Here is a 57,671-nt window from a genome sequence, read left to right as displayed (position 1 = left end):
GCAAGTACTGTTACAATCATTTTGTTAGTGTACGGAATCGCAATTGCGATTGGGAATATGGTCGGCGGAAAATTATCAAATCATAATCCGATTCGAGCGTTATTTTACATGTTCTCTATTCAAGCAATTGTATTATTTGTTTTAACATTTACAGCACCATTTAAAGTCGCTGGGTTAATCACAATTATTTTCATGGGACTATTCGCATTTATGAATGTTCCAGGGCTGCAAGTATATGTCGTTATTTTGGCTGAGCGCTTTGTGCCTAGCGCTGTCGATGTTGCATCAGCAATGAATATTGCAGCATTCAACGCAGGAATCGCTCTTGGTGCTTATTTAGGCGGTGTTGTAACGAACTCGTTAGGGTTAATTCATACGGCGTGGGTAGGCGGCGTTATGGTAGTAGGTGCTGTTATTTTAACAGCATGGAGTATGGCATTAGAAAAAAGAGATCAAGCAAAATAAAGGAGAGAAAATATAATGAAAAATTTACAAAGTACAATAACATTGCATAACGGTGTAGAAATGCCTTGGTTCGGTTTAGGTGTATTTAAAGTAGAAGATGGACCAGAACTGGTAGAGGCTGTAAAGTCGGCGATCAAAGCAGGATATCGCAGTATTGATACAGCTGCGATTTATGGAAACGAAAAAGCGGTTGGAGAAGGAATCCGCGCTGGTATAAAAGAAGCGGGTATTTCAAGAGAAGATTTATTTATTACTTCAAAAGTGTGGAATTCGGATCAAGGATATGAAACGACACTTGCTGCATATGAAGAGAGCTTAAAAAAATTAGAGCTAGATTATTTAGATTTATATCTTGTTCATTGGCCTGTAGAAGGGAAATACAAAGATACGTGGAGAGCGTTAGAAACACTTTATAAAGAAGAACGCGTACGTGCGATTGGCGTAAGTAACTTCCAAATTCATCACTTACAAGATGTAATGAAAGATGCGGAAATTAAGCCAATGATTAACCAGGTAGAATACCACCCTCGTTTAACGCAAAAAGAATTACAAGCTTTCTGTAAAGAACAAGGTATTCAAATGGAAGCATGGTCACCACTTATGCAAGGTCAATTATTGGATAACGAAACATTACAAGAAATTGCTGAGAAACATGGTAAAACAACAGCACAAGTTATTTTACGTTGGGATCTTCAAAATGGAGTAATCACAATTCCAAAATCAACGAAAGAACACCGCATTATTGCAAACGCTGATGTATTTAATTTTGAATTAACGAAAGAAGATATGGAAAAGATTGATGCGTTAAATCAAAATCACCGCGTTGGTCCAGATCCTGATAACTTTGATTTCTAAGATTCAAGTAAGAAAGAAAAAAGGGTGCTTTTATGCACTCTTTTTTTGTGCATAAAAATATTTTCTAAATAAATACTACTTAGTATTAAGTTTGTTATAAGGGGCTGTAAACATGAATATAAAGCAATCGTTCAAACTTTTAGCTATGCTTTTAAGTGTTTTATTTGTGTTATTCCCACTTCAAAAAGCATTTGCAGAAGTTATGGATCATACAAAGTATCAAATGGATTGGAGTTATAGTAAGTCAAAGAAGAAACCAATTCGAACAGAGCTTATTAAAACGGCAGATGGCAAAATTGCTTTTTGCTTAAATGTAGATTTGAAATCTCCGAGCGGTCAAGATTTACCGGAAATGGGGAAAGTGGATATTAATGTGTACCGCGTACTATTGAATGGATATCCACAAAAGAGTCCACAAGAATTAGGTGTTTCTGATTGGAGAGAAGCGCATTACGCAACGCAGCTTGCAGTATGGAATGCGTTAAAACAAATCGATATTAATGATTTAGATTTCCGTAATAAAAATGTAGAAAAGGTAACGAAAGATATCGTTGCAAAAGCAAGTGCTAGTGAAGAGTTACAAGAAATTACGATGAGTGTCATACCAGCAGAAGAACAACAAGCAGTATTGAAAAATGATTTCTTTGAAACAGGCTTATATACAGTAGAAACAAATGCGAAAAGCGGAACATATAAAGTGCAAGCAACAGGTGCACCAGCGGGTGTGAAATTTGTAAATGAAAAGGGCGAAGCAAAAATGGAATTTAATGTAGGAGAAAAGTTCCGCATCTTAATTCCGAAACAAACACCAGCTGGTGGGTTTAGCTTTAAAGTATTAGGAAATTTAACAAAGTTACAAGGGATTGCACATAAAGGGACACCGATTATTCAAAATGCAGTTGTATTACTTGAGCGTAGTGAAGAAAAAACAAGTCCAGAGTTATCGGTAAGTTGGAAAACAACAAATGGTCATGAAAATAATAAACCACATACTCCAAATGAACCACATAAACCGAATCAAAAGAGATAATGAAAAAGCATTGGCTGTGTGCCAATGCTTTTTTTGCATTTCTTGCATTGCCGGTACTAACGATTTGATGAGTTACGATATAATGAGGATGATAAATTAGAAAGAGAGATAAAAGATGAACCTTCGTATTTGTGACATAACGCCAGAAAATCGGCATGAAATTGCTAATTTAAAAGTAACAGAAGAACAGCATAAATTTATTGAAAGCACAGTCGCAAATTGTTTAGTACAAGCTGAAACAGAATACAAAGAAGATGCAGTTTCAGTAGGTTTATATAAGGGTGATATGCCTATTGGATATGCGATGTATGGATGGTTCGATGCAGAAGAAAAGGCTGTATATTTAAATCAATTTGTTATTGATAGTGCATGCCAAGGAAAAGGGTATGCAAAACCATTATTACGTTTGTTAATAGAGCATTTTAAAAAAGAATATAATCGCAAAGTTATGTATTTAAGTATACATCCAGAAAACAAACTTGCACAAAAGTTATATGAGTCAATTGGGTTCCATTTAACCGGTGAAATGGAAGATGAGTGGCTGCACGGAAAAGGATTTGTAATGAAACGTATACTGGACTAATAAAAAACTGTCACAAAAGAGTAGCATCTTTTTTGGCAGTTTTTTATTTTAAAGTAATATTAAATTCCTTTAATCGCAACGTTAAGATTAATGAATTATATTCACAAAATTGTAACATTATTCTGATTGGAAGTGCTATCAAACAAAGTGTAAAGCGTGTACAATTCAGTTGGAAAAACTACCTATAGATGGTCATATATGAAGAAAATGTAAGATTCTATTACTATTTTTAGATGTATAGATGACAATACTAAATTATATCTTTTACTATTCCCTTTTTATGTATGAAGAGAACTCATCACAAATAGAGAGAAGTGAGGAGAGCATATTACATAAAAGTTTTACAATGTAAGAAAGCGAATACATGGAGGGAAATGCGGGAGTAATAGATACAGGTGCGCGAGGTGTTAGTCTATTTATTAAATGTTTTTATAAAAATAATAGGATTACTTATTAAATGAATATATAGGATAGTTTCTCTAAATAAAGGAACAGGGGACACAGATTATGTCGAAGAAAAAAACGAGTAGGGTATTAGTAGCTGGTATATGTATATCTACATTATTATCACCAGTAGCTTTCGAAGCATCGAAAGGATATGCCGCACCTTTGGAAGAGAATAAGGGCGGGAATTTAGAAGAGATTAAAGAGAATAAATTTGAGCAGAGAGTATTTCGGTTGCCGGGGAAAGGTAGCGTGGAAGAAGAAAATAACCGCTTAAGAGTTACTTGGAAACTTTCCGCTAATGAGCCGACTGGAATTTATGCGGCGCCAAATGAAGAGATTACAATTGATATAAAAGGAACACAGACTATTCAAGCTTTCATAGGAACGAGATCTTATGATGAGGAGGGGCCAGAAGAGTTTGATTTAAAACCAGGGAAAAACGTTATATCATCTCCAAGAGGCGGTATTTTATATTTTTACAATATGAATAATGAAGGGGAAGTAACAGCTTCAGTTACGAATGGCGGTAGCCACTTTCCTTTGTTTATCTTAGGTAAGCATACGGAAAAAGATTGGGATGAGATGTTGAAGAAATATAAGGATCCTTATGCAGTTGAATTAAAAGGTGAGAGAAGTTTAATCACTACTACTTACGATTCAGTGCAGAAATATATGAAGAATACGGATCCAACAGATTTAATGAAATTGCACGATAAGATTATTCGTTTGGAAAATGCAGTGGCTGGATTATCTGAGGACGGTGTTGGGATAGCGAAATCTCCAATTCATTATGTACAGTTTATTGAGAAACGGAAGCCTGCTGAAGGGGACTTTATGTTTGCGAAAAATTATCATACAGGATATATCCCGAGAGCGATGAATAGAGTTTTAGATATAGAAGTGCTTGAAAAGGATGGCTGGGGACCCTGGCATGAAGTTGGACATTTACATCAGCAAGAACCTTGGAAGTGGTCTAAAGTAAGGGAAGTTACAGTAAATATTTACTCATTAGCTGTTCAAAAGGCGTTAGGGAACCGATTAGAAATGGATGGGCACTATAAAGACTCATTTGAATATTTAGAGAAACCTAAAGCAGAAAGGTTCATTGATGACATTAATCCTCTAACAATGTTTTGGCAATTAAATGTAGTGTATGGAGAACATTTCTATCCTAGGTTACATCAAGCTTATCGCTTGTTACCACAGAGTGAAATGCCTGCGTCTGATGGAGAGAAAAAGCAAATGTTTGTTTATATGACATCAAAAGTGGCAGGGCAAAATTTAATTCCTTTCTTTGAGGAATGGGGATTAACGCCAAATGATGATATTAGAGAGAAAATAGAAAAATTAAATCTACCTAAATTAGAAAAGGAAATTTGGAAAGCTACAGATAGTAATGATATTCGTGAGAAGCAAGTTGAAGCTTACGAAGTTCCATATGGTGAACCATCTAATGAGATGAGAAATCTTTTAGTTGGTACAGATTTTGATGAAAATGAAGCAAGTAAGCTTGTTCAAAAGTTAGGTGAGAATGTAAAAGTAACAGGTAAGATGATATGGTCTAAATTAGAGAATGGGAAACAGGAAGTATTAGTGGAAATTGAGGATGAGAAGGGAAATAAAAATTCAATTCCTGTTCAAGTTAATGGGATTTATGGTGACAGTATTATTTTCCAAGGAATTTCAAACGATGTAATGTCAACAGTGATGCTTCGTCACAATGAAAAAAAATTAAATGCAAACTTTACTAATAATGAGATACATTACCGTTTTGAAAAAGAAGAATATATGGGCTTAACGCTATACGATCGAAATGGGATTGAAAAGAAACGTGTATCAGCAGAAGGGCAAGAAACTGGAAAACGATTCGCAATGGAACTAAATGAATTGGATTTTGAATATGGTGATGTAGTAAAAGTATTCCACGCAGAACCAAGCCGTCTGAAATGGTACAAAAATAACGCACTTGTAGATCAAGGGAAAGCTAAAAATAAAGAAGAAAAATTATTCAAAATTACTCCGCAAGGGTTCGAGTTAAAAGATGGTTTACAAGAAGTGACGGCGAAACCGCAAAAAGTAGTAGTCGGAACAGATATTAAGAAGTTAGATGCGAAAAACTTTGTTGAAGTAAAAGATGGAGAAGTAGTTGGATTTGTAGAAAAACCGAATACAACAAAAATCGGTGAACAAAAAGTAAAAGTAGAAACGAAAGATCGTTTTGGAAATAAGAAAGTGACGGAAGTACCGTTAGAAGTCATTTATGGAGACAGCATTATGTTCTTCGGTACATGGCATGGCGGAAGCAATATTAAATCGGTTGTCACGTTAAATCATGAAGAAAAGAAATTTAGTACAACAGATTCAGAAGGTCCAATGCATACTTCATTTGCAGATGAGAAGTATATGGGGATGACTGTATACGATAAAAATGGAAAAGAGAAGAAAGCTCTATCAGTAAAGGCATCTGAAAATACAAAAGGATTTGCAGAACAATTCAACGGAATGACGTTTGAATATGGGGATATGGTAAAGGTATACCAAAAAGAGTTTGATAGATTTAAGGTGTACAAAAAGAATGAAATAGTGGATGTGCAGTACGGTATTCATGAAGTAATCTTTAAAGTAACGGAGCATGGTTTCGAGAGAATAGAAGCCCAGCAAGAAGTAAAGGCAGTACCGCAAAAAGTAGTAATCGGAACAGATGCTGAAAAATTAGAAGCGAAAAACTTCGTTCAAGTGAAAGATGGAGAAGTAATTGGATTTGTAGAAAGACCAGATACAACAAAAATCGGTGAACAAACAGTGAAAGTAGAAACGAAAGACTACTTTGGAAATAAGGAAGTGACAGAAGTACCATTGGAAGTAATATATGGCGATAGTTTAGTCTTCCAAGGTGATGGTAATACAACGCGTTCTGTCGTAACTGCGGATCATAATACGAAAAAGCTACAGGCAACATCAACGGATTCTAAAGTTCATTATCGTTTTGAAAAGGAAAAATATATGGGGATAACGATATATGATCGAAGTGGGAATATAAAGAAAAGCATTTCAGTAGAAGGGCAAGAGAGTTCGAAAAACTTTGCAAATCAATTAAATGGCTTAGATTTTGTATATGGTGATGTTGTGGAAGTATATCATGCGGAATCAGATCGATTAAACTGGTATCAAAATAACGAGTTTGTAGGTAAGGGGAAATCAGAACAAAAATTGTATTTTAAAATAACGGAGCAAGGTTTCGAGAGAATGGAAACTGAACAAGAAGTAACGGCAATACCACAAAAAGTAGTAATCGGAACAGATGTTGAAAAATTAGAAGCGAAAAACTTTGTTCAAGTGAAAGATGGAGAAGTAATCGGTTTTGTAGAAAGACCAAATACATCAAAAATTGGTGAACAAAAAGTAAAAGTAGAAACGAAAGACCGTTTTGGGAATAAGAAAGTAACGGAAGTACCATTGGAAGTAATCTATGGCGATAGTTTAATATATCAAGGTGATGGTAATACGGTACGTTCTATCGTAACGGCGAATCATAATACGAAAAAGCTACAGGCAACATCAACGGATTCTAAAGTTCATTATCGTTTTGAGAATGAAAAATATATGGGAATCACGCTTTATGATCAAAAGGGAAATGAAAAAAAAGTTATTTCGGTAGAAGGGCAAGAGAGTTCCAAAAACTTTGCAGAACAGTTAACTGGTGTAGATTTCGAATATGGTGATGTTGTGGAAGTATATCACGCAGAATCAAATCGATTACACTGGTATCAAAATAATGAATTTATCGGTAAGGGGAAAGGGAAAGTAGAACCGAAGTTGTACTTTAAAATAACAGAGCAAGGTTTCGAGAGAATGAACGCTTTACAAAAAGTAACAGCAGTACCGCAAAAAGTAGTAATAGGAACAAACAGTGAAGCATTAGATGCGAAGAAGTTTGTTGAAGTGAAGGATGGAGAAGTAGTCGGTTTTGTAGAGAAATTAGATACATCAAAAATCGGTAAACAAACGGCAAAAGTAGAAACAAAAGACCGCTTTGGGAATAAGAAAGTGACAGAAGTGCCAGTGGAAGTAACATATGGAGACAGTCTAGTATATCAGGGACTAAGTAATAGTATTCGTTCGATTGTAACGTTAAATCATGAAGAAAAGAAATTGCATGCAACATATACAAATGAACAAATTCATAGCTACTTTAAAAGCGAACTATACATGGGGATTACGTTATATGATGGAGAAGGAAATGAGAAAAAACATGTAACAGCAGAAGGGCAAGAAACTTCACAGAATTTTGCAGAGCAAGTAAACGGTACGCCATTCCAGTATGGGGATACGATAAAAGTGTATCATGCAGAATCGGATCGTTTCAATTGGTATAAAAACAGTGAGTTAGCTGGAAAAGGGGATGCGAAGAGATTTGAAGAAATTTCCTTCAAGGTTACTCCAAATGGTTTAGAACAAGTACAATAATAAGAAAGCTCGTAAAACATAACGTTTTACGAGCTTTTTCTATTACTCAGCTTCAGAAACAACTGTGAAGCGTTCGTTTACGTGTTTTGGATTTTCGATTTCATCAAGTGCCGCAACTGCGAAGTCTTCGTAACTTACGTAGCTATCGCCTTTTGAGTTAACAAGAAGGTTGTCTTTGCCAGCTGTATAAGAGCCTGTACGTTTTCCTAATGTAAATAGTGCAGAAGGGCTGATGAACGTCCAAGTAATATCGTTAGTTTGTTGCAGAATTTCTAAGTTTTTACCTTGGTTTTGAGCTGTTGCAAGGTATTCATTTGGGAAACCTGGCGTATCAAATACGCGTGTTGTTTTCTCTGCGTCTACAAATAAGCTTCCAGCGCCGCCAACTACAAGTAATTTTGTATTTGGTGCACCTTTCATAGCTTCAATTAGTACATTTCCTGCATCTACGTGAAGGTGTTCTTCGCCTCCTGGAGCGCCGAATGCATTTACAACTACGTCAAATGCTTGTAGGTCATTAGATGTAAGAGAGAATACATCTTTCTCTAAAACATTTACATTTTCTTCTGTAATTTTTGCAGCGTTTCTTACGATTGCAGTTACTTCATGTCCGCGATCTAATGCTTCTTTTAAAATACGACTTCCTGCTTTACCAGTTGCTCCAATAATTCCGATTTTCATAATAAATCCCTCCAAAGTGTTTTGTTAAAGTGTATATCTTAAAGTGAATGAATGTGTTGTAATAAGGTTTGTTACAACCTGATGTAATCATTATAGTTACAGGTTGGCGTTTTTGTCAATGGAATAGTTTGTAGATTTACTTTTTATTTTAGTATGCACAGTTAGAGGGAGGAGAGTCATAAAGATATTGTTACTTCGTGTCTGGCTAATATTTGGAAATTGCAAATTGTCGAAAAATGTTGATTTTTAAATGTTTTTTAAATATAATTCGTTTTATGGAGAAAAGGAGGGGTTAATTGTATGAATATTTTAGAGCAATTTGTTTCATCAACGAATACAATTCTTTGGTCATATATTCTTATTGCAATGTTAATTGGTTTAGGTCTTTATTTTTCTATTAAATTGAAATTCGTACAAATTACTCATTTAGGGGAAATGGTTCGACTAATGAGTGATGGATTAACTGGAAAGACGCGTAAAAAAGGTAGTGTATCTTCTTTCCAAGCGTTTTGTATGAGTTCAGCAGCTCGTATTGGAATCGGGAACTTAGCGGGCGTAGCGTTAGCTATTTCTATGGGAGGACCTGGAGCTGTATTTTGGATGTGGGTTATTGCGATTGTCGGAGCGTCTTCAAGTTTCGTGGAAAGTACGCTTGCACAAATTTATAAAATAAAAGATGGCAGTGGCTTCCGTGGTGGTCCTGCTTATTATATGGAAAAAGGTTTAAATAAACGTTGGATGGGAATTTGGTTCTCTATCCTTATTACAATTAGTTACGGATTAATTTTCAACTCCGTACAAGCAAATACAGTTACATTAGCATTTAAAAACGCTTTTGGTATTGAGCGTTACGTTGTTGGGATTGTATTAGCAGTATTAGTTGCGGTTATTATTTTTGGTGGCGTGAAAAGTATCGCGCGTATGTCTGAAATGATCGTTCCGCCAATGGCACTTATTTATATTGCAGTAGCAATTTTCGTTGTTATTAAAAATTATTATTTAATACCGGATATGTTTACAGAAATCTTTAAAGGTGCATTTGGTTTAGATTCAGCTGTAGGTGGCGGTATCGGTGCTGCAATGAAGTATGGTATTCAGCGCGGGTTATTTGCGAACGAGGCAGGTATGGGTAGTGCGCCGAACGCGGCAGCAACAGCTGATGTAACGCATCCAGCAAAACAAGGTTTTATTCAAACAATTGGAGTGTTAGTGGATACATTTTTAGTATGTACATCAACAGCATTTATCGTACTATGTTCTGGTGCGTATAAGGCAACGAATTTAGAAGGTATTGAATTAACGCAAGTGGCGTTAAGTTCACAAATCGGTTCGTGGGCAAGTAGCTTCTTAGCGATTATTATTTTCTTATTTGCATTTAGTTCACTTCTAGGAAACTACTATTATGGTGAAACGAATATTGAATTCATTAAACAAAGTAAAACTTGGTTAACAATTTACCGTATTGCGGTGGTTGCAATGGTATTATTCGGTTCTGTTGCTACACTTCAAGTTGTATGGAATATGGCGGATTTATTTATGGGACTAATGGTAATCACAAACTTAATTGCGATTACGCTTCTTGGCCGATTTGCATATGCTGCTTTGGCAGACTATGTAAGGCAAAAGAAACAAGGAAAAGATCCAGTCTTCAGTGCAGATTCTATTCCGGGTTTAACGAATACAGAGTGTTGGGATAAGCCAGTGGTAACGGATAAAGAAAAAGCAGTGTAATGAAAAGGCGAGCATCGAGATAAATTCGATGCTCGCCTTTTTTGTTGTAGTAAATGATAAAGAGGGTGGGAGGTAATTATTAATATAATTTTTTGTTCATTCATTCCTCTCGTTATTTGTAGGAACGTACTGTCTTAAAAGTATGACTGGTCGAATAGGATGAGTGATTGAGTATTGGGTAAATGCACGTACTGGTTATATTTTTACGTAAAAAAATACATATGTTAAGGTAGTTAACGTATTCATGTTATAAAACCTAACATAAAGTTCTTGATTACTAAAAGTTTTTAGAATATAATTTTCTTATTGTTAGGAAGAGGGGGGCAATGCAATTATGGATTTTTTAGCTAAGATAATTGGGGATGTGAATAATGTCCTTTGGTCATATATCATTATTGCGATGTTAATTGGGTTAGGACTTTACTTTTCGTTTCGTGTGAAATTTGTCCAAGTTCGTTACTTCGGTGAAATGATTCGATTGCTTGGGGATGGGGCAAGTTCGAAAACGAGAAAAGCACAAAAAGAGAAGAGCGGTGTATCGTCGTTCCAGGCTTTTTGTATGAGTACAGCTTCTCGTGTAGGTACTGGTAACTTAGCTGGTGTAGCTATCGCAATCTCAGCAGGTGGACCAGGAGCAGTATTTTGGATGTGGTTAATCGCGGTAATTGGGGGTGCTTCTGCATTTGTAGAGAGCACATTAGCGCAAATATATAAAGTAAAAGATGGGAATGCGTTCCGTGGTGGTCCAGCGTATTATATGGAAAAGGGTTTAAAGAAACGCTGGCTAGGAGTTGTCTTCTCTGTTCTAATAACAGTTAGTTTCGGATTAATTTTCAACGCCGTGCAGTCAAACACAGTAGCGGCGGCTTTTGATGGAGCATTTAACACAGATGGTAAGTTTGTAGGTCTGTTTATGGCTGGTTTACTTGCAATCATTATCTTTGGCGGAGTAAAACGTATTGCACGTGCGGTTGAAATGATTGTTCCAGTAATGGCAATTATATATGTAGCAGTGGCATTATTCGTTGTTGTAACAAACATTACGGCAATTCCGTATGTATTTAAAGAAATTTTCTTACATGCTTTCGGAATTAAAGAAGTAGTGGGCGGGGGATTAGGAGCTGCGATTTTACTAGGGGTAAAACGTGGATTATTCTCAAATGAAGCAGGTATGGGTAGTGCGCCGAACGCAGCTGCGACTGCAAACGTAACGCACCCAGTTAAACAAGGTTTCATTCAAACTTTAGGGGTATTTACAGATACATTATTAATTTGTAGTTGTACAGCATTTATCATTTTATTATCAGATGTGCCTGGAGCGGCTGATTTAAACGGAATTCAATTAACGCAACAAGCATTAAGTCAACATATCGGACCGTGGGCTTCTATATTTGTAGCAGTTGCAATCTTCTTGTTTGCATTTAGTTCATTAGTAGGTAACTACTACTATGGTGAAACGAATATTGAATTCTTAAATGGAAGTAAAGTGTTATTAAATGCATACCGCATTGCTGTACTTGGTATGGTTGTTTTAGGATCTGTAGCAACAATTCAAATCGTTTGGGATTTAGCAGATTTATTTATGGGGATTATGGCTGTTATTAACTTAGTTGCGATCGTATTTCTTTCTAAGTATGCTTTCGCGGCATTATCAGATTACGTTAAGCAAAAGAAACAAGGAAAAGATCCAGTATTCTATGCGGAGTCTATTCCAGGTTTGAACAATACAGAGTGCTGGGATAAGCCAGCAGTAGCTGATAAAGAAAAAGCAGTATAATGAGGTGAGCATCAAGTGAAACTTGATGCTCATTTTTTTGTTTTATCCCGCTATTTGTGAACAGTAAAACTCTCGATTGATACGGGCTAATAATCGGTGGGGATGACACTGATTAAAGTTTCGCTATATAATGTAAAAGACGAACATTAATGAATGTTTTATAATAAAATGTAATTTTTTTAAGAAAAGTGCGGATATGAGTTGTGATTTATGTTAGAATGGAAAATGCCTTTGAAACAAGAGGTTTTATGATCTTTCCTATCCGATTGAAGGTTTTAGAGGAGAAATGGAAAGTTCGGATTATTTCTTATTTCAAGTGGTCAGACGTTCAACGTTAATGAAGAGTTAAATGGAGGATTTTATTAATGAAGTTTGTTATGTTTCTTGTAGGATTGCTCGTTGTATTCGTACTCGGTTTTCTTATAAGTGCCGATCGAAAGAAGATTAAGTATAAACCAATCGCAATTATGCTTGTTATTCAGCTGGCGTTAAGTTATTTCTTATTAAATACGCAAGTTGGTTATATTTTAGTAAAAGGAATTTCAGATGGATTTGGCGCGCTTCTTGGATATGCGGAAGCTGGAATCGTTTTCGTATTTGGCGGTCTTGTTAATAAAGGAGAGGTTTCATTCTTCTTAACAGCGTTATTACCAATCGTATTCTTTGCCGTTTTAATCGGAATTCTGCAACACTTTAAAATTTTACCGATATTTATTCGTGCTATTGGTACTGCGCTAAGTAAAGTAAATGGTCTAGGAAAACTAGAATCATATAACGCAGTAGCAGCTGCCATTGTTGGGCAAGCGGAAGTATTTATTACAGTAAAAGATCAATTAAGTAAAATCCCAAAACATCGTTTATATACATTATGTGCATCTTCCATGTCGACAGTATCAATGTCAATCGTAGGTTCTTATATGAAAATGATCGAACCGAAATACGTAGTAACAGCACTTGTATTAAATTTATTTAGTGGTTTCATTATTATTCATATTATTAACCCGTACGATATTACAGAAGAAGAAGATACACTGAAATTAGAAAATAAGAAAAAACAGTCATTCTTTGAAATGCTAAGTGAATATATTATGCTTGGTTTCACAATCGCGATTACAGTAGCAGCAATGTTACTTGGTTTCGTAGCATTAATTACAGCAATTAATAGCTTATTTGATTCAATGTTCGGTATTACATTCCAAGCTATTTTAGGATACATTTTCTCACCATTAGCATTCGTAATGGGTATCCCGCAAGCAGAGATGGTAACAGCGGGACAAATTATGGCAACAAAATTAGTATCAAATGAGTTTGTTGCGATGCTGGATCTTGGAAAAGTAGCTGGTGATTTATCAGCTCGTACAGTTGGTATTCTTTCTGTATTCCTTGTATCATTTGCGAACTTCTCATCAATCGGAATTATCGCAGGTGCAACGAAAGGTATCGATGAAAACCAATCAAATGTTGTATCATCATTCGGTCTACGTCTTGTGTACGGTGCGACATTAGTAAGTATTCTATCAGCGATTATCGTTGGTGTTATGTTATAAAAAAAAGGATGGCTCTAGCTCATAGCTAGGGCTATTTTTTTATGGTAAATTTGCATGAAAAAACCAATTAATTAGGAATATATTAACATATAAAAATCTTTTAAAATTTATATTGCATTTCGCCTAGATAACGCTTACAATTTGATTTGTAGGTGGTATCAATTTCAGACTTTCAAGTATGGTAGGAGAGAAGAAGCTACCTTTTATAAATTGCAATATATGTAAACGCTTACTGATTTTAGATAACAGTTGAATAGTATTTAGGGGTTTAAAAATTTTTTAACATCAATGGTCGGACGTCATTCGTTATACGTTGTACGACTGATAACTCGTGGGAGAAGTGGAGGATTCACATATGAAAATAGTAATGTTTCTAGTCGGTTTACTTGTAGTATTTGTACTAGGGTTCCTTATCAGTTCAGATCGTAAGAAAATTAAATATAAACCAATTGCACTTATGCTTGTCATTCAATTGGTACTTGCGTATTTCTTACTAAATACAAAGGTCGGATTTGTATTAGTAAAAGGGATTGCAGATGGGTTTGGAGCTATTTTAAAATTTGCGGAAGCAGGGGTTAATTTCGTATTTGGTGGTCTAGCAAATGATGGACAAGCACCATTCTTCTTAACAGTATTATTACCAATTATTTTCTTAGCAGTATTAATCGGGATCTTACAACACATTAAAGTATTACCAATTATCATTCGTGCAGTCGGTTTCCTATTAAGTAAAATTAACGGTTTAGGAAAACTAGAATCATATAATGCAGTAGCAGCTGCAATTGTTGGTCAAGGTGAAGTATTCATTACAGTGAAAGATCAACTAAGCAAATTACCGAAAAATCGTTTATACACACTGTGTGCATCTTCTATGTCAACAGTATCAATGTCAATCGTCGGTTCTTACATGAAAATGATTGATCCAAAATATGTAGTAACAGCACTTGTATTAAACTTATTCAGTGGATTCATTATCGTTCATATTATTAATCCATATGAAGTAAAAGAAGAAGACGATATTTTAGAATTACAAGAAGATAAAAAACAAACATTCTTTGAAATGTTAGGCGAATATATTATGCTTGGTTTCTCTATCGCTGTAACAGTAGCGGCGATGTTAATCGGTTTCGTAGCATTAATTACAGCAATTAACGGTGTGTTCGATTCAATTTTCGGAATCACATTCCAAAGTATTTTAGGATACGTTTTCTCGCCATTAGCATTCGTAATGGGTATTCCAACATCAGAGATGCTAACAGCAGGACAAATTATGGCAACGAAATTAGTAACGAACGAATTCGTTGCAATGCTTGACCTTGGAAAAGTAGCTGGTGATTTATCAGCTCGTACAGTAGGTATTTTATCTATCTTCCTTGTATCATTTGCGAATTTCTCATCAATCGGAATTATCGCAGGTGCAACGAAGAGTATCGATGGCAAACAAGCAAACGTTGTATCTTCATTCGGATTAAAACTTGTATACGGTGCAACGTTAGTAAGTATATTATCAGCGATTATCGTTGGGGTTATGCTTTAATAAATTAAGAAAAGCAATGAGCGTAGGCTCATTGCTTTTTTATTTAACTTGCTCTATCTAAGTCTCTTTTAAATTGTGGTTTCTCCAAATAAGTTCCAAGCCTCCATATATACTCAACAGGACCTATTCGATATTTTCGCAGCCAATATGTGCTAACAAATAATTGAATTGTATAGATTCCAATCGTTAAAAGAATACCGAAGAAATATCCTATTTTACCGAATAAGCCAAAGCCGTATGCGTAAAAAATTGTTGTTGTGATAATAGACTGGGCTAAGTAATTACTAACCGACATTTTTCCCATATTGGCCATATATGTTAGTAGACGGGTTACTTTTTTGTAATGGAATAATAAAATAATTGTGCTTCCGTAAAAGAAGGTCATGGTTACTGGTGTAAGGCCGTCTTGTAACATAAGTAAAATAGGATGTTTAACGAACATAGCTGAAGTTTTGATTGTAAAAGAGAAAATACCAGTAAGAAGCCAGACCTTTTTGACAGCAGAGATATGCTTATCAATCTCAAATAACCATCCTTTTTTTCCTACGTACATACCGATTAAGAAGAGTGGAGATAGGAAAATGAGTGTGAAAAGTGTTATAAAGGTTAATCCGAAGAAACCGTCAATGCCTATATATTCGAAAGGATTTTCAGTTAACCTAAAGTTGACATGATCCATATAGCTTCCAGTCTCATGAACTTTATGTTCTTTTTCAATATAAGGAGCAAAATCAGTAACATTTGTATTTGGGTCAGTTGAATAAGTCATAAGTGTAAGGAGTGCGAGTAGAATAGTTGCCCAAATTAATAATGTTTTTGGCTTTCTGTTTATAAACATCAGTAAGAAAATCCCGATGAGGCCATATGAGAATAAAATATCCCCGGACCAAATGAGCACGCCGTGAATAAGACCTAGTAGTAAAAGAATAAGAATACGACGTAAATATGTAGGGGAAAACTTTTTCCCTTTTGCGACAATGCTTTTTTGTAACAAAATAATGCTAAGACCAAATAAAAAAGAGAATAAAGAAATGAAATTTTGTGTGCCAAAAAATTGAATAAACCAATTAGCACCTTTATCGAGTCCGCCAAATATATAGGATGGTTTTTCATTAGCGAAGAACCCGAATTGAATTAATGTTATATTAACAAGTAAAATACCAAATAAAGCAAAACCACGCATTGCATCAACAACTTCTACACGTTGATTCATTTTTTTCTCTCCTTTTATATTATTTTATATTGAAAATAATACCATTTTATAGTTGGCACTATGTCAAATACGAGGAAATTTAAGGTGATTTTAAGCTAAAGAGAAAATAAAAAATCACCTTAATACATTCATTAAGGTGATTGGAATACTATTCAGCTGGAGGCGTAAATGTACGTTTCTCTAATTCAGCATCTAGCATAAATAGTGCGTTTGAATCGCTTGTAATACGTTTTAATTTTTGGATGATGCTATCGAATGAAGATTCTTCTTCTACTTGCTCATCGACGAACCATTTTAAGAATGTAATTGTTGCATGCTCACGCTCATCCCAAGCGATATCAGATAAGTTGTAAATACGCTTCGTTACTTCACGCTCGTGCTCAAGTGCCACTTCAAAAGCGTTCAGTACAGATTCGTATTTGTTATTTGGATTATCAAATCCAGTAATAATAGCGCGCTCACCGCGGTCATTAATGTAGTTGTAAAGCTTCATTGCGTGGAAACGTTCTTCTTCAGCTTGTACAAGGAAAAAATTAGCGAATCCATCATAGCTCTCAGCTGTACAGTAAGCAGCCATCGCCATATAAGCATGGGCAGAGTAAAATTCAAAGTTCATTTGATCGTTTAATGCGTCGTGCAATTTTTTAGATAACATAAAATCCCCCTTAGTATTGTGACAAGAACATTATACCATAATTGATAATATTCTCATTTGGATACTTCGAACCTTTTCGAAAGCTTTGTGACGTGTGCCTCCATAATGTCTTGTAAATCTAAATCATATTTTTGTGAAAGAATAATAAGATTAGATAGTACATCACCAAGTTCTTCTTTTAACTCTTGTTTTAGTTCTTCTTCTGTTTTCACTTTTTCGTCAGGACGATCACGGCCAATTTCGATTGCACGAACAACGCGTGAAACTTCTCCAACTTCCTCTGTTAAGAAATTTAAGCGAATAAAGGAATTATACTGTGACCAGCTTCGTTTTTCGTAAAATTCCTCCACCCATCTTTGAAATGCGACGATATCCATTTCTTCCTCATCCCTTCAATATGTTGTACAATGTTCATTGTATCATAACAATATATAGTTTCGGGGTGTAGGAATGAGAAAGATTTGTGTGTTTGCAGGTTCCAACTTAGGGGAGAGACCAGAATTTAAAGAGCAGGCAATAGCGTTAGGGAAAATGTTTGTTGAGAACGATTATGAGCTCGTATACGGTGGTTCTTGCGTTGGATTAATGGGAGAAGTGGCAAACGAAGTTCTTCGCTTAGGCGGACGTGTAACAGGTGTTATGCCACGCGGTCTATTCCGAGGAGAAATTGTTCATACAGGGCTAACAGAATTAATTGAAGTAGAAACGATGCACGAGCGCAAAGCGAAAATGGCAGAGCTTGCGGATGCTTTTATTGCATTACCAGGCGGATACGGAACGTTTGAAGAGCTATTTGAAGTAGTATGTTGGTCACAAATTGGTATACATAATAAGCCGGTTGGTTTATTGAACATAAAAGGCTTTTATGGGCCAATTTTGCAAATGGTTGAACGTGCAGCAGAAGAAGGATTTATGAATCCATCAAATAAAGAGTTGATCGTTTCAGCTGAGACGGCAGATAAACTAATTGATGCAATCCAAAATTATGAGCGTCCTGTTTTAGGAACGAAGTGGAAGCAGCTATCATAATACAATTTTATAGATGTTTTTGGAAACACATGTCATTTTATCTTGAAAAGGCATGTGTTTTTAATTTGGTTAAATATGTTAATGTTAAGATGTAATGTTTTTGGAAAAGGAGAAATAGATGGAGGAGTTTGTGTATTTACGTCCTGTTTTTAAAAGTATTTTAGCAGCATCTATTCTTGTTATGCTAATTGTTTCAACACAGAAGAAAGAGCTAATTAATGAATTTTCGCTTTGGTTTATTTCGATATTGTGTATCGGTGTTGCCGCGATAACGTTGTTTATGTCGGGATTTATCGTTGATGAGTATAGTCTAGCTGGGGATGTACAGAGTTTTAGCATGTTTATTGCAATTGGTTGTATTAGCGGTTTAAATTTTATCATTTTGATTTTTATATAGATTTTTGGAAACACATGTCTTTTTTATCGTAAAAAGGTATGTGTTTTTAATCTGGTTAAATATATTGATAGTGAGATGTGAAATCGTTGGAAGAGTGGAAGTATAGATGGAGGTATGTTTTGCTGACTTAAAAAAGAACATCTGAATAAAAGGTAAGTAAGGAATTATTGAGTGACATAGAACTGTTCCGTTAAAGGGGCAGATTGTGGAAGATAGGGAATGTTTTTTATGAAGTTAATAGAGGTTTTTTTAATCGGAATCAGAATAAATTTTATAGATGTAATCCTTTATGAATTTTTAATCAGCTATGTATCATAATCTAATCATTAAAATGAAAATTGGAGGAGAAATGAGCATGGGTCGTTCTGTATTAAAAATGTATAACTACCACTTATGGGCAAATGAAGTTATTTTAAATCGCTTAAAAGAACTACCGCAAGACATTTTCCATAAGGAAGTTAATAGTGGTTTTTCTTCGGTGGCAAAAGTAATGTCTCACATATACCTTACAGATTTAGCCTGGCTCGAGATTATTTCTGGTAAAAGCATGAGTGATGCAATGGTACACACAGATCAATTGAAAGAACAGCTGGAAACAAAAAATATTGAGGAAATGGAAACTAGTTTTTATGAATTATCTAAAAGATATAAAGAACTTTTAAGTAGTCAACAAGATTATGAAAAAGTGTTTGAGGTTGATAATCCATACGCTGGGCACCTGGATACGACGGTTTCTGAAACAATACTACACGTCGTCACCCACGGAGCATATCACCGTGGGAATATAGCCACAATGTTGCGGCAAATGGGTCATACCTCTGTTATGCAAGATTTTGGACTATTTCTATATTCAAAATGAATTTTTTTTATTTACCATAGAGTATGGGTTTATATGATGTTTTTGGGGACGGCTTTTATTAGTGATTTAAGCTTAATTGTGTATTATACAAAAAGGCATTCCATATTACTTCGGAATGCCTTTATCACTTTTATTATTTTGTTTCTTATACAGGTACCAGCCACCCCAGCCGCCACCAATTGCTACAACAACGAGGAAAGCATAGTCTTTCACCTCGACACGTATATTGAAAATATTAGCTATAAGTAAGACAATCCCAACTGTTATTAACGCAAAAAATGCTCTAATTAAGTAGTCTTTCAACTGAACCACTCCCGCCATTTAAGTAGTAAATGATGAATATGGAAAAGCTTTTTTGGATCTATTTTACTAAAGGGTGTTACCTATATTTTAACATAAAAGAGATTGTAATATATTGATAAAAGTAGAGGAGAGAGGTGCTAATATTGTCGTGATTTGTCGGTAAGTCGATATATTGGAAAAATCGCTGATATATTTAATAGAATCGCCGATATAATGCAAAAATCGCTGATATAAATTTCATGTACTGATATGCGCGATTAACCCCATAAAAAAAAGCGACTCTGAACGAGCCGCTTCCGCTTTTAAATATATTATTGATTCAAGAACGCGCGTAGCATCCAAGCGTGTTTTTCTAGTTCTGTGTAGATGCCTAGTAGTAGGTCAGATGTCATTTCGTCATCAGAGTTTTGAGCAATTTCCATGCCTTTTTTCAGTTCGACTAGCATCATTTCGTAGTCTTTCATGATTGATTCAACCATTCCTTCTGCAGTTTCGCCGTATGCTGCTTCTTGAATAGAAGATAGTTCTAAGTATTCTTTCATTGTTGCTACTGGTTTGCCGCCAATTGCTAAAATGCGTTCTGCAATTTCGTCGATGTGAGTAGCGGATTCTGTGTAAAGTTCTTCGAATTTCTCGTGTAATGTGAAGAATTGAGGTCCTTTTACGTACCAATGGAAGTTGTGTAATTTTGTGAATAAAACGCTCCAGTCTGCTACTTGTTTGTTTAATACTTCGATTACTTGTTTGTTCATTATGATCAATCTCCTTTTGAGTTGTTATGTTATATCAATTACTAATTTATAATGATTATAATATAGTAATTTGTATAAATCAACCCTTTTGCTGGAATTAATTTGAACAAATTATGAACTGTTATAAATAAAAATCCCTATTACTGTGGAGTAATAGGGATTTTGTTTGATATATAGCTCTTGTTCTAAACGAGCTGCTTTTGCTTTTAATTATTATACAGCCTTTTGCTTCTCTTCTATATCCTGTCCATCCCAGCACTCTGTATTCTGTAAGCCAGGGATAGAACTTGCAACGAAGACAGGATCTTTTCCTTGTTTCTTTTGCTTTATATAGTCCACTAAGGCTGCGTATGCAAACTTGCTAAGGAATGAGATGGCAATTAAGTTTGTGAATACCATTAGTCCCATAAAGAAATCAGCTAAACTCCAAACCGTTTGAAGGGCAGCGATAGATCCGAAGAACACCATTCCGACAACTGCAACACGATAAATCAGTAACCATGTTTTGCTTTCTTTAATGAATGCGATGTTTGTTTCACCATAATAGTAGTTTCCTAGTAAAGAACTGAAAGCGAATAGGAAAATAATAATCGCTAAGAAAGTGCTTGCCCACGGTCCAATTTGTGAACTTAATGCTTGTTGTGTTAATTCAATACCTTCTAAATTCGACCCTTTGTAAAGTCCAGAACATAATACGATAAACGCTGTTGATGTACATACTAAGAATGTATCTACGAAAACACCTAATGCTTGAACAAGTCCTTGTTTTACAGGGTGAGATACATCTGATGTTGCTGCTGCGTTAGGAGAACTACCCATGCCTGCTTCTGTCGCGAATAAACCACGCTGAATTCCGAACTTGATTGCTGCTCCAATACCACCAGCGATAGCTTGGTCTAAACCGAATGCGCTGTTAAATATTTCTGTGAAAATGCTTGGTAACATATTGAAGTTGTTAATAACGACGAAAATTGCCACACCAATATAAATAATTGCCATTGGAGGAACAATCATTTCTGTAATACGTGAAATGCTCTTAATACCACCAAAAATAATAACTGCAACTAATAAAGCTAATAGAGCTCCTACGATCGTTCGCTCTAGTCCAAAAGCATTTTCAAACGCTATTGTTACTGTATTTGCTTGTACAGAATTGAAAATTAATCCGTACGCAACTGTAATAAGAAGTGAAAACCAAACACCCATCCAGCGTTTGTTTAATCCTTTTTCCATGTAATATGCTGGTCCACCACGGAACCTGCTTCCATCTTTTACTTTATAAATTTGCGCGAGCGTACATTCTACGAAACTAGTAGCTGCTCCGATAATTGCGATAAACCACATCCAAAATATTGCGCCAGGTCCACCCATTGAAATGGCTAATGCTACACCAGCTAAATTTCCGATACCGATACGTGCTGCTGCACTTAAGCAAAATGCTTGGAATGGAGAGATGCTATCTTTCTTTTTTTCTTTTCGATTAAATCCTTTACTAATTAAACTGACCATCTCACGTAAATGAGTAATTTGGACGAATTTTAATTTAAAAGAGAAATAAAGACCGAAGCCGATTAGCATTGCAATAAGAATATATGACCATAAAATATTATTCGTTACCTCAAGGAATCTGCTAAAGATATCAACCATATAATACACTTCCTTTTTTCCGTAATAAGAAAATTATATGCAAAAAATATACGAGAATCAATTTTTCTAAAAAATCATGTTACATAAACGCATTTTGTGTTATGATTATGTTACATAGTAATATTTTTAGAATTATTTACATTTTAAAAAACTAAATGTAAAGCGAGAAAGAGGGGATAATTTGAAAGAAGAAACTTTATTGAAAGTAAGCCTTAAGAGTTTGAAAATGAGAAGTAATATATTTTTTATCATTTCATCTTTAAGTATCTTTTTAGGAGCGACTTATTATTACAATAAAAGATTTCCAAGTCATAGGTATCCTGAATGGTTAGAATTTCTAAAATTGATTGGATGAATAAAAGACAGAAAAACAGAAAATTAAAATAAAGAAGTTATGGAGGAGCTAAATATGAATATTAGAGAAAGTGAACTTCCGGGTATTGGTTATAAGTTTCAAATCGTTACGAAAGGTAACGAAAAGATGGTGATTGTCATTCATGATGATGGGCGTAGAGAAATGTATCATTTTGATTCAGATCATGAAGAAAGCATCTCAAGTATTTCATTACGTGACTCAGAGGCGAGACAAATTGCAGCAATATTAGGTGGAATGGTATATAAGCCTAGAGCATTAGAAAATGTTGAAATGGTCTTTGAAGGTTTAGCGATTGAGTGGTTTAAAGTAGAGAATGCTGCTCCAGCGCTTGGAAAAACAATCGGTGATCTTGAAATAAGAAAAACATATAGCGTAACGATCATTGCAGTTATGAAAAAGAATATGAAAAAGCTATTTAATCCAGGGCCAGAAACGGTAATTGAAGAAGGCGATATGCTTGTAGTTTCAGGTGAGAGAGAAGAAATTAAAAAAATTATTAATGAGTTACTTTCGAATAGGGGGACTGACTAGATGGATACGTTAATTTTTGAAGTTGGTACAGCGTTAGTATTAGTTGCAATTGCGGCAGTAATTGCTGGGAAGTTTAAATTTTCAGTCATTCCGTTTCTAATTGTTCTTGGGATGTTAGTAGGGCCACACGCGCCGACAATAGGTGTGATTGATTTCAAGTTTATTGAAAGTGCAAGTGTCATTTCCTTCCTTGGACGGATTGGCGTTCTGTTCCTTCTGTTCTACCTAGGACTAGAGTTCTCGATGAAAAAACTAATTAAATCTGGACGTTCTATTGCGATTGGCGGAACAATCTATATTTTAATTAACTTTTCACTTGGATTATTATACGGATTTATAATGGGATTCCCTTTACTAGAAATCTTAATTATTGCGGGTATTATTACGATTTCTTCTAGTGCTATCGTTGCTAAAGTGTTAGTGGATTTAAGAAGAACTGGTAATAATGAAACCGAATTAATTTTAGGAATTATTATGTTTGAAGATATATTCCTTGCTGTATATTTATCAGTCGTTTCAGGCTTAGTTCTTGGGGATCATGCTTCATTCTTAGGTGCCCTTACTTCAATTGGAATCGCTTTAGGATACATGCTTCTCTTCTTTATTGTAGCTAGAAAGGCGACGCCGTTATTAAATAAATTGCTCAATATTAGTTCAGATGAAATTTTCATTATTGTAGTATTTGCTTCGTTATTCTTTATTGCAGGTTTCTCGGAAACAATTCACGTTGCCGAAGCAATTGGAGCACTTCTTTTAGGATTAGTTTTCTCTGAGACAGAGCATAGTGACAGAATTGAGCATCTCGTTGTTCCATTTAGAGACTTTTTCGGAGCTATTTTCTTCTTCAGTTTCGGATTAAGCATTGATCCGTTTTCATTAGGCGGAGCGATATGGTTAACGTTAGGTGCTGTCCTTCTTACAATCGTCGGAAACTTTGTTGCAGGAATGATTGCAGGGCGACAAGCTGGATTATCTCATAAAGCGTCAACAAATATTGGATTAACAATCGTTTCAAGAGGAGAATTCTCTATCATTATGGCCAATATCGGCATCGCCGGTGGTTTAATGTCAGTCTTGAAACCATTCTCAGCACTATACGTGCTTATACTATCCATCTTAGGTCCACTTCTGACGAAAGAATCAAAGAATGTATATAAATTTTTAAATAAAATCTTTAAGTGGGATACGAAGACTAACTAATTTTAAAAAAATAAAAGTACAAGATATTTACTGCTTGTACTTTTATTTTTTGCAATGAAAACAGTAAAGAGAGGTACATGATGTTAGGAGAGTTGATTCATTCCGTTTTAGTTTTTCTAGAAGGACTTGGTTATTGGGGAATTATGCTTGGATTGATGTTAGAGGTTATTCCGAGTGAAATTGTATTGTCTTATGCAGGTTATTTAGTATCAACAGGAAGCATTACGTTTTGGGGCGCTGTCGCGTTCGGTACAATTGGTGGTGTAATCGCACAACTATTCATTTATTGGATCGGTCGGTACGGAGGAAGACCCGTCCTTGAGCGATATGGAAAATATATTTTAATTCAAAAGAAACATATTGATTATGCTGAAGATTGGTTTAATCGTTACGGAACTGGCGTTATTTTTACAGCGCGTTTTATTCCTGTTGTGCGTCATGCTATTTCGATACCAGCGGGTATTGCGAAAATGTCACATGCTAAGTTTATTACGTTAACTACATTAGCTGTTATTCCATGGTCAATTGTATTTGTATATTTAGGTTTTAAATTAGGAACAGAGTGGGAAAGTATTAATAAAGTAGCTGGGCCATATGTGAAATACTTTGCACTTGCAGCTATTGTTTGTGCAATTGGTTACTTTGTATTAAAAAAAGTGATGAAAAAAAGTGATTACGTAAAAAGAATCTATGCTGACATAGATTCTTTTTTTATTGTCATTTTTCGAAAGGGGAAAGAGTAGGTTTAATATTTTACATATTGTGGCATACATATAGGAAAAGGGAGTTTGGAAAGGGGATTATAGAGAAATGGAACTCCAGTTTCAAAATGTATATCAACAAGTTGAGAATTGGTATGTGTTGGATTCGGAGCTTCCTTGGGATGTCAAAAGGCTTAGAGATGATTTGTTTTCACTGATTGAAGTATGTAAAACACCAGTTGTTTTTTGTGATACGTGTGATGCGAATCATGTGCTTCTATCATTAGGAGAAGAAGAAGAGGAATTCTTATTCCCAGTAGGTGGTTTTTATCATAAAGAAAAACAATTAATTTTTGTTTGTATGTGGGAAGAGTATGAGCAGGTGCTCAAAACACTACTGCATGAGTTTCGTCATGCGATGCAGCATAAGAGAGAAGTATTGTATGTTGGAAGTGAAGTGTACGAAGATAGATGGATTGAGAAAGATGCGAGAAAGTTCGCGGAGAGGAAGTTAGATGAATATAAAAATAGAAAGTTAATGTAAAGCATAGTGGAGAAATGGCACTGTGCTTTCTTTATTGATTACTAAAAGTAAGTGATTGACTTTTATAAAGTTTAGTTCTAAACTAATGGTATGAAATGAGCGAGGTGATAGAATGAAGACAGAAGATAGACTCGGATTACTATTATGGTTTCGTTTATCACGTTTTTATAACAAAAGTATTCGTGAGACGAATCAGCATTTGAAAGAATGGAATGTATCTGCCGCTCAGTTTGATGTGCTAGCTCAAGTTGGAGGACATAATCGTCTAACGCAGCAAGAGCTCGGAAATAAACTATTTGTTACGAAGGGAAATATCACGCAGCTATTAAATAAAATGGAGCAGCTGGAGTGGATTCACCGTGAACAAGAAGGTACTACAAAATATATTTCGTTAACAGAAAAGGGAAAAGCTTTATATGAAGAAATCGTCCCGCCTCAAGAAACGTTCCAAGCGGAGCAGTTTCAAAATTTAAATGTAGAAGAACAACATCAATTATTACAATTACTAAAAAAATTACAGTGAGAAAAATTTTTAAAATAAATCTTGAATTCGAGATAATATGAGGTGAAGGATATGTTTAGAAAAGTTGATCATAAAAATATGGGAAGAGCAAATCATGGTTGGTTAAATACACATTTTCATTTTTCCTTTGCGAATTACTATAACCCGAATAACATGAACTTTGGAGCATTGCGTGTAATTAATGATGACCTAGTAGCGGCACAAACTGGTTTTGATATGCATCCGCACCGCGATATGGAAATCATTTCGTACGTTGTAGATGGTGCTTTAACACATGAGGATAGCATGGGGAACCGCGGAACAATTGAGCGAGGGCATGTTCAATATATGAGTGCTGGCACAGGTGTATTTCATAGCGAGCATAATTTAGGAAATGAAACACTACGTTTATTACAAATTTGGATTTTACCAGATCGTGCGGATCATAAACCAAACTATGGTGAGTTTACATTTGATTGGAGCAAGCGTGAAAATGAATGGTTCCATATGGTATCTCCAGTAGAAGGAGAGGCACCAATTCGTATTCACCAAGATGCGAATTTATATTCTTTATCGTTAGATGCTGGAAAAGAAATTCATTTTCCGGTGAAAGAAGGCCGTCAATTGTATCTTGTACAAATTGAAGGCAGTAGTGTAATAAATGGTGAGACACTTGTTATGCGTGATGCGGCAGAAGCGGTAGAAGAAGATGTTCATATTGCAGCGAAAGAGCAATCACACTATTTAGCGATTGAATTGAAAAAATAATAGAATGTTTATGGGAAAGAGGACACCCGATAGGATGTCCTCTTTTTTTGAGTGGAATTGTCAGAAAAAACTTTCTCAATATTTAGAAAAAGGTATTAGCCTGGAAAATAAGAATTGTATAAAAGTGTCAAAAATCTGTATGGGAATGGGGAATGTTATAGTGAAAAAGCAAGTCATTTCATCAGCATTAGCGTTAACTGTTATCGCCGGGGGATTTGGAACATTTGGAGCAACGACAACGAAAGCGGAAGAACAAAAAGTTCAATACCATCAAGAATTTAAAACGCCTGCATACATAGGTGAAGAATGGAAAGCACCAGAAGGACTAGATAAAAAAGAAACGGTCTTTCAATATTTAGAGAGTAAGAAAGATATGTTCAAATTAGCGGGAAATATTGATAAACATTTCAATGTCGTTGGGGAAGAAAAAGATACTGAATCTGGCACAACACACGTGAAGTTAGTTGAAAAACATAATAACATTCCTGTGTATGGTTCAGATCAAACTGTTACACTAGATAAAGAAAATAATGTAAAAGCATTCTTCGGACAAGTTATACCGAATTTAGAGGATAAAAATATTCCTGCGTTTGCAAAGATTAGTGCAGAACAAGCAGAAACAATTGCAAAGGCAGATATTGAAAAAGAAGTTGGTAAAGTAAAGAATTATGACGGTGTGAAAAAAGACTTATTTGTGTATGAAAAAGATGGAAACTACTATCTTGCATATTTAGTTAAGGCATCAATTTCAAAACCAGCTCCAGGATATTGGCATTACTTTGTTGATGCAACGAATGGAAATGTGATTGAGAAATATAATGCTGTAGATCACATTACAGGATTTGGTTACGGAGTATTAGGCGAGAGACAATCGTTTGAAATTGCTCAAGATGAAAAAACAGGAGCGTTCAACTTATTTGATGGGAAACGAGGACAAGGTGTTCATACATTTGATGCAGAAAATATGGATGAAAACTTGTTTAACTTATTCTCACAATGGCTTGGATATACAGGAGAAGAAGTGGAAAGTAAATCTAAGTTCTTCGAAGATAAGGCTGCAGTTGATGCGCATGTAAATGCAGGGAAAGTATATGATTACTATAAAAAGACATTTAATCGTAACTCCTTCGATGATAAAGGTGCGAAGCTGATTTCTACTGTTCACGTTGGAGAAAGCTGGAATAACGCAGCTTGGAACGGTGTGCAAATGATGTATGGTGATGGCGATGGTACGACGTTTATTCCATTATCTGCTGGACTAGATGTTATCGGTCATGAATTAACGCATGCTGTAACTGAACATACAGCAAACCTTGTTTATAAAAATGAGTCAGGTGCGTTAAATGAATCGTTATCTGATATTATGGGTGTCATGGTTGAGAAGAAGAGCTGGGATTTAGGTGCTGACATTTATACACCTGGAAAACCTGGTGATGCACTTCGTTCTCTGAAAGATCCAGCATCTATTCCAAACCCATTAAAACCAGGTGAAGGTTACCCAGATCATTACAATAAACGCTACACTGGAACAGCTGATAATGGCGGCGTTCATATTAACAGTAGTATTAACAATAAAGCTGCATATTTAGTATCTGATGGCGGAGAGCATTACGGCGTGAAAGTAACTGGAGTAGGCCGTGAAGCGACAGAAAAAATTTATTACCGTGCTCTTACGAAATATTTAACTGCAAACTCTGACTTTAAGATGATGCGTCAAGCTGCACTTCAGTCAGCTGAAGATTTATATGGTCAAAACTCTAAAGCTGTACAAGCTGTAACGAAAGCTTATGATGCAGTAGGCGTAAAATAGTAAGAGAAAAAGACCTGACTAGGATGTCAGGTCTTTCTTTATTTAGTCGCGAATACCTAATGCGATTTTCGCCATACGTGACATGCGTTCTTTAGACCAGGGCGGATTCCAAACGACATTTACTTCTATTTCATTGACTTCAGGTACGTTCGTTGATAATACTTTTTTAACGTCTGATACAATTTGCCCAGCCATTGGACAACCGATAGAAGTCATCGTCATCGTAATGACAGCATTATTATTTTCATCTGCTGTAACGTCATAAACTAATCCAAGATTAACAATATCAACACCTAGTTCAGGATCAATAACAGCTTCTAAGTTTGCATATAACTTTTCTTCAAATGCTTGTTGTGACATGTGTAGCACCCCCTACATATTAATGATATCGATTCTCATTATAACGGATATATATATATAATGCAGGGAATGAGCTCAAAAAAATATTCCTCTTGAAAGAGGAATGTTTTTTGAAAACTATTCAGTTTTGAAATGAGATACGAGTTGATCTAATTCTTCAACTGTTTGTTTCATTTGTTTAGCAGTTTGTGTCATTTCATTCATAGTAATGACCTTTTGCTCAGCAGATTGTGCTGTTGCTGCTGTTTCACTAGATACTTCAGTCGAAATAGAAGCGATATTATTCAGTGAAGCGTTCATTTCTTCAGCGCTTGCAGCCATTTCCTCAGCGGTTGCTGAGATGTCTTGCATTTGAGTAGATACTTTATTTACTTGTTCCACAATTGTTGTGAAAGAGTTGCCGGCTTCACGAATGACATGAATGCCTTCAAATGCTTCCGAACGGCCTTGGGACATCATAGAGCTCGCAGTTTCAGTGTCTTGTTGAATTTGATGTAGTAGTTGGTTAATATCTGTTGCCGCTGTTTTAGATTGTTCAGCAAGTTTTCGAACTTCGTCAGCTACGACAGCGAAACCTTTTCCTTGTTCGCCAGCACGAGCTGCTTCGATAGATGCATTTAAAGCAAGTAAGTTTGTTTGTTCTGCGATATTAGAAATAGATTGTACAGCTGTATCAATATATTTCGTGTGGGTGATTAGACGTTCGACCACTTCTGAAGTAGCATTTACCGCGTCGTGTATCGTTGTCATTTGTGAAACGGATTTTTGAATAACTGAACTTCCATCGTTAGCCTGTTCAGATGTAGTTACAGCAAGTTCAGTTACAGATGAAGCAGATTCAGCAATGCGCTGAACACTTACTGCCATATCGTCCATTGCAGTTGAGCTTTCTTCCATGCTAGCAGATTGTGATTGAATACTTGCATTTAAGCTAGACATCGAGCTTTGAACTCTTATTGTTGCTTCACGTGATATATTTGTTTTTTCTAGCATATTTTCAGAAGCGTTTTGTACTTCCACAGATGTTTTTTGCACACGATTGATGATATGTTGTAGGTTTTCTAACATTTTATTAAAGGATGTTGCGATCGTACCAATTTCATCATTGCTATTTACTTGTAGGCGAGCTGTTAAGTCACCTTCTTGAGATGATAATTCTTTTAGCTTATTATCAATTTGTTGAATTGGTTTTACAAGTTTACCAGAGAACCACCATGCAAGAATGATAGCTACGATAATACAAATAACAAGTGATAAGAAGATAACATATTCAATTTGTAGTGAAGATTGATCAATTTTTTTGATAGATTCGTCACGTAACTTAGCTTGTTCATTACTATAATTTGTGAAGTCACCAATTACTTTATAAACGGCACCATTTTCTGCATAAGCTACTTGTAGAGCCTCTTCCCACTTTTGTTCTTTTGCAAGAGTGAAAACTTTTTCTTCAATAAATTTTCTCCAAGTCGATCCTGATTCCATTGTATCTTTCACGGATTGAGAAATATTTGGATTAGAAAGAAGTTTATCTTTTGAATCCTCCAGACGTTTACTCATCTCATTAAACTTGTCTAATTCGACTTGATCATGTTGTAATAAATAACCTCTTAAAGCAGAAAGTTGTACCTGATAAGCGTCTCCACGTTCTTTCAATTCTGTTGCAAGGGGAGAAATTTCTTTTTGTAAAGCTTCAGCTTTATGAGATTGGTCAATAGCAAAAAATAAAATAAAAGCTAAGGCGATTCCAAATAAAGCGCAAATCGTTCCCATCATGAACATTAGTTTTTTTCGAATGCTAATAAAATTCATATGATAAAAAGCCTCCTTTGTGAAATCTTAGTATTAGAATTAATTAATGTAAAAAACCGAAAGAAAGCTTTACTCCTTCTGGAATAAAGCTTTCCTCTAGGAATTATAGCAGACGGAATGAGAGATAGAAAGAGATATTTTAAAGTAAAAAAAGAGAGATTGTAAATCCCTCTTTTTAATAGTTTGTAGGTCCTAGAAGTATAAATGAAAGTTTCGCTTTAAACGTTTGTTTTGAAATGAGAAACGAGAACTTCAAGTTCTTGTACGGTCGTTTTCATTTCAGAAGCTTTTTTAGCAACGACACTCATTTTATTTACTTGGTCACCAGCCGAAGTTGCTGTTTGTGATGTTTCGGCGGCAACTTCATTTGAAATAGAGGCGATGTTATTTAAAGCTGCATTCATTTCTTCTGAACTTGCGGCCATTTCTTCAGCAGTTGCAGACATTTCTTGCATTTGTGTAGAGACTTTGTTAATGTGGTTAACAATTTCCGAGAATGAAGATCCAGCGGTACGAATGACTGTAATTCCTTCCGAAGCCTCTGACTGACCTTGTGTCATCATTTCATTTGCTATTTTTGTGTCAGCTTGAATTTGATGAAGTAAATGGTTAATGTCAGTTGCCGCTAGCTGAGATTGTTCAGCAAGTTTTCGTACTTCATCGGCAACAACGGCGAATCCTTTTCCATGTTCGCCAGCACGTGCTGCTTCAATTGAAGCATTTAAAGCGAGTAAATTCGTTTGTTCCGCGATATTAGAAATGGATTGAAGTGCAGTATCAATATGATTCGTATGTGTAATGAGTCGCTCTACTACTTGTGATGTAGCGTTAACAGCTTCGTTAATGGTATGCATTTGTGTAATAGATTTCTCAATGACTTTATTCCCACCATCTGCTTTTTCTGAAGTTGTAACAGCTAGGCTAGCAACAGAGGAGGCAGATTCTGCAATACGCTGAACACTCGTTGTCATATCGTCCATTGCAGTTGAACTTTCTTCGATGCTTGAAACTTGTGAACGAATATTATACGCAAGAGCATTCATAGTTTCTTCGGTTTTTGCTGTATTTTCCATAGAAGCAGTGGTTTCGATAAACACATTTTCAGACGCTTCTTTTACACTTGTTGATGTTTGTTGCACTTGTTTTATGATACGTTGTAAGTTAGCAAGCATGTGATTAAAAGAATTGGCGATATCACCAATTTCATCTTTACTCGTTACGTGTAATCTAGCAGTTAAATCGCCGTCTTGAGAGGCTAATTCTTTTAATTTCTCATCAATTTGTCGTATCGGTTTAACGAGTTTACCAGAGAACCACCATGCTAATAAAATAGATGTTAACGTACATGTAATGAGAGAGAAGAAAATAATATATTGAATAAGAGATGAAGAAGACTCTACGTCAGCAATTAATGCGTCACGTTTATCATTTTCTGCATTTGCATATTTAGTAAAACGACTTAAAAGATCGTTTACATAATCGGTTTGAGCTAAAGCGATTTTGGATGCTTCGTCCCATTTTCCTTCGCTAGCGAGAGGGAGGACTTCATTATCTATGACGCTTCGCCATTTTCCTCCCATTAAAATCGCTTCTTTCATTCCTTCTGGAAGTTTTTTATCACTTGTTACTTTCTCTCTAGTATCAGCTAGTTTTTTTCCTTCTCGGTTGAATTTATCCAATCCTTTTTGATCATGTGACAGTAAATATTCTTGTAAACCGGCAACTTGTGCTTGGAACCAATCACCACGTTCTTTTAAAATTGTTGCTCGTTTAGATACATCATTTTTTAACGTTTCAATTTCGCTTGCTTGGTTCATAGCGAATAAAAGAATAACAATAAGAGCAATACTAAATAAAGAAGAAATGCTTAAGAGTGTGAACAGTAGTTTTTTTCGAATACTAACATACTTCATAGTTACCCCTACCTTTAAAAACTGTTTATTATGATTTATGAATGTTAAGAACGAAATTAATAAAAAACATTATTATGAAGTTATTAATCTGTTCAATGAAAAGTATAGCAGATAATGGAAGAAGGCAGATTCATATGAGTAAATGTTCTTAAAATGTATACATTTGTATATCAAAAAATTCATAAATAAAAATGAGAAATGCTATTGTAATTTGAAATAACATCATGTATACTTCTAATTAGTTGATAACGATTATCACTATCAACTGTTACATTACTCTTCGTTATGTTGGTCATACCCCTTTTTGACGACGTAAGTCAGAGACGAAATGTTGAAATATCTTGTGTCCTATTCTACAGAATTATGGTAATCTCCAACCTCAACTTATATGCGTGAGCATGCAAAAAGGATCCTATCCGTGAAGGGATCCTTTTTTGCATGCTGTCGCAATTAATGTATATAGACCGGGCACACGTTCTTCAATTCCTTCTGGGGCAGTAGAAGAGAAGACCCACTTTTGATGAGGTCCCTGTTCTTCAACTAGTTTTTCAATTTTAAAATGTTCTTCCGCAAGTGTTGTAATAATTTCTCCTAGCGTCCAGCGACGGATGATTGTTTTCGGTAACGATTCTTTCTGCGCTTCTGTAAGAAGGATGCTATAAGCAACATCATCTTCAATTAATTCTTCATCGAAATAATTTCCGTTAGCCCGAAATGATGGGTGGTCTACGCCTAATAATTTCGTGTAAACAGGATGATAGTCACGAAGGATAAGCGTTCCGTCTCCTTTAAGCAAGGTAGCAATTTTTTGAAAGAGCGGTTTTAAATCTAGAAAGTAATGGAGTACACCAAGTTCCAGTAATACGATATCAAATGATTCGGAGAGCTCCACATTTAGTACATCAGAAACGACATACTGGATAGAGACACCTGCTGCTTCCGCAAGTTCATTTGCATATTTTGCATTACTTGCCGAAATATCAACAACTGTTACGTCTGCTCCTAAAAGAGCAAGAGCAACGGCTTTATTGCCTTTTGAACCGAGTAAATTAATAATATGTTTTCCTTTTGGAGATTGTATGTAAGGTAAATAGTGATCTACCTCGCGCACGGGATCTTCCATAAGCTTTTTTGCATAATCGGCTGGTGCCCCGTGGCGATTCGTCCAAGCTTCATAAGCGGCTGCATTCCAGCTTTTTTCATTACGTGTGCTTAGTTGTTTTTGATTCAATCGTATCACTCCTTTTGTGAAAGTATAGTTATTCGGCAGGGGGATAGGATTTCCTTTTCTTCCTGAATAAAAGTTTGATTTTTCAGTGATTAAGTCGTAAAAGCCCGATTGGTTCAACTAATAATCAGTGGGGGATGAACAAAACCCCCACTGATTAAAGTTTCACTTTATATAAAAAGCGTTGAAAAGGAAAAGTAGGATGAAACCATTCTTTCCAGAGAGCTTCGGTAGCTGAGAAGAAGCAAGAATATTCATTTGAACAATGGCCTTTGAGCTTCGTCCTGAACTTATCAAATGATAATAGTAGGCGGCGACGAGAGTTGGTACTCGTTATCAAAACCACAGTATAAGAGCATATAGCTCCGTACTTGTTAAGGCTAATTATGTGAGTAATTGGCGAAATAAGGTGGTACCGCGACTGTTTAAAAGGAGGAATGTAAGATGAGTATTTTTATTCTTTTCGGCAAGAAGACTCCATTTGATTTGTGTTACGGGTGAAACCCAATAATTCAGGTAGAGATGAATTGCCGTCAGAAGGTAGACCAAACACTTTTGTTTCGTTCATAACAATTTTTTGAGAGCGAATATTTGTTTCTTTTTGTCTTACGATATAATCTGCCCTTAGATAAGGAGGGAATATATCTTAAGACAACGAAATTGGATAATAATAATCATTCGGTTACTTGAGCCAAAAGGAATTACGATGAAGACCATGTTCATATTTTGTTCCGTTCCAAATATTGATTTGTCAAAAAAAAATTTAATGAACTCTCTAAGAAAGGTGGTGAAAACAATGGCTAAAAAGAAAGCAGTGAAGGTATTACGTAAACAAAAGAAAAGAGAAACAATACAACGATTTACCCAGAAACAGAATATCGGACGAGCTTGTCTCACAGCTAAAGAATTTCGTTTACTGCAGCGCATGTCACATAGCTCAAAAGCGTTGCGAAATGTTGGATTGTACACGATTAAACAAAGTTACTTGAATAATAACAAGATGGCTAATGTAAAAGAAGTGGACACTGCCATGCAAGCCGATATGAACTACTCGGGCGTTCAATCAAACTCTGTTCAAGCCATTCGTAGAGCCTTATTTACAGAAGTGAAGAGCTTTTTTAAAGCGTTGGAACAGTGGAAGAAAAAACCTGAAACATTCACAGGTCGTCCTAAGTTTCCGAATTATTCTCGTTCAACTGATAAACGAATTATTGAAATCTATCAAGTGCCAAAAGTAGATGATAATGGGTATTGGATGATTCCAATGAATGTTGCATTTAGAAAAAAATTCGGTTCCATTAAAATACGTATGCCAAAGAACTTAAGAAATAAAAAAATCTCCTACATTGAGATTGTACCGAAGCAAAAAGGTCGGTTCTTTGAGGTGCATTACACATATGAAATGCACGTTTCTCAAATGAAGAAACCACCCACGACTACTAGTAACGCTTTGAGTTGCGATTTAGGTGTAGACAGATTAGTAAGTTGCGTGACAAATACAGGTGATACATTTTTAATTGATGGGAAAAAATTAAAATCTATTAACCAGTACTTCAATAAAATGATACGTAATCTGCAACAGAAAAATATGGAGAATGGAATTTCCAAACGCATTGTAACGAATAAAATCGCTGCACTTTGGCATAAACGAGAACGACAAATAAATGGTTATATTTCACAAACGGTAGGCTTGTTGTTCAAAAAAGTGAAAGCATTCGATATAGATACTATTGTCGTAGGGTATAACGCGGGTTGGAAACAAAAATCTGATATGGGAAAAAAGAATAATCAAAAGTTTGTTCAAATCCCATTTCATAAACTGATTGCAGCGATTGAGAATAAATGTGTAAAAGAAGGCATTCGCTTTTTAAAACAAGAAGAAAGCTATACTTCAAAAGCCAGTTTCCTAGACAAAGATAGGGTTCCAGTTTGGTCTAAGGATGATAGGACTCAGTATCGCTTTAGCGGCAAACGAACCACTCGTGGTCTGTACCAAAGTAAAGCAGGAACATGTATCCACGCTGATATTAATGGTGCGCTGAATACATTGCAAAAATCAAAAGTTGTAGAATTGGACGACAATCTCAAGGTGAAAACGCCGATTCTATTAGAAGTGCAAAAACGTAAGGCTGTTGCTTCGCGCATAGCTTAGTGGGTGCGTCAACCATCCATGTGTACTCGATTTGTCGGGGCTTGTAGCACACGCCAGGTTCATCTGAGTGGTGGCTTCTTCTGCAAGGAAGAACTACTCTTTTTCGAAAGGGTGGTGCAAGTGGGAAAACAATCGCTCGTTGCCAGTACCAACCAAAAACATACTTGGGGTGTTACCATAAGGGGGCATGAATGCTAGAGCGTCAAACTGTCTAGCGATAGACGAAAAGACCTAGCGTTCTAACTCAAGCCCCCACTGAAATGTTTCATCTCAGTGGGGGTAGTTGACTGGAGGCGCTTGGCCGTATGCAAATCTCCTTGAACCGTTTTTACCATTCTCAAGTGAAAGAGTTAGAAATACATTATCGATTGTGAACCGAAATTGGGAGCCTCAAAATACGTTGCCGAATAGAATTGATAGTGTGCAGCCACTATTTGAACGAATTGATGTAAAACAAATTGAGCATGAGATAGAAAAGCTATATGGAGCGGTAAAGTGAGATTGAGAAAAAGACCTTTCAAATCAATGAAAGGTCTTTTGTTACGCACTATGCACGCTACTATGTTTCTTTTCTTTCCTAGCCGTAAGCAGCTGAGGGGTGAAAATTCCAAGTAGTATAAAGAGTATCCCAATCCACTGCATGAATGTTACGACTTCATGTACAAGTGTAATAGAAGCGATAATGGCCGTTGGTAATTCAGCTGCTCCTAGTATTGTACTAAGTCCTGTTCCTACTTTCGGTACGCCAATTGAAAAACAAATAACAGGTACGACAACACCGAACAATCCGAGGAAGAAAGCGTATTTCCAAAGACCGGCTTGCAAGGCACCATCCGTTAAAAAGGTTGGCGGGAAGAATAGGCATACGATAAGAGTAGCACTTGTTGTCATAAGAAAGCTTTTCGTATAAGGTGGTACTTCTGTAGCAACACGCCCGCTTGCAAAAACGTAAAATGAAAAAGAGACAGCGGCTAATAGACCGAAGATAATACCTTTCGTGGAAAAGTTTTGTCCGAGACCTTCAAAGACACCGCCTGCAAACAATGTTCCAGTAAATAAAATAATAATAGATATAACTTTCTCACGGCTCGGTAATGTTCGATTGGCGATTGCTTCTATGACGACACCAATCCATGTGAACTGGAAGAGTAGGACAACAGCGATAGATGCTGGTAGTTCTTCTACAGAAATAGCGTAGAAGATACCAGTCATACTCATTGTTGTGCCAACTGTTAGTAAGGAAAGGAATTGCTTTTTTGTTACTTTATGACGTGAAACGAAAAGAACGAGCAGAAGAAGCCCGATCCATCCGAAGACATATTGTCCCCCTAATAGTTGATGTGCTGAAAATCCATCAATGAATCCGAGTTTGAAAATAGTTGAAAGTACGCCGTAGCTACAAGCGCCGAATAAAACAAGTAATGAATACTTAAATTTCTCCATGAAGATCCTCCTTTTAAATAATAAAAAACGCCCGCTATCCAAATAAGGATAACGGGCGAACGAAACAGAGTAAGATACTCTACAAAATTCCGCCATTCATACGAAGTATGAATTTGGGGTATGAAATTGTAGTAGGTTTTTTACATTGCTTTTGGGAATACAATAGAACATTTTACACCTTGAGGTGTGTTTTGTATCCCATAAGGAAACTGATGTTTATCTAATATTTGTTTTACAATATATAGCCCAAGACCACTACCTTGTACTAATCCATGTTTGCCAGGGTTTGCGCGATAGAATGGCTCGAATAAATGGGCGAGTTTATCCTCATCAATTTGTGAACCTGTATTTAATACTTCTAATGCATAACCGTTTGGCTTTTCATAAAGCTTTATATATACATGCTGATGGTCAATTGTGTAATGAATTGCATTTGAAATAATGTTAAAAATAGCAGTTTCAATAAATTTAGGATCAGCTAAAATTTGTACATCTTGCTTAATGTTAGATTGAACATTTAATTGCTTTACAGATACAAAGTAATCTACTTTCTTCATAACATCCTCAATAATATTAGTTAATGAGATAACTTTTAAATCAGGTTTAAATTGAGGGTTTTGTATTTTGGATAATTCCGACATTTTTTCCGTTAATATGTTAATGTCTTGCATCATTTCATAGGAACGTTTTAAATATTTATCTCTATCTTTATAAGCTCCAATTCCGTGAATCATGCCATCTAGTTGTCCCATAACGGCTGCGATTGGTGTTTTTAATTCATGGGAAATCATAGACATAAATTCTTTACGAGATTGTTCTAATTGTTGTTCCTTTTTGAGTTCATTTCTTAAATCTTGATTGCTTGCATGTAAATTCTTCACAATATTTGGGACCTGTGAAGCAGCTACTTGTAAATTAAAATCGGTTTGGTCTGTATTTTTGTTAAGTAGCTTTTTATCTGAGAAATCAAGATTCATAATATCTTTTAAAGCATCGCTCATAAATTGAAAAGGTTTGGCAATTAGTTTTGTATAAATTAAAGATCCGAGTAAAGATAATGCAAGCATTGTCGCACCAATATGTGGAGCTAATTGCTGCAGTGCATCTGCTAATTTTGGATAATCTTGTGTATCATTTGTGTTATTTGCTGCATTTTGTTTATGTAAGGCATCATTAGTAGCGACTTGCTTTTCCGTTTCTGTAAGTGGAGTAGAAGTGCTGTTTTTCCCCGCAATATTTTGGGTATGTTCTTTTGCTTTTACAGTTTGGCTAGGCTGCAAAAGGTGATTTATGGCTGTAGAGAGTGCATTATAATCTATAATAGAAGATTGGAAATTGGAAATCGTACTCTCTGAAACAGCCTTACTTTGATTCGTTTTACTTTGGTCGTTTTGTTTGTCTGAATCCGCTTGTTCTGTAGACAGCGCTCCATTTTCTTTTGCAAAACGTTCTTTATCGTAGTTTGAAGCTAGAAAATAAATAATTTGATAAAGACAAAGTGATAAAAGAATACAAAATAATAAGGTTTTGATGAAAATATTTTTGGTGATGTTGTCTGTACTACGATTCGATTTTGTAGCCAATGCCTTTCACCGTTTTAATATAAGGAATCCCTAATTTTTTTCTTAAGTTTTTAATATGTGTATCTATAACTCTTACATCACCATAATGTTCATAGCCCCATACCTTATTCAGCAAATCACTTCTTGATAATACTTTTCCCCGATTTTGCAGTAAAGTATATAAAATTTCAAATTCTTTTGTTGTTAATTCAATTTGATTACCATGAACATAAGCGGCATAGGCTGTAGAATTTAACATCAATTCATGGAATTGTAGTATAGTTGCAGCTTCTGCTTCCTTCGTTGCTGCCCTTCTTAATACAGCCTCTACACGTTTAATAAATACGGTGTAATGGAACGGTTTCGTAATATAGTCATCAATACCTAACTCAAATCCTTTAATTTCACTTTCTTCATTATGTAAGCCTGTTAACATAATGATCGGTACATCAGATTGTCCTCGCATAATTTTACAAATACTATAGCCATCTATATCTGGTAACATCACATCAAGGAGGACAAGATCGTATGAATTTTTTTGGAAAAGAAGAATACCTTCTGTTCCAGCGCCAACGACATCAACAGTAAAGTTTTGTGCCATTAGAAATTCACGAATCAGTTCTTGTATATCTGGGTTGTCTTCAATCACCAGTATATGCGTCATAGTAACACCTCCTAAATAACGCTTTTTACTGCAATATTCGAATTCATCATTTTTTGGATAACTCAAATTGTTTATACATATAATAAGCCCCCGCTATAAAGTCATCATGAAAGTAGCAAGGGGAATGGTTTAGAGAAACTGAATATTTCAGAATTACATTAGTTCTATTATAGTATGTATTGTAAAATTTATAAAATATTATAACTGTATAATTTTAATATCCATGTTTATCAATGTTTTGATGTTGTTTAACGAAACCTATTCTTATTATATATGTAAATACAGTTGTTTTGCTACTGTAAATGAATAAATAAAATAAGCCAAGATATAAAATTCTTGGCTACACATAAATCTTGTTTTTAGGTTATTTTACAGTGACGGTAGCTTGCTGCTGAATACGCTCAAATAACCAGTGTATATCATTGTTATACATACGAATACAACCAAGTGTTGTCCATTTGCCGATTGCTTGATTATTGTTCGTACCATGAATCGCATAAGTTGTTCCGTAAGTTCCTGCCATGTTTAGTCCGAGCCAACGGTCACCAAGTGGATTACGTGGATCGCCGCCTTTAATTTTTCCTGTATAGTAAGGACGGTTTTTAATTTTATTAACGATTTGAAAAGTACCTTTAGGCGTAGGTGTGGCTGCTTTTCCAGTAGCGACAGTAAAACTCTTTATAAATTGTCCGTTTTGATAATAATCCATTTTATTTAACTGCGTATTCACGATAAGCTGATCGTTTGTTGTAGCTGCCTCAGCATTTGTGAATGGAATAGTTAAAAATCCTAATGATAATAGTGCGCTTAATAATAGTTTTTTCATTATATTCTCCTTTTTGCTATTGTAATAGTCTTACATACAATGAATTTGCAATCCTCGTAATACTTTATTTACATTTTCATCTAATGTTTCAAAGAAGGTAGTAATCTTTGGATTTTGTTTGTTGTTTTTATCAATAAGTAATCTTTCATTTAGTAAAAGTTCACCATGTAGTCCAAAACTTTGAACTTGAATATTTAGCTCATCTTCAGTTTCAGAAATAATTGGTAAGAAGTAGTGGAAAGCTTTCGTTGGAATGATGTAACTTTTACCAATCATGCTTTCTTGATTTGAATTAATCCATTTTTTCGTAACAATCTTAATGTTCTTTTTTGAAACGATAAAAGACAGTGTTGTAGATTTTGTTAAACTTACGTCAAATTCACTTGTTTCACATATGTGTAAATTAAAAACGGTTTCATTTTGATGAGATTCAACATTTGTATTAATAAAATCGTGCATTTTATAAGCTTCCATTTCTTATTCACCCTTTTTTCAATTTCGAAAAACTACTTATATTTATTCAATTTAATGCTTAGTCATATATTAGTTAAATTTTTCAACAAATTCCGATATAATCTTACAATACGTATATGAAGCTAATATGAAGTTAGTATGAGTTTGTGGTGGTTTTTTATTGAGAACAAAATAAGGTGATTTCTAAGTGTTAAAAACTGGATAAAAAATGCATATTAATAGCTCTATTCCGTACGATATATAATTGTTAGCACATCGAAAAGCGATAATGGATAGCAGCAAATAATGAACAGAAAACTTTAGTGTGAGCCTTACAAAAATGTAATAAAAATGTAAGCTATTGTGATAGTTATTTCGACAATTTTTTTATACAATAATAGTAAGAAGTTGTACGTGATTGAAAGGAGAGATGACATGGAATGGGTTCATGAATTATTTCAGCAGTACGGGTACTATGTTGTACTTGTTGGTCTGCTGTTAGAATATATTGCACTTCCGTTTCCGGGAGAGCCAACGTTAGCATATGCGGGATTTTTAGCACAGAAGGGCGATTTAAGTTTACCGATTTTAATTATCCTATCCTTTATTGGGACAAGTTTAGGAATGACAATTCAATACTTTTTAGGAAATAAATTAGGTATGCCCTTTATTCAAAAGTATGGGAAATACGTATTTTTAACACAAAGAAAAATTGACTTAACAAGAATGTGGTTTGATAAGTATGGATATTTCCTTATTTTTATCGGCTTCTTTATTCCTGGTGTACGTCATTTTACAGGATATTTTGCAGGAATTATTAACTTACCATTCCGTCGCTTTGCAATTACAATTTACTCAGGTGCTCTATTTTGGGTATCATTCTTTTTAATCGGTGGTTATTGGTTAGGTGGAAACTTACATGACATCTTTGGAGTGCTAGAAGGTCATATCGGTAAAATTATTTTTGGAGTGATTGTGATTGTGGCAGTTACGTTAGGCATTCGTTTCCGCAAACAGTTAAAACGAGTATTGTTACAAAACGCAAGTTAATATGAAATCCATTCTATGTCAAAATTTAGGAAGGCAGTGCAAACGCACTGCCTTTTTTATTTTATGTTCTAATCTATTTTAATACGTTTTTGTTCATCCTATTTAAAACTTCATAGGTTGTTCTGTCAATTATTAACGTCAAAATGACAATTATAATTGACAAAAATAAGGATATTATTTACAATTTTAATTAAATAAATGAAAAAGAGGGAAGACATGAAGCTTCAAAATCGAGTGAGGGAATTGCGAGCAAAGCATCGTTTATCACAAGGGGATTTAGGGAAAGCGATTGGATCATCACGGCAAACGATTAGTTTAATTGAGCGCGGGGATTATGCACCATCTATTGTATTGTCGCTAAAAATCGCACACATTTTCAACGTACCGGTGGAGGAAATATTTACGTTAATGGAGGGGGAAGAGGATGATGAAGAGTAAACGAAAAAAACAATTTGATTTTGTGGGGAAAATAGCATTAAGTATGATGGGTGGCTTTTTAACATCTTATATAGCTTTAAATTTACTCTCGGATGAACCGAGAAAATTATCATCTAATACATTTATAGGTGTATGTACTATTTTTGGAATCTTAATGATGTACTACACTTGGAAGAATACACGTATGTTAGCGGAGGCACGCGATGAAGAAGAGAGCGTACAAGGCAGAAAATTAGGCATTATAAGTATATATTTACGTGTAGGTGATATAGTTACGCAGGCATGGTTTGTATATGCAGTTATTACATGTAGACGTGCACTGTTGCAGGATACAAATGTTTCATTTGCAGTGTGGAATTTAGTAGCATCTATTGTCTGTTTGACTATTGTAGTGGTTATCGGGCTCATAATAAAAAATCGTTATAACAAGCTATATCCTGAACAAGGTGTAACATATATGGAATCTATGAAAATGTGGACGAAAAACGCAGATGAAGGATTAAAGCACATTGTGCATGAGGCTGGATATAAAGCATATGAATTTACGAATACAGTCTTGGCATATGTATGGTGGGCTGCCGTTATATATACAGCGGCTAGTGATATCGATTTTGTATTAATTGGCTTAATCTCATTTATTTGGATATTGCATCTCGGAAAATTTATGTATGAAATGCAGAGAAAAATGATTTATTAAGGGGAGAAAAAGGTGGATATTTTAAGAAGACCAGCTGGTTCACTAACAGTGGCGCTCATTCTGTCCATTTTATACGGAGTGATCCGAACTGGAAAATTAGAAACAATGTTGAATATATGGGCATTATTGGGGATTTTTCTGTTAGTGGTAATCATTCATGAGTTAGGACATGTCATATTCGGCATAATAGGTGGTTTGACATTTAAATTTATGACAGTAGGGCCTATTACTGTTCAAAAAGAGAAGGGGAAAGTACGTATTCGAGAAAATAAATTATGGGCGTACTTCGGAGGCGTGGCAATGTTAATACCGCCTTCTATAGTAACACCGAACCTTTCGAAAAAATGGGCATGGATGACTTTAGGTGGACCAATAACAAGTTTACTATTTGGTATTACTTTTGGTTACATATACATGGTGAGTTATTATCAATATCTGTTATATTTTTCTGTTTTCCATTTTGTAATTTTTGCGGTTACAATCGTACCGATAAAAGGAACGCTTATGAGCGATGGTATGCAATTTCTTATTTTAATTAAAGATGATGAAAAGGCGAAGCAGCATGTATATAACATTCAAGTATCGAGTGAGTTATTTAGTTATAAGAGGCCGAAAGATTGGGATAAGAGATTAGTAGAACTTACCGAAGATAAAATAAAAGAACATAAAAGTATAAGAGAGATCATGAGCGGACTTATGCTTGTCTTCCTTGCCCGGTCGGATCAAAAGGGAATGGAAAGAGCGATACCATATATAGAACAAGTTGCCCAGCTCCCTATAACGAAAGAAAATAAATATTTCGTCAGCAGTTTTCACAGTTGGTATCTTTTATATAAAGCTCTTTATCAGATGGATAGCCTTTCCCTGCATGAAGCGAAGGAACATGGGAAGGCCATTACAAAAGTGGACTTACATGGGTATTATCGCACACAAGGAATTGTTAAATATTTAGAGGGCGATATGGAAGCGTCCCACACTTATATGAGGAAAGCAGACAAAGAATTAAAGAGTGCCGAGAAGAGTGAAATAGGATATTTACAATTAGAGAGAGAATGGTTTGAGCAGTTGAAAGAGAGGGTATCTTACGATGGGTAAGGTATCCTCTTTTTTCTATGTCGTTTTATGCCGTTCCATAAAAAGTCTAGGGCGAGTAAAATAAGATAAGAAGGGCAAAGCTTGGAGGAATTCTAGATGGAAATTTTAACGATTATTTTAATAGTCTTGCTCATTTATGCTGTTTTTAAAGTAGCATATGTAGCATTAAAGATACTCGCGATCCTATTAGTTATCTTTTTAATCGTAGAGTTCGGCAGTAAATTGCTTGGGGGATAGGGTATGTTGTACGCTTTGAGTGTCGAATGATATCGGTAAATCGATATGTTGTGTCGAATCGTCGATATAATGAAAAAATCGTTGATATAAGTGGAGAAACGATCGATATATTTGAAAAATCGTTGATATATTCTGGTAAGTACCGGTTGGGGTATGTAGAAAAGAAGTTGCCGTGAAGGTAACTTCTTTTTATTGTGGTGATGGGATCTGCAAAACAACATAAAAAAACTGGAAGAAACCTTCCAGCTTACGAGTTACTTTCAATTTGGCGACCGTTTTCTTCTTCATTGTCTTGTAAAAGGTTGAATACGTCTGCTAGGCAGAATGCAATGAACCAAGTCCATAGACCGTGGAAGAAAGCTGAGCTTAATTGAAGTGGTAATGTATAGTTAGTCATTGAGTAGGAAATACATCCGCCAACGATTCCGATCATTGTTAATAACATTGTTTTTTGTGCATTTTCTTCTGGATTGAAGAGGAAGTAAATGTATCCACCTAAAATTGAAGCGCTTACAAGCGTTTCGATTCCATTAAAAATGATATTCTCTCCAAGCTGAGTGTTTGTCCAGAAGCAGATCGTTCCGCCGATAATAGCAAACAGGACAGCTATTGTATATCTTATATATTGATTCATATGTTCATCTCCTTATGTAATAAGATGATTTGGAAGTCAAAAAGGTAGGTATAGTATATTGAAGTGAATTTTAGTTGTACGTATCTTTTTATAAAAAGATCATGGAAGAGTGATCGGTTGTTTAAACCGTTACGTGTATGGTGTCTGAAATATACCTGACTGCTCGTTTCTTTTTGCTTGTAAAAATAAGAGAAACTTCCAAGTCTATATACTCTTTTTTTGTGAGTCTGCTTTCATTATAACACATTTAGGGTCACAATAATAGAATTATCTGATTTTGTAATAAGTGTAAAAAATAAAAAGCGCAAGGAAATACCACTAACAATGCAGTTTAGTGGAAGAAGGATTTTAATTTATTATGATGAAATATGTAATCAAGGTGAGATCTAAGAAGGAGGCTTAAATACTATAAAAAATGTTTTGTAGCATGAATGTAAGGGAGGAGAGCTAACTTGGAGATCACAACAGAAAGATTAATAATTAGACCTTTTAAGAGTACGGATTTACAGGATGTATTTGCTATTTATAATAATGATGATACATGTAAGTTCCTATTACATAATAAGTGGACTCATGAAGATATGCAGAAAAAGTTTAATAAGAAGCTAGCAAATAATGTACTTACTAAAGAGTCAATATTAAGTTTGGCAGTTATATACAAGACTAAAGTAATTGGTGATTTATCCGTATGGTACACAAATATGAAAGACACTGTTGAGATTGGTTATAGTTTTTCAAATGAAGTAGCTGGGATAGGCTTGGCAACAGAAGCAGTAAGTAGTTTGGTATTTAAATTATTTAATGAATTTCATGTACATCGTATACAAGCTAATCTTGATGCACGTAATACAGCTTCACAAAAATTGTGTGAACGAATAGGCATGAGAAAGGAAGCCCATTTCATACAAGATTTTTGGAATAAAAATGAATGGACAGATAGTATTGTATACGGAATGCTATCCACCGATTTGTAGTAATAAACTTCGTGATTTTATTATGCTAAAGGGTGCGTTAGTTGAATAACAAAGGGCATACCATATTATATATGACTAATATGGTATGCCCTTTCATGTATTAACCTTTTTTATATGCGTTTGAAACGGCCGACAATCTCAACTGTTTCAGTAATGTTCATGAATGCTTTGTTATCCACTTGACGGATAATACGTTTCATTTCGCCTAACTCATAGCGAGTCACGACAGTGTAAATCATTTTTTTCTTATGGTTTGTATAGCCGCCGACAGCATCTACCATTGTCACCCCGCGTATGCCGTGATGCAATAGTGCGCTTTTTATTTCCTCGCCTTTTTCTGTAACTGTCATTATCGTTAATTTAATATGTTTCGTATGCACAGCATCGATAACTTTGCTGACTACAAACCGGCTAATTAACGTATAAAGCGTAATATCCCATCCGAAAATAAATCCTGCTGCAACAAGTAAGATTAAGTTGAATCCAAAGATGATTGCTCCAATTGAAATATCTCGATGTTTTGCTACAATCAATCCAACAACATCAAAGCCACCTGTTGAAGAAGCAAATCGGAATATGATTCCGGAAGCTGCTCCGCAGATTACACCACCGAATACAGAAGACAGTAAAATATCGTCTGAAACTTGGTGTACAGGGATAATGTTCATCGCTAACGATGATACAGCTACAAAGTACGCTGTTAAAAAGGTTGTCTTCTTGCCTAAGTAAAAGTGACTTAAAATAAGAAGAGGAATGTTTAGTAAAAAGATAAGTGCACCGATATTGTAGTGCATTAAATAACCGATAATCATCCCTACACCAGCGAATCCACCGCTAATCATGTTATGCGGGATAAAGAACATATTCATAGAAATTGCATACAAAATAGAGGCTACGAAAATAACAACCAACTGTATGATAAATTCTAAGTGGAATGTTTTAGCTGCTGGGAAGGATAAAAAGGCGGTGTCGGGAACGTAATCGGCGTCTCCTAGTTGACCCATAGTATGTTTCATCTCCATATTCATTTTTGATTACAAGAAGAGAATAAAGGTTTTTTCAAAAACTGGCAATAGTTTTATTATAATGCGAAAATTTTATAAATTTCTAACAAATTAAACCTATACAAGGATACGTGTGAATATACTAAAGAAAGCGAATACATTGGTTTTCTAACATAGTTTTCTTGAGAAAATATGCAAAATACTTTTTTGACGATAAAAGGAAATAGAGAATGTTTGCCTAATGTGCTAAAATGACCTTATTAAGGATGTGAAGCGATGGAATTTTTATTGCAGGATGCAATTCTATATATATCGTTTGTAACGACAGCGCTTTGTTTATTAGAAGTTTTCTTCCTTGCTAACGTTTCTCGCTTTGTGCGTCAGCAAGCATCAAGTGGTAGACAAAGAGCCTTTAAACTAGTTAATACGTGTGAAGAGGGTACTGGTAATGTAACGCTTTTCTCTATTTTTTATAAATATGGAATGATTCGTTCTGTGCGCAGACAAGAATCCAGTGAAGAGAATGACGAGGTCGGTCCGTATACACCAATGTTTCGCTAAATAATTACGAAACATTGGAGGAATGAACATGTTAAAATCATACCGAGCTGTGCTCGTTAGTTTATCATTATTACTTGTTTTTGTTTTATCTGGTTGCAGTAATGCAGCCCCAATTGATGCACATAGTACGGGGATTTGGGATCATTATTTCGTATATCCAATCTCGTTTATGATTCAATTTGTTGCTCATCACATACCAGGAGCTAGCTTCGGGATTTCTATCATTATTATGACGCTCGTTATTCGTTCAGCAATGATCCCATTAGCTGTTTCGCAATATCGTAGTCAAGCGAAAATGAAGAAAATGCAACCTGAACTGCAGAAGCTGAAACAAAAATACGGTGATGTGGGTAAAGATCTTGAAAAACAAAAGCAGTATCAAAAGGAAATGTCGGAACTAATGAAATCAGGCGGTTGGAATCCACTAGCTGGTTGCTGGCCACTATTAATACAAATGCCGATTTTCTCTGCTTTGTATTATGCGATTAGCCGAACAGAAGAGATTCGCACATCGTCATTTTTATGGGTGAACTTAGGACATGCAGATCCTTATCATATATTACCGATTATCGCAGCGTTAACGACGTTTATTCAGATGAAAGTTTTCCAATCTAATATTACACCTGGAGAACAAGTACAGATGCTGAAAGTGCAGCAAATTATGATGCCAGCAATGATTCTATTTATGGGATTTGCGGCGCCATCAGGACTTGTGTTGTACTGGATAACGGGTAATTTATTTACAATGACACAAACAATTGTATTAAGAAGAATAATGGAACGTGAAGAATTACAATTACAAAAAGCTTAGAACAACGCCGCTCGGGATGAGCGGCGTTTTTTTGTTAAGTCGTTAAGGAAATGTTAAGAAACCAATATTACTATAGGAATTGTATACGAAAGTGTACATGCTTTAGAAATATGAAGGAGGAAATTTCCTATGAAGAAGAAAACAGTTGGGTATTTAGCGATTGCAGGTGCTTTATCATTCGGAATCATTGGAGGAGTCGGTATTCCGGCATTCGCGGCAACGAATACTCAAGCAGCTGAGCAGTCTACAAAAACGGCGAAGAAAGATTTAGATGACGCTACAAAACAAAAAGTAAAAACGATTATGGACGATACAAAGAAACAGTTGGGGGAGCTAGGTGTAAAGCTTCCAGAGAAAGAAAAACGTAAAGATATGTTTGCAGGGCTAGATGATCAGGCGAAAGAAAAAGTGAAATCGATTTTAGAGCAAGAGAAATCTGGGGAATTAACACGTGAACAAGCGCAAGAAAAATTAACGAAGTTAGGTGTGAAGTTCCCGGAAAAGGATAAGCATGGAGATATGTTCGCTAACTTAGACGAAGCAACAAAAGAAAAAGCGAAATCAATCTTAGAACAAGAAAAATCCGGCAAACTAACACGTGAACAAGCGCAAGAAGAATTAACAAAACTAGGCGTGAAGTTCCCGGAAAAGGGTAAACATGGAGATATGTTTGCTAACTTAGACGAAGCAACAAAAGAAAAAGCGAAATCAATCTTAGAACAAGAGAAATCCGGCAAACTAACACGTGAACAAGCAAAAGAAGAATTAACAAAGCTAGGTGTGAAATTCCCTGAGAAAGGTAAGCGTAAAGACATGCTTGCTGACTTAGATGAAGCAACAAAAGAAAAAGCAAAGTCTATTTTTGAACAAGAAAAATCCGGTAAATTAACTCATGAGCAAGCAAAAGAAGAACTAACAAAGCTAGGCGTGAAACTTCCAGAGAAAGAGAAGCATGAAGACATCTTTGCGGGATTAGATGAGGTAACGAAAGAAAAAGCGAAATCGATTTTAGAAAATGAGAAGAAACAATTAGAGGCGTTGAATGTGGATCTTCCACATCACAAACTTTTTATGAAAAAAGATGAGAAATAATTGAGTGAAGTCGTATCTTCCGTGTGGGCAACCGGAAGGTATGTATGTGAGGAGACTTCCTTTTAGAAAGTCTCCTCTTACTTATTGTCGTTTTTTGTTGGTAAATCGATATATTTTGAAAATCACTGATGTAATTTGAGTTACGGTCGATATATTTGAATAATCTCTGATATAATTTTTACCGCTACGCTGTTCCAAAGATACTGGGGAATTAGAGAAATATTATAGCTTCTGTTATAATATAAGAAGAGAAACATTTCTTATGTTATATAAAAAAATATATTGATTTTTTCTAACAATTCAATATAATGAACAATAACTACAAAATTCGACATCAAGAAGTGATGATGAGGACATGATCAATTTTTTACGATTTTCAGAGAGGGAAGCCTTTGGCTGTGAGCTTCCTAATACGGAAAAATGGATTACCACCTCTGAACTGCAGCAGTGAACGGATACCTAGTAATTGCTTGCCGGCAAAAACCGTTATTTAGACTTGAGAAATTGGTGAAGTGTGTTACTTTACGAATTGAAACAAGGGTGGAACCACGAATACAACACTCGTCCCTTTTTTAGGGAGGAGTGTTTTTTTATTTCATTTTTGCATCACACTAGAATTGGAAGGAGGATACGCAGCATGCATCATGATGAGAAGAACAAAATTGGTTTAACAGTAGCACTTTCTATCGTAGTAGGAACGATTATTGGATCTGGTGTGTTTATGAAGCCAGGGAGCGTATTAGATTACTCGGGGAGTTCTAATATGGCTATTCTTGCTTGGGTAATTGGTGGTCTGTTGACGTTAGCAAGTGGTTTAACAGTAGCTGAAATTGGAGCGCAAATCCCGAAAAATGGTGGGTTGTATACGTATTTAGAGGAGATTTACGGAAGTTTTTGGGGATATTTATCAGGCTGGATGCAAACAATTGTTTATGGACCAGCTATTATTGGAACATTAGGCTTGTACTTTAGTTCTTTAATGATTAATTTTTTCTATTTAGATAAAGTATGGAATTTACCAATTGCTATTGGAACAGTTGTGTTCCTTGGCGTTGTAAATAGTATGGGAACAAAATATGGAGGTATCGTCCAAACGGTTACGACAATTGGGAAGATGATTCCGATCGTATTAATTGTTGTGTTAGGTTTTTGGAAAGGAAATAGCGATATCTTTAATGTAGTAGTGCCGATATCAGAAAATCAAAGTATCGGTATGGCAATTTTAGCAACGTTATTTGCTTATGACGGCTGGATTCTACTCGCTTCAATTGGCGGAGAAATGAAGAATCCAACAAAGTTATTACCGAAAGCGATGACAGTTGGGATTTTAATTGTAACGGCTGCTTACGTACTAATTAACTTGGCATTATTAAATGTGTTACCAGCAGCGAAAATTGTAGACCTTGGAGAGAATGCAACAGCGACAGCTGCGGGCATGCTACTTGGAGAATATGGCGGGAAAATCATTAGTATCGGTATTATCGTTTCTATTTTCGGTTGTTTAAATGGAAAGATTTTAACGTTCCCACGTATTCCGATGTCGATGGCAGAGCGTGGACATCTTCCGTTTTCTAAGTTTATCGCAAAGGAAAGTCCAAGATTTAAAACACCAGCAAATGCGATTACTGTTGAAATCATTTTAGGAATTATTTTAATGATTATTAGTGATCCGAATAAGCTATCTGAGATTTCCGTATTCATTATTTATATTTTCTATGTAATGACGTTTATTGGTGTCTTCATTTTAAGAAAACGTAACAAGAATAAAGAGCGTGCATACAGTGTACCGTTATTCCCAATCGTACCAATCATCGCGATTTTAGGATCATTGTTTGTACTTGGAAGTGCGATTATTAATGATCCGGTAAGTTGTTTCTTATCAATTGGAATTGTATTTACTGGACTGCCGGTGTATTGGTATTTAAATAAAAAGAACAAAACTAGTGTTTAATAATTAGAAGGCAGGCGTATGATACGCCTGTTTTTTTATTGTAAAAAAATTGTACTTGTGTTCAATTTCTATTTTGGTTACTATAGTCGTAGTAACCAAAATAGAAAGCGTGGGGAAAGACTTGAATTTTCGTGTGTATATTTTAGCTATCGCGGCTTTCGTAGTCGGAACGGTTGAGCTAATTATAGGAGGAACGCTCGATCTAGTTGCCAATGATTTAGGAGTATCTATTAGTGCAGCTGGTCAGCTTATCACAATATTTTCAGTAGTATTTGCTTTATCAGGTCCGGTTTTATTAGCGGTAACTGGAAAATTTGAAAGAAAAAGATTATACATTGGGGCATTATCAATTTTCTTAATCGGAAATATTATTTCAGCATTTAGTGTGAATTACGGGATGTTAATGTTTTCAAGGGTTGTTTGTGCAGCGAGTGGTTCGCTTATTATTGCACTATCAGTAACACTTGCTTCTAGCGTTGTAGAACCGCATTTTCGTGCGCGTGCAATTGGAATCATTTTCATGGGGATTAGTGGGTCGCTCGTACTTGGAGTACCACTTGGACTTGTACTCGGAAATGCATATGGATGGCGTGCACCATTTGTATTAATTTCGGTATTAACAGTTATAGCAATCGCTTGTATTTCATTATTCTTAACGAAAGTACCACCGACATCAGTACTATCGATAAGAGAACAAATTGCTACGTTAAAAGATAAGAAAATCGTAAGTGCACAGTTAACATCATTTTTATTTTTAACGGGTCATTTAACATTATATGCATATTTAACACCTTTCTTAAAAGATGTGATGCATGTTGAAGCGGATTGGATTAGTGTATTTTACTTTATTTTCGGAATTGCAGCGGTACTTGGAGGCGGCCTTGGGGGCTTGCTTGCTGATAAATGGGGATCGAAGAAAAGTATTATCTCAATTATTATCGTATTTGCATGTGCAATCTTCATATTACCAATGATGACCTTCTCATTCCCACTGTTCATTATTATGATGGGACTTTGGAGTATGCTGAGCTGGGCTATTTCGCCAGCGCAACAAAATTACTTAATTGAAATTGCACCAGAATCGGCTGGTATTCAGCAAAGTTTAAATAACTCTGCGCTTCACTTAGGAATTGCGCTCGGTTCAACAGTAGGCGGAGTTGTTATTGAGAAATCATCTGTTATATATAACGCTTGGGTAGGCGGTGTTTTCATTATATTGGCACTGCTTTGTGCGATTTTCTCTATTACGAGAGGACGTTCGAATCAGCTTACGAAAGAAGAATCTATCATTTGATAGGTTCTTTTTTATTTGTAAAATTTTGCAGGTTTTAGTAGATGTATGGAGAAAGTTATATGTAGCGAGGTGATGGGAAAATGATGTTCAATTTCTCTATATTCGGTATGATACTTGCACTATTACCGATAGTTGTAGTTGTTTTTGTATTAAGATGGATTCGTTTCATCTATCAAAATTCAGAGAAACAAGTGGAGCAAAATGAGAAAATAATTAATTTGTTAATGGAGATAAAAGAAAAAGATAAGTAATATATATTCGTTTAAAATTTGTTTCTCGTAAGTTATGAAGGCACTTATAAAGTGCTTTTTTATTTTTTTGAAATTTAAAATATGTAATATTCATTTGTCAATAGCAGCATGAGAGCAAATAATTTTAAAGTTGCTTATTACTTTGGAACTTTCTCAACAATTCGACAAGATACTACAAAAAAACCACCTATTCTCTTTTTTTTACTATAAGTACAATGAAACAGTAAGATTGCTTCATACAGAAATTTACATATGGTGGTGGAGAGAATGAAACGAAAGATGGTAGGAAAATGGTTTAGTTTTTTAAGCGCTCTTATTATTTTATTAGGAATTGCAATGCCACAAGTAAAGGCAGAAGTAATGAACAGAGAAACATATAAAATGGATTGGAGCTATAGTAATTCGAAACATCGTGAAATAAAGACCGAAATAATTAAAACGGCTTCGGGTAGTATTGCGTATTGTTTAACGCCTGATTTACGTTCACCCAATGGGGATGATTTGCCTGAAATGGGGAAAACATCTGATTCTGTATACCGTGTTTTATTGAACGGATATCCTCAAAAAAGCCCATCTGAATTAGGGATAGCGACAGTAGAAGAAGCGCATTATGCTACACAATTAGCGGTATGGATTGCAGCAAATGAATTAACGGTAGAAGATTTAGTTGCAAAAAATGAACGAGTACATAATCTTATGAAGCGTTTAGTAGAGGTTTCAAAAAAAGAAACAGGATCACAAGATGTATTTTTTAAAGTTAATCCTGTAGATCCACAAACTGCTACACAAAAAGGTGATTATTTAGAAACAGGATTTTATGCAGTGCAAACAAATGCGGTTTCGGGCTCTTATACAATTCTTCCTGAAAACGCTCCTAAAGGGCTTCGAATTGTAAATGAAAATGGGGAAGAGAAAAGTACATTATTAATTAATGAAAAATTCAAAATTTTAATCCCGAAAGATACGAGTAGTGGTAATTTTAAAATGAAAGTGAAGTCTACTTTAACAAATTTACAAGCGATAGCTTTTAAAGGCTCGGAAAAAGTTCAAAATACAACAGTATTGTTACAAAGAAATAGTGAGAAAATCAGTACAGATTTAGTTGTAAATTGGGAATCAGTAGGCTCTTTAAAGATTATAAAATTAGGAGAAAAAAAGGAATTATTAAAAGGGGCTGTGTTTGAAGTTTCTAATGAAAACTTTAAACAAAATGTTACGACTAATGATAAGGGGATTGCGGAGTTAGGTAATCTTCCAATCGGTATATATAGCGTTAAAGAAATTCAAGCGCCAGCTGGATATGTGTTAGACGGAAGTGTTAAAAAAATTGAAGTGAAAACTGGTGAAACTGCTGTATTAGAGTTGAAAAATGAAAATGTAAAAGGTGAATTAGAAATAACGAAAGTAGATATAGCGGATGGGAATACAAAATTACCGAATGCAGAATTTACAATCTACAACGAACAAGGGAAAGAGGTAGTAAAAGGGAAAACGGATGAAAAAGGTATAGCGAAATTCAAATTACCATACGGAAAGTACAAGTATAAAGAAACGATAGCGCCGAATGGATATGTAATAAATGAAGAGACGTTCGCATTTGAAATAAAAGAGAATGGAGAAATTATTAAACATATCGTTCAAGATAAGAAGGTAGAAGGTGAGTTAGAAATAACGAAAGTAGATGTAGCAGATGGGAATACGAAACTGCCAAATGCAGAATTTACAATCTACAACGAACAAGGAAAAGAAGTAGTAAAAGGAAAAACAAATGAGCAAGGTATAGCGAAATTCAAATTACCATACGGAAAGTACAAGTATAAAGAAACAATAGCACCGAATGGATATGTAATAAATGAAGAGACATTTGCATTTGAAATAAAAGAGAATGGAGAAATTATTAAACATATTGTGAAAAATAAGAAAGAAGAAAAGGCATCGCTTCCTTCTAAGTCAAATAAGCCAACACCGAATGAAGAAGTGAAACCTTCGGCTGATGTGAAGCCAATGCAACAACCTAATACTCATAATGAAGTGCGTTTACCAGCTACTGGCGGCGTCGGCAATGAATTTACCGCTTTATTCGTTTTAGGAATTGGTTTTATTATTGCGGGTGCTTATGTGTTAAGGATGAAAAATAGAAAAGAAATGTAGAAAAAAACGCCTTGTAATAGAGGCGTTTTTTTAGTATCTCAACTTCATCAACAAACTCTTAATTTCCTCATCTTCCATAAAGAGATCATGGTGTTTCTGGGTAATCTTCGCAAGTGCAACGTCATGATAGAAAAATTCTGTAAAGAACTTCACGAAAGGTTGTGACATTGTTTTCATTGCTTGCCATGATTCTTGCTCTACACCAGCAAATAAAATTTCACGGTCGTCAACGATGAGTAGTAAGTAGCGCTCTAGCGCGTTAGGCTCTTCAGCTGGGATTAGAAAATGCATGTTTTCTAAGTTTGTTTCTACGTTTCCAACGATAAGGGACTCGGTTTTGACCCCTTGTTTTGCCTTTTCTTCTAATAACGGAAGATATTCTAAAAGAGTATCATTCCAAGCTGAAATGCGAATTGATTCTTTTGCACTTTCGATGAGTTCTTTACTTTGAACTCGAATAGAAGATTGCATTTTTAAGCTCCACACACGGTCATCTGTAAATGATTTTTTTGATATATTTGTTTCCAGTTCTTGAATATTTGATTGGAATTCTGTCGTTAACTTTTCAATTGCTAGCTTGAGTGGTAATGCTGTATACATCTTTTTCTTCTCTGAAACGGAATCCATTACCATTCCTTTATCGATTAGGCGTGCAAGCACTTCATATATTTTTGCTTTTGGGACACCAGAATGCTTCACGATCGTTGTAGCATCTAATGGTTCGTTGCTTGATACGACAACTTCGTAAGCTTGGCTTTCATATTGTGAGAAACCGAATTTTTGTAACATAGTTCCCTCCGAACGAATGAGATTATATAGCTTAAGGATAATGAACTATTTGTTTTTACACAAGTGGTAGTAGGTTTTCTAATCAGATTGAAATGAGAATTAGTTTCAATTTTTTAATTTTATCCATTATACTTAATATAGTGATTAATATGATTACAATACAACATGAAGGGGATGCTGGGGGGAAGATGTTAAGAAGTTTACGTTTAAAAATTGCGGTAGTATTTTCGGTACTTATTTCTATGATGTTCGTAATATTAGGTACAGCTATGTATCAATTACAGAAAGAGAAGGAAGTGCGCTCCTTAGACCAGTATTCTCAAAATACGATGGATCTTGTGACAGAGCAACTTACGACATTTGTTCAAAGAACGGATGAAGATATGGGGTATTATGGGAACAGTGAGATGATTCGTAATATACTTCAAGAAGGAGTTACTCCAGAAGAAGAAGCATTTTTGACGAAAGAGTTTTCAGAGTACAAAAAGAATCATCCTGGCATTTTAGATTTATATATTGGTACGAAAGATAAAAAAACATTAAGTGCCAATCTTGCTGAAGGTGGACAAGTGCCAGAAGGTTATGATCCAACGACAAGACCATGGTATAAAGATTCAGAAGCTGATGTGAAAAAGGTTCACTGGGGACAACCTATGTATGAAATTGCAACAGGTAAGTTAAGCGTGGGAGTTTCTAAAGCAATTACAGCTCAAGATGGATCTGTATTAGGTGTTGTTGCGATGGATGTATCACTTGGAACAATTCAGAAGTTACTTCATAATATTCAATACAATAATGGCGGAGAAATGTTTATTATAAATGATAAAAATATGGCTCTTGTTTACCCAGAGAAAATCGGGAAAGATGTCTCGAAAGAGCCACTTGTGAAGAGTTTAAATAAAGATGTAACAAAATATGCTGTCACTACATTAAAAGGTGAAGATGTAGTTGCATATAGTCAGTCATTTGATTTGATGAAATGGAAGATAGGAATTTTTTATCCGAAAGAAACAATTGATGGGCTATTAAATAGTACAAGAAATACAGTCATTATAATGGCATGTATTAGCCTATTCGTTGGAATCGTAGCTTCATACTTGTTCTCAAGAAGATTAGCAAGACCACTGCAACTATTAACGAATCACGTTCAAAAAGTAGCAGAAGGTGATTTAACGTTGCAAATGAAAGTGACAAGTAAGGATGAAGTTGGAGAATTGACGAACCATTTTAATCATATGGTTGAGCAAATGAATGAAATGGTAAGCAAAATTAAAAACAGTGTATCAACCGTGCAACAATCAACGAATAATCTACATTATTTAACGAATGAAACTGTAGCAGCTAGTAGAGAAGTGTCAGGTGCAATGGATGATGTGAGCGGAGGAGCTTCTACGCTTGCTAATAGTGTAGATGAAGTTTCAGAGCAGCTCGAGAATATGGCGCAGTCAGTGGAACAAATGAATAATTCAGTCGGTGACATAAAAGACGTGGCTGGCAAAGCTGAAGAGGCATCTAAGCAAGGATTACATACGATGCGTAATTTAGTTCGTACAAGGGGCCAATCATCTTCAATTGTTGTTCATACGGAGGAAGCATCCGGAAAGTTAGAGCAAAGAGTTGGATCGATTCAAAATGTTGTAGAGCTTATAAAGGGTATTTCGGATCAAACGAATTTACTTGCTTTAAATGCTTCGATTGAAGCGGCGCGTGCAGGTGAACAAGGTAAAGGGTTTGCTGTTGTTGCTGAAGAAGTTCGAAAGTTAGCGGAACAATCGAAAGAGGCGACAGGAGAAATCGCAACAATGATTGGTGATGTACAAGTAGA

The 57,671-nt window shown here is 35.4% G+C and carries 53 protein-coding genes, 1 pseudogene and 2 other annotated features (2 of these 56 cut by a window edge); of the genes and pseudogenes, 35 read left to right on the top strand and 19 right to left on the bottom strand.

The features are described from left to right. The 5 genes from JDS82_RS15335 to JDS82_RS15315 all read left to right on the top strand — a co-directional run. A protein-coding gene (locus JDS82_RS15335) for an MFS transporter (protein WP_164085710.1) crosses the window boundary here: on the top strand, positions 1–465 show its end. 699 nt of this gene lie to the left of the window's left edge; 465 of the gene's 1,164 nt are visible here — the last part of the coding sequence; the start codon falls outside the window, past its left edge; the stop codon is at positions 463–465. A 15-nt stretch (positions 466–480) separates the two neighbouring features. Beyond that, positions 481–1,320, top strand: a complete 840-nt coding sequence (locus JDS82_RS15330; RefSeq protein ID WP_000793569.1) for an aldo/keto reductase — start codon at positions 481–483, stop codon at positions 1,318–1,320. Between the two features lie 112 nt (positions 1,321–1,432). Continuing rightward, entirely contained in the window at positions 1,433–2,350 is a 918-nt protein-coding gene (locus tag JDS82_RS15325; protein WP_061673426.1) for a thioester domain-containing protein, read from the top strand. A 115-nt stretch (positions 2,351–2,465) separates the two neighbouring features. After that, complete coding sequence (locus JDS82_RS15320; protein WP_199713536.1) at positions 2,466–2,933, top strand: GNAT family N-acetyltransferase; 468 nt, start codon at positions 2,466–2,468, stop codon at positions 2,931–2,933. Between the two features lie 507 nt (positions 2,934–3,440). Continuing rightward, the gene (locus JDS82_RS15315; RefSeq protein ID WP_199713535.1) at positions 3,441–7,847 is read left to right on the top strand and encodes a putative mucin/carbohydrate-binding domain-containing protein; all 4,407 of its coding nucleotides are present in this window, start codon (positions 3,441–3,443) and stop codon (positions 7,845–7,847) included. 42 nt (positions 7,848–7,889) lie between these two features. Here the strand turns inward: JDS82_RS15315 and JDS82_RS15310 are convergent, their stop codons facing one another. Next, entirely contained in the window at positions 7,890–8,528 is a 639-nt protein-coding gene (locus tag JDS82_RS15310; RefSeq protein WP_199713534.1) for an NAD(P)-dependent oxidoreductase, read from the bottom strand. Positions 8,529–8,828: 300 nt separating this feature from the next. Here JDS82_RS15310 and JDS82_RS15305 point away from each other — a divergent pair, with 300 nt between their 5' ends. From JDS82_RS15305 to JDS82_RS15290, 4 genes are all read left to right on the top strand, one after another. Continuing rightward, positions 8,829–10,259 carry an alanine/glycine:cation symporter family protein gene (locus JDS82_RS15305; protein WP_001022948.1) on the top strand — a complete coding sequence of 477 codons (1,431 nt, stop codon included), beginning with the start codon at positions 8,829–8,831 and terminating at the stop codon, positions 10,257–10,259. A 334-nt stretch (positions 10,260–10,593) separates the two neighbouring features. After that, a complete protein-coding gene (locus JDS82_RS15300; RefSeq protein WP_000346368.1) occupies positions 10,594–12,036 on the top strand; it encodes an alanine/glycine:cation symporter family protein in 1,443 nt (480 codons plus the stop codon). A gap of 365 nt (positions 12,037–12,401) precedes the next feature. Beyond that, complete coding sequence (locus JDS82_RS15295) at positions 12,402–13,583, top strand: NupC/NupG family nucleoside CNT transporter (protein WP_000673848.1); 1,182 nt, start codon at positions 12,402–12,404, stop codon at positions 13,581–13,583. Positions 13,584–13,938: 355 nt separating this feature from the next. Beyond that, positions 13,939–15,120, top strand: coding sequence for a NupC/NupG family nucleoside CNT transporter (locus tag JDS82_RS15290; RefSeq protein WP_000706847.1), 1,182 nt, complete (start codon positions 13,939–13,941; stop codon positions 15,118–15,120). Positions 15,121–15,163: 43 nt separating this feature from the next. On the opposite strand, the gene JDS82_RS15285 is transcribed toward JDS82_RS15290, so the two are convergent. From JDS82_RS15285 to JDS82_RS15275, 3 genes are all read right to left on the bottom strand, one after another. Further along, positions 15,164–16,333 (bottom strand): DUF418 domain-containing protein, encoded by a 1,170-nt coding sequence (locus JDS82_RS15285; RefSeq protein WP_199713533.1) that lies wholly within the window; start codon positions 16,331–16,333, stop codon positions 15,164–15,166. Between the two features lie 148 nt (positions 16,334–16,481). After that, positions 16,482–16,988 (bottom strand): ferritin, encoded by a 507-nt coding sequence (locus JDS82_RS15280; protein WP_046955624.1) that lies wholly within the window; start codon positions 16,986–16,988, stop codon positions 16,482–16,484. 53 nt (positions 16,989–17,041) lie between these two features. Further along, positions 17,042–17,365: a MazG nucleotide pyrophosphohydrolase domain-containing protein gene (locus tag JDS82_RS15275; protein WP_000355764.1), complete on the bottom strand. Its 324-nt coding sequence runs from the start codon at positions 17,363–17,365 to the stop codon at positions 17,042–17,044. Between the two features lie 73 nt (positions 17,366–17,438). On the opposite strand from JDS82_RS15275, the gene JDS82_RS15270 reads away from it, so the two are divergent. From JDS82_RS15270 to JDS82_RS15260, 3 genes are all read left to right on the top strand, one after another. After that, the gene (locus JDS82_RS15270; RefSeq protein ID WP_048563496.1) at positions 17,439–18,017 is read left to right on the top strand and encodes an LOG family protein; all 579 of its coding nucleotides are present in this window, start codon (positions 17,439–17,441) and stop codon (positions 18,015–18,017) included. A 118-nt stretch (positions 18,018–18,135) separates the two neighbouring features. After that, on the top strand, positions 18,136–18,414 hold the full coding sequence (locus JDS82_RS15265; protein WP_199713532.1) for a hypothetical protein: 279 nt from the start codon (positions 18,136–18,138) through the stop codon (positions 18,412–18,414). Positions 18,415–18,769: 355 nt separating this feature from the next. Next, positions 18,770–19,273, top strand: coding sequence for a DinB family protein (locus JDS82_RS15260; protein ID WP_000533789.1), 504 nt, complete (start codon positions 18,770–18,772; stop codon positions 19,271–19,273). 105 nt (positions 19,274–19,378) lie between these two features. On the opposite strand, the gene JDS82_RS15255 is transcribed toward JDS82_RS15260, so the two are convergent. The 3 genes from JDS82_RS15255 to JDS82_RS15245 form a co-directional block, all read right to left on the bottom strand. Next, the gene (locus tag JDS82_RS15255; RefSeq protein ID WP_000656328.1) at positions 19,379–19,576 is read right to left on the bottom strand and encodes a hypothetical protein; all 198 of its coding nucleotides are present in this window, start codon (positions 19,574–19,576) and stop codon (positions 19,379–19,381) included. A gap of 311 nt (positions 19,577–19,887) precedes the next feature. After that, positions 19,888–20,328 (bottom strand): Dps family protein, encoded by a 441-nt coding sequence (locus JDS82_RS15250; protein ID WP_001041898.1) that lies wholly within the window; start codon positions 20,326–20,328, stop codon positions 19,888–19,890. Between the two features lie 213 nt (positions 20,329–20,541). After that, the gene (locus JDS82_RS15245) at positions 20,542–21,975 is read right to left on the bottom strand and encodes an alanine/glycine:cation symporter family protein (RefSeq protein ID WP_000227603.1); all 1,434 of its coding nucleotides are present in this window, start codon (positions 21,973–21,975) and stop codon (positions 20,542–20,544) included. Positions 21,976–22,384: 409 nt separating this feature from the next. Here JDS82_RS15245 and JDS82_RS15240 point away from each other — a divergent pair, with 409 nt between their 5' ends. The 7 genes from JDS82_RS15240 (at position 22,385) to nprB (ending at position 28,407) form a co-directional block, all read left to right on the top strand. Then, positions 22,385–22,882: a cation:proton antiporter regulatory subunit gene (locus tag JDS82_RS15240; protein WP_001026071.1), complete on the top strand. Its 498-nt coding sequence runs from the start codon at positions 22,385–22,387 to the stop codon at positions 22,880–22,882. Further along, positions 22,883–24,082: a cation:proton antiporter gene (locus JDS82_RS15235; protein WP_199713531.1), complete on the top strand. Its 1,200-nt coding sequence runs from the start codon at positions 22,883–22,885 to the stop codon at positions 24,080–24,082. A gap of 80 nt (positions 24,083–24,162) precedes the next feature. Next, positions 24,163–24,825, top strand: coding sequence for an undecaprenyl phosphate transporter UptA (gene uptA / locus JDS82_RS15230; RefSeq protein WP_098094326.1), 663 nt, complete (start codon positions 24,163–24,165; stop codon positions 24,823–24,825). 67 nt (positions 24,826–24,892) lie between these two features. Continuing rightward, complete coding sequence (locus JDS82_RS15225) at positions 24,893–25,327, top strand: DUF3920 family protein (protein ID WP_000422829.1); 435 nt, start codon at positions 24,893–24,895, stop codon at positions 25,325–25,327. Positions 25,328–25,439: 112 nt separating this feature from the next. After that, positions 25,440–25,850, top strand: coding sequence for a MarR family winged helix-turn-helix transcriptional regulator (locus JDS82_RS15220; protein WP_000845460.1), 411 nt, complete (start codon positions 25,440–25,442; stop codon positions 25,848–25,850). Between the two features lie 51 nt (positions 25,851–25,901). Then, on the top strand, positions 25,902–26,597 hold the full coding sequence (locus JDS82_RS15215; RefSeq protein ID WP_199713530.1) for a pirin family protein: 696 nt from the start codon (positions 25,902–25,904) through the stop codon (positions 26,595–26,597). 160 nt (positions 26,598–26,757) lie between these two features. Then, positions 26,758–28,407: a neutral protease NprB gene (gene nprB / locus JDS82_RS15210; protein ID WP_199713529.1), complete on the top strand. Its 1,650-nt coding sequence runs from the start codon at positions 26,758–26,760 to the stop codon at positions 28,405–28,407. Positions 28,408–28,449: 42 nt separating this feature from the next. On the opposite strand, the gene JDS82_RS15205 is transcribed toward nprB, so the two are convergent. From JDS82_RS15205 to JDS82_RS15190, 4 genes are all read right to left on the bottom strand, one after another. After that, on the bottom strand, positions 28,450–28,767 hold the full coding sequence (locus tag JDS82_RS15205; RefSeq protein ID WP_000082523.1) for a metal-sulfur cluster assembly factor: 318 nt from the start codon (positions 28,765–28,767) through the stop codon (positions 28,450–28,452). Positions 28,768–28,884: 117 nt separating this feature from the next. Continuing rightward, positions 28,885–30,576, bottom strand: coding sequence for a methyl-accepting chemotaxis protein (locus JDS82_RS15200; protein ID WP_199713528.1), 1,692 nt, complete (start codon positions 30,574–30,576; stop codon positions 28,885–28,887). Positions 30,577–30,794: 218 nt separating this feature from the next. After that, positions 30,795–32,489, bottom strand: a complete 1,695-nt coding sequence (locus tag JDS82_RS15195; protein WP_199713527.1) for a methyl-accepting chemotaxis protein — start codon at positions 32,487–32,489, stop codon at positions 30,795–30,797. Between the two features lie 412 nt (positions 32,490–32,901). Beyond that, positions 32,902–33,720 (bottom strand): class I SAM-dependent methyltransferase, encoded by an 819-nt coding sequence (locus JDS82_RS15190; protein WP_064460064.1) that lies wholly within the window; start codon positions 33,718–33,720, stop codon positions 32,902–32,904. A 172-nt stretch (positions 33,721–33,892) separates the two neighbouring features. Further along, positions 33,893–34,145, top strand: a binding site (T-box leader). Between the two features lie 368 nt (positions 34,146–34,513). On the opposite strand from JDS82_RS15190, the gene JDS82_RS15185 reads away from it, so the two are divergent. Beyond that, positions 34,514–35,869 (top strand): RNA-guided endonuclease TnpB family protein, encoded by a 1,356-nt coding sequence (locus tag JDS82_RS15185; RefSeq protein ID WP_199713526.1) that lies wholly within the window; start codon positions 34,514–34,516, stop codon positions 35,867–35,869. Positions 35,870–36,173: 304 nt separating this feature from the next. Next, positions 36,174–36,368 (top strand): annotated as a pseudogene (locus JDS82_RS15180) (methionine--tRNA ligase); the annotation flags it as partial. Between the two features lie 41 nt (positions 36,369–36,409). On the opposite strand, the gene JDS82_RS15175 reads toward JDS82_RS15180, so the two are convergent. From JDS82_RS15175 to JDS82_RS15155, 5 genes are all read right to left on the bottom strand, one after another. Further along, positions 36,410–37,312: an EamA family transporter gene (locus JDS82_RS15175; protein WP_048566640.1), complete on the bottom strand. Its 903-nt coding sequence runs from the start codon at positions 37,310–37,312 to the stop codon at positions 36,410–36,412. Between the two features lie 140 nt (positions 37,313–37,452). Beyond that, positions 37,453–38,895, bottom strand: coding sequence for a sensor histidine kinase (locus tag JDS82_RS15170; RefSeq protein ID WP_199713525.1), 1,443 nt, complete (start codon positions 38,893–38,895; stop codon positions 37,453–37,455). Continuing rightward, the gene (locus tag JDS82_RS15165) at positions 38,873–39,538 is read right to left on the bottom strand and encodes a response regulator transcription factor (RefSeq protein WP_000148835.1); all 666 of its coding nucleotides are present in this window, start codon (positions 39,536–39,538) and stop codon (positions 38,873–38,875) included. Before JDS82_RS15165 ends, JDS82_RS15170 begins: the two co-directional genes overlap by 23 nt. 364 nt (positions 39,539–39,902) lie before the next feature. Continuing rightward, a complete protein-coding gene (locus JDS82_RS15160) occupies positions 39,903–40,364 on the bottom strand; it encodes a L,D-transpeptidase (RefSeq protein ID WP_000735054.1) in 462 nt (153 codons plus the stop codon). Between the two features lie 30 nt (positions 40,365–40,394). Beyond that, entirely contained in the window at positions 40,395–40,838 is a 444-nt protein-coding gene (locus JDS82_RS15155) for a DUF3978 family protein (protein ID WP_000388758.1), read from the bottom strand. Positions 40,839–41,252: 414 nt separating this feature from the next. On the opposite strand from JDS82_RS15155, the gene JDS82_RS15150 reads away from it, so the two are divergent. The 5 genes from JDS82_RS15150 (at position 41,253) to JDS82_RS15130 (ending at position 44,334) form a co-directional block, all read left to right on the top strand. After that, on the top strand, positions 41,253–41,867 hold the full coding sequence (locus JDS82_RS15150) for a DedA family protein (RefSeq protein WP_000455359.1): 615 nt from the start codon (positions 41,253–41,255) through the stop codon (positions 41,865–41,867). Between the two features lie 216 nt (positions 41,868–42,083). Further along, entirely contained in the window at positions 42,084–42,305 is a 222-nt protein-coding gene (locus tag JDS82_RS15145) for a helix-turn-helix transcriptional regulator (protein WP_000776155.1), read from the top strand. After that, on the top strand, positions 42,295–43,002 hold the full coding sequence (locus JDS82_RS15140) for a DUF3169 family protein (RefSeq protein WP_033658962.1): 708 nt from the start codon (positions 42,295–42,297) through the stop codon (positions 43,000–43,002). The genes JDS82_RS15145 and JDS82_RS15140 overlap by 11 nt, the downstream gene beginning before the upstream one ends. 12 nt (positions 43,003–43,014) lie before the next feature. Beyond that, positions 43,015–44,097 (top strand): site-2 protease family protein, encoded by a 1,083-nt coding sequence (locus JDS82_RS15135; RefSeq protein WP_000353763.1) that lies wholly within the window; start codon positions 43,015–43,017, stop codon positions 44,095–44,097. A gap of 96 nt (positions 44,098–44,193) precedes the next feature. Next, positions 44,194–44,334, top strand: coding sequence for a DUF3985 family protein (locus JDS82_RS15130; RefSeq protein ID WP_000404783.1), 141 nt, complete (start codon positions 44,194–44,196; stop codon positions 44,332–44,334). 247 nt (positions 44,335–44,581) lie between these two features. On the opposite strand, the gene JDS82_RS15125 is transcribed toward JDS82_RS15130, so the two are convergent. Then, positions 44,582–44,968, bottom strand: a complete 387-nt coding sequence (locus tag JDS82_RS15125) for a DUF3938 domain-containing protein (protein ID WP_001077775.1) — start codon at positions 44,966–44,968, stop codon at positions 44,582–44,584. A 452-nt stretch (positions 44,969–45,420) separates the two neighbouring features. Between JDS82_RS15125 and JDS82_RS15120 the strand changes: the two genes are divergently transcribed. Next, a complete protein-coding gene (locus JDS82_RS15120; RefSeq protein WP_199713524.1) occupies positions 45,421–45,942 on the top strand; it encodes a GNAT family N-acetyltransferase in 522 nt (173 codons plus the stop codon). A gap of 110 nt (positions 45,943–46,052) precedes the next feature. On the opposite strand, the gene JDS82_RS15115 is transcribed toward JDS82_RS15120, so the two are convergent. After that, positions 46,053–46,946 carry a YitT family protein gene (locus JDS82_RS15115; protein ID WP_000530035.1) on the bottom strand — a complete coding sequence of 298 codons (894 nt, stop codon included), beginning with the start codon at positions 46,944–46,946 and terminating at the stop codon, positions 46,053–46,055. A 276-nt stretch (positions 46,947–47,222) separates the two neighbouring features. On the opposite strand from JDS82_RS15115, the gene JDS82_RS15110 reads away from it, so the two are divergent. The 7 genes from JDS82_RS15110 to JDS82_RS15080 all read left to right on the top strand — a co-directional run bounded on the left by JDS82_RS15110 (position 47,223) and on the right by JDS82_RS15080 (position 55,057). Further along, positions 47,223–47,507 carry a hypothetical protein gene (locus JDS82_RS15110; RefSeq protein WP_000394932.1) on the top strand — a complete coding sequence of 95 codons (285 nt, stop codon included), beginning with the start codon at positions 47,223–47,225 and terminating at the stop codon, positions 47,505–47,507. Positions 47,508–47,535: 28 nt separating this feature from the next. Continuing rightward, complete coding sequence (yidC, locus tag JDS82_RS15105; RefSeq protein WP_000920539.1) at positions 47,536–48,318, top strand: membrane protein insertase YidC; 783 nt, start codon at positions 47,536–47,538, stop codon at positions 48,316–48,318. A gap of 129 nt (positions 48,319–48,447) precedes the next feature. Further along, on the top strand, positions 48,448–49,410 hold the full coding sequence (locus tag JDS82_RS15100) for a hypothetical protein (protein ID WP_199713523.1): 963 nt from the start codon (positions 48,448–48,450) through the stop codon (positions 49,408–49,410). Positions 49,411–49,745: 335 nt separating this feature from the next. Continuing rightward, positions 49,746–49,982, top strand: a binding site (T-box leader). A 65-nt stretch (positions 49,983–50,047) separates the two neighbouring features. Next, the gene (locus JDS82_RS15095; protein WP_000546329.1) at positions 50,048–51,361 is read left to right on the top strand and encodes an APC family permease; all 1,314 of its coding nucleotides are present in this window, start codon (positions 50,048–50,050) and stop codon (positions 51,359–51,361) included. A 49-nt stretch (positions 51,362–51,410) separates the two neighbouring features. Next, on the top strand, positions 51,411–52,655 hold the full coding sequence (locus tag JDS82_RS15090; protein ID WP_097814910.1) for an MFS transporter: 1,245 nt from the start codon (positions 51,411–51,413) through the stop codon (positions 52,653–52,655). 80 nt (positions 52,656–52,735) lie between these two features. Then, entirely contained in the window at positions 52,736–52,906 is a 171-nt protein-coding gene (locus JDS82_RS15085; protein WP_000971477.1) for a hypothetical protein, read from the top strand. A 267-nt stretch (positions 52,907–53,173) separates the two neighbouring features. Further along, positions 53,174–55,057 carry a SpaA isopeptide-forming pilin-related protein gene (locus JDS82_RS15080; RefSeq protein WP_199713522.1) on the top strand — a complete coding sequence of 628 codons (1,884 nt, stop codon included), beginning with the start codon at positions 53,174–53,176 and terminating at the stop codon, positions 55,055–55,057. Between the two features lie 30 nt (positions 55,058–55,087). Here the strand turns inward: JDS82_RS15080 and JDS82_RS15075 are convergent, their stop codons facing one another. Next, positions 55,088–55,846 carry a TrmB family transcriptional regulator gene (locus JDS82_RS15075; protein ID WP_199713521.1) on the bottom strand — a complete coding sequence of 253 codons (759 nt, stop codon included), beginning with the start codon at positions 55,844–55,846 and terminating at the stop codon, positions 55,088–55,090. Between the two features lie 188 nt (positions 55,847–56,034). On the opposite strand from JDS82_RS15075, the gene JDS82_RS15070 reads away from it, so the two are divergent. Next, positions 56,035–57,671: the 5' portion of a methyl-accepting chemotaxis protein gene (locus tag JDS82_RS15070; RefSeq protein WP_199713520.1), read on the top strand. The gene runs 364 nt beyond the window's last position; 1,637 of the gene's 2,001 nt are visible here — the first part of the coding sequence; its start codon is at positions 56,035–56,037; its stop codon lies off the right edge, out of view.

It is taken from the genome of Bacillus cereus group sp. N14, assembly GCF_016483555.1.
In the GTDB taxonomy this organism is placed as follows: domain Bacteria; phylum Bacillota; class Bacilli; order Bacillales; family Bacillaceae_G; genus Bacillus_A; species Bacillus_A wiedmannii.
Note: the sequence above shows the minus strand (reverse complement) of the source record. Positions and strands in the feature narration are given on the sequence as shown.

Bases quoted from the DNA above. Each gene is read 5' to 3' on its own strand.
- JDS82_RS15330 (WP_000793569.1), top strand. From the start codon at position 481: ATGAAAAATTTACAAAGTACAATAACATTGCATAACGGTGTAGAAATG.
- JDS82_RS15325 (WP_061673426.1), top strand. From the start codon at position 1,433: ATGAATATAAAGCAATCGTTCAAACTTTTAGCTATGCTTTTAAGTGTT.
- JDS82_RS15320 (WP_199713536.1), top strand. From the start codon at position 2,466: ATGAACCTTCGTATTTGTGACATAACGCCAGAAAATCGGCATGAAATT.
- JDS82_RS15315 (WP_199713535.1), top strand. From the start codon at position 3,441: ATGTCGAAGAAAAAAACGAGTAGGGTATTAGTAGCTGGTATATGTATA.
- JDS82_RS15310 (WP_199713534.1), bottom strand. From the start codon at position 8,528: ATGAAAATCGGAATTATTGGAGCAACTGGTAAAGCAGGAAGTCGTATT.
- JDS82_RS15305 (WP_001022948.1), top strand. From the start codon at position 8,829: ATGAATATTTTAGAGCAATTTGTTTCATCAACGAATACAATTCTTTGG.
- JDS82_RS15300 (WP_000346368.1), top strand. From the start codon at position 10,594: ATGGATTTTTTAGCTAAGATAATTGGGGATGTGAATAATGTCCTTTGG.
- JDS82_RS15295 (WP_000673848.1), top strand. From the start codon at position 12,402: ATGAAGTTTGTTATGTTTCTTGTAGGATTGCTCGTTGTATTCGTACTC.
- JDS82_RS15290 (WP_000706847.1), top strand. From the start codon at position 13,939: ATGAAAATAGTAATGTTTCTAGTCGGTTTACTTGTAGTATTTGTACTA.
- JDS82_RS15285 (WP_199713533.1), bottom strand. From the start codon at position 16,333: ATGAATCAACGTGTAGAAGTTGTTGATGCAATGCGTGGTTTTGCTTTA.
- JDS82_RS15280 (WP_046955624.1), bottom strand. From the start codon at position 16,988: ATGTTATCTAAAAAATTGCACGACGCATTAAACGATCAAATGAACTTT.
- JDS82_RS15275 (WP_000355764.1), bottom strand. From the start codon at position 17,365: ATGGATATCGTCGCATTTCAAAGATGGGTGGAGGAATTTTACGAAAAA.
- JDS82_RS15270 (WP_048563496.1), top strand. From the start codon at position 17,439: ATGAGAAAGATTTGTGTGTTTGCAGGTTCCAACTTAGGGGAGAGACCA.
- JDS82_RS15265 (WP_199713532.1), top strand. From the start codon at position 18,136: ATGGAGGAGTTTGTGTATTTACGTCCTGTTTTTAAAAGTATTTTAGCA.
- JDS82_RS15260 (WP_000533789.1), top strand. From the start codon at position 18,770: ATGGGTCGTTCTGTATTAAAAATGTATAACTACCACTTATGGGCAAAT.
- JDS82_RS15250 (WP_001041898.1), bottom strand. From the start codon at position 20,328: ATGAACAAACAAGTAATCGAAGTATTAAACAAACAAGTAGCAGACTGG.
- JDS82_RS15245 (WP_000227603.1), bottom strand. From the start codon at position 21,975: ATGGTTGATATCTTTAGCAGATTCCTTGAGGTAACGAATAATATTTTA.
- JDS82_RS15240 (WP_001026071.1), top strand. From the start codon at position 22,385: ATGAATATTAGAGAAAGTGAACTTCCGGGTATTGGTTATAAGTTTCAA.
- JDS82_RS15235 (WP_199713531.1), top strand. From the start codon at position 22,883: ATGGATACGTTAATTTTTGAAGTTGGTACAGCGTTAGTATTAGTTGCA.
- uptA (WP_098094326.1), top strand. From the start codon at position 24,163: ATGTTAGGAGAGTTGATTCATTCCGTTTTAGTTTTTCTAGAAGGACTT.
- JDS82_RS15225 (WP_000422829.1), top strand. From the start codon at position 24,893: ATGGAACTCCAGTTTCAAAATGTATATCAACAAGTTGAGAATTGGTAT.
- JDS82_RS15220 (WP_000845460.1), top strand. From the start codon at position 25,440: ATGAAGACAGAAGATAGACTCGGATTACTATTATGGTTTCGTTTATCA.
- JDS82_RS15215 (WP_199713530.1), top strand. From the start codon at position 25,902: ATGTTTAGAAAAGTTGATCATAAAAATATGGGAAGAGCAAATCATGGT.
- JDS82_RS15205 (WP_000082523.1), bottom strand. From the start codon at position 28,767: ATGTCACAACAAGCATTTGAAGAAAAGTTATATGCAAACTTAGAAGCT.
- JDS82_RS15200 (WP_199713528.1), bottom strand. From the start codon at position 30,576: ATGAATTTTATTAGCATTCGAAAAAAACTAATGTTCATGATGGGAACG.
- JDS82_RS15195 (WP_199713527.1), bottom strand. From the start codon at position 32,489: ATGAAGTATGTTAGTATTCGAAAAAAACTACTGTTCACACTCTTAAGC.
- JDS82_RS15185 (WP_199713526.1), top strand. From the start codon at position 34,514: ATGGCTAAAAAGAAAGCAGTGAAGGTATTACGTAAACAAAAGAAAAGA.
- JDS82_RS15175 (WP_048566640.1), bottom strand. From the start codon at position 37,312: ATGGAGAAATTTAAGTATTCATTACTTGTTTTATTCGGCGCTTGTAGC.
- JDS82_RS15165 (WP_000148835.1), bottom strand. From the start codon at position 39,538: ATGACGCATATACTGGTGATTGAAGACAACCCAGATATACAAGAACTG.
- JDS82_RS15160 (WP_000735054.1), bottom strand. From the start codon at position 40,364: ATGAAAAAACTATTATTAAGCGCACTATTATCATTAGGATTTTTAACT.
- JDS82_RS15155 (WP_000388758.1), bottom strand. From the start codon at position 40,838: ATGGAAGCTTATAAAATGCACGATTTTATTAATACAAATGTTGAATCT.
- JDS82_RS15150 (WP_000455359.1), top strand. From the start codon at position 41,253: ATGGAATGGGTTCATGAATTATTTCAGCAGTACGGGTACTATGTTGTA.
- JDS82_RS15145 (WP_000776155.1), top strand. From the start codon at position 42,084: ATGAAGCTTCAAAATCGAGTGAGGGAATTGCGAGCAAAGCATCGTTTA.
- JDS82_RS15140 (WP_033658962.1), top strand. From the start codon at position 42,295: ATGAAGAGTAAACGAAAAAAACAATTTGATTTTGTGGGGAAAATAGCA.
- JDS82_RS15130 (WP_000404783.1), top strand. From the start codon at position 44,194: ATGGAAATTTTAACGATTATTTTAATAGTCTTGCTCATTTATGCTGTT.
- JDS82_RS15125 (WP_001077775.1), bottom strand. From the start codon at position 44,968: ATGAATCAATATATAAGATATACAATAGCTGTCCTGTTTGCTATTATC.
- JDS82_RS15115 (WP_000530035.1), bottom strand. From the start codon at position 46,946: ATGGGTCAACTAGGAGACGCCGATTACGTTCCCGACACCGCCTTTTTA.
- JDS82_RS15110 (WP_000394932.1), top strand. From the start codon at position 47,223: ATGGAATTTTTATTGCAGGATGCAATTCTATATATATCGTTTGTAACG.
- yidC (WP_000920539.1), top strand. From the start codon at position 47,536: ATGTTAAAATCATACCGAGCTGTGCTCGTTAGTTTATCATTATTACTT.
- JDS82_RS15100 (WP_199713523.1), top strand. From the start codon at position 48,448: ATGAAGAAGAAAACAGTTGGGTATTTAGCGATTGCAGGTGCTTTATCA.
- JDS82_RS15095 (WP_000546329.1), top strand. From the start codon at position 50,048: ATGCATCATGATGAGAAGAACAAAATTGGTTTAACAGTAGCACTTTCT.
- JDS82_RS15085 (WP_000971477.1), top strand. From the start codon at position 52,736: ATGATGTTCAATTTCTCTATATTCGGTATGATACTTGCACTATTACCG.
- JDS82_RS15080 (WP_199713522.1), top strand. From the start codon at position 53,174: ATGAAACGAAAGATGGTAGGAAAATGGTTTAGTTTTTTAAGCGCTCTT.
- JDS82_RS15075 (WP_199713521.1), bottom strand. From the start codon at position 55,846: ATGTTACAAAAATTCGGTTTCTCACAATATGAAAGCCAAGCTTACGAA.